Annotated in this window: 54 protein-coding genes, 1 pseudogene and 2 riboswitches; of the genes and pseudogenes, 43 read left to right on the top strand and 12 right to left on the bottom strand. The window is 45.8% G+C overall.

Annotated elements, in window-relative coordinates; all coding sequences use genetic code 11:
* The first annotated feature begins 294 nt into the window (after positions 1-294).
* Positions 295-945: a GntR family transcriptional regulator gene (locus tag INF29_RS06045; RefSeq protein WP_191343639.1), complete on the top strand. Its 651-nt coding sequence runs from the start codon at positions 295-297 to the stop codon at positions 943-945.
* Positions 946-1,013: 68 nt separating this feature from the next.
* Here the strand turns inward: INF29_RS06045 and INF29_RS15220 are convergent.
* From INF29_RS15220 to garR, 7 genes and pseudogenes are all read right to left on the bottom strand, one after another.
* Positions 1,014-2,418, bottom strand: a pseudogene (locus INF29_RS15220) (GntP family permease).
* A gap of 30 nt (positions 2,419-2,448) precedes the next feature.
* On the bottom strand, positions 2,449-3,450 hold the full coding sequence (gene pdxA / locus INF29_RS06055; protein WP_193485279.1) for a 4-hydroxythreonine-4-phosphate dehydrogenase PdxA: 1,002 nt from the start codon (positions 3,448-3,450) through the stop codon (positions 2,449-2,451).
* Positions 3,451-3,481: 31 nt separating this feature from the next.
* Positions 3,482-4,786 carry a four-carbon acid sugar kinase family protein gene (locus INF29_RS06060; protein ID WP_193485281.1) on the bottom strand — a complete coding sequence of 435 codons (1,305 nt, stop codon included), beginning with the start codon at positions 4,784-4,786 and terminating at the stop codon, positions 3,482-3,484.
* Positions 4,787-4,837: 51 nt separating this feature from the next.
* Positions 4,838-5,431, bottom strand: coding sequence for a class II aldolase/adducin family protein (locus INF29_RS06065; RefSeq protein ID WP_072851091.1), 594 nt, complete (start codon positions 5,429-5,431; stop codon positions 4,838-4,840).
* 4 nt (positions 5,432-5,435) lie between these two features.
* Positions 5,436-6,695, bottom strand: coding sequence for a 3-oxo-tetronate kinase (gene otnK, locus INF29_RS06070; protein WP_193485283.1), 1,260 nt, complete (start codon positions 6,693-6,695; stop codon positions 5,436-5,438).
* A 1-nt stretch (position 6,696) separates the two neighbouring features.
* Complete coding sequence (locus INF29_RS06075) at positions 6,697-7,488, bottom strand: sugar phosphate isomerase/epimerase family protein (protein ID WP_193485285.1); 792 nt, start codon at positions 7,486-7,488, stop codon at positions 6,697-6,699.
* A gap of 12 nt (positions 7,489-7,500) precedes the next feature.
* Positions 7,501-8,391: a 2-hydroxy-3-oxopropionate reductase gene (garR, locus tag INF29_RS06080; protein ID WP_193485287.1), complete on the bottom strand. Its 891-nt coding sequence runs from the start codon at positions 8,389-8,391 to the stop codon at positions 7,501-7,503.
* 440 nt (positions 8,392-8,831) lie between these two features.
* On the opposite strand from garR, the gene INF29_RS06085 reads away from it, so the two are divergent.
* The 17 genes from INF29_RS06085 (at position 8,832) to INF29_RS06165 (ending at position 23,537) form a co-directional block, all read left to right on the top strand.
* Positions 8,832-9,053: an alpha/beta-type small acid-soluble spore protein gene (locus INF29_RS06085; protein ID WP_022364629.1), complete on the top strand. Its 222-nt coding sequence runs from the start codon at positions 8,832-8,834 to the stop codon at positions 9,051-9,053.
* A 403-nt stretch (positions 9,054-9,456) separates the two neighbouring features.
* Entirely contained in the window at positions 9,457-10,521 is a 1,065-nt protein-coding gene (locus INF29_RS06090; RefSeq protein ID WP_193485291.1) for a PhnD/SsuA/transferrin family substrate-binding protein, read from the top strand.
* A 28-nt stretch (positions 10,522-10,549) separates the two neighbouring features.
* A complete protein-coding gene (gene phnC / locus INF29_RS06095) occupies positions 10,550-11,323 on the top strand; it encodes a phosphonate ABC transporter ATP-binding protein (protein ID WP_072850833.1) in 774 nt (257 codons plus the stop codon).
* A gap of 5 nt (positions 11,324-11,328) precedes the next feature.
* Positions 11,329-12,120, top strand: coding sequence for an ABC transporter permease subunit (locus tag INF29_RS06100; protein WP_022253844.1), 792 nt, complete (start codon positions 11,329-11,331; stop codon positions 12,118-12,120).
* Positions 12,120-12,989 (top strand): PhnE/PtxC family ABC transporter permease, encoded by an 870-nt coding sequence (locus INF29_RS06105; RefSeq protein ID WP_193485293.1) that lies wholly within the window; start codon positions 12,120-12,122, stop codon positions 12,987-12,989. Before INF29_RS06100 ends, INF29_RS06105 begins: the two co-directional genes overlap by 1 nt.
* A 16-nt stretch (positions 12,990-13,005) precedes the next feature.
* Positions 13,006-13,425: a phosphonate C-P lyase system protein PhnG gene (phnG, locus tag INF29_RS06110; protein ID WP_072850829.1), complete on the top strand. Its 420-nt coding sequence runs from the start codon at positions 13,006-13,008 to the stop codon at positions 13,423-13,425.
* Positions 13,426-13,427: 2 nt separating this feature from the next.
* Complete coding sequence (gene phnH, locus INF29_RS06115; protein WP_193485295.1) at positions 13,428-14,003, top strand: phosphonate C-P lyase system protein PhnH; 576 nt, start codon at positions 13,428-13,430, stop codon at positions 14,001-14,003.
* A gap of 1 nt (position 14,004) precedes the next feature.
* Positions 14,005-15,072 (top strand): carbon-phosphorus lyase complex subunit PhnI, encoded by a 1,068-nt coding sequence (locus tag INF29_RS06120; protein WP_191343648.1) that lies wholly within the window; start codon positions 14,005-14,007, stop codon positions 15,070-15,072.
* Positions 15,065-15,895, top strand: coding sequence for an alpha-D-ribose 1-methylphosphonate 5-phosphate C-P-lyase PhnJ (locus tag INF29_RS06125; protein ID WP_072850823.1), 831 nt, complete (start codon positions 15,065-15,067; stop codon positions 15,893-15,895). Before INF29_RS06120 ends, INF29_RS06125 begins: the two co-directional genes overlap by 8 nt.
* A complete protein-coding gene (locus INF29_RS06130) occupies positions 15,895-16,722 on the top strand; it encodes an ATP-binding cassette domain-containing protein (RefSeq protein WP_022253839.1) in 828 nt (275 codons plus the stop codon). Before INF29_RS06125 ends, INF29_RS06130 begins: the two co-directional genes overlap by 1 nt.
* A gap of 16 nt (positions 16,723-16,738) precedes the next feature.
* Positions 16,739-17,908 (top strand): phosphonate metabolism protein PhnM, encoded by a 1,170-nt coding sequence (gene phnM, locus INF29_RS06135; RefSeq protein ID WP_193485297.1) that lies wholly within the window; start codon positions 16,739-16,741, stop codon positions 17,906-17,908.
* Positions 17,909-17,910: 2 nt separating this feature from the next.
* Positions 17,911-18,603, top strand: a complete 693-nt coding sequence (locus INF29_RS06140; RefSeq protein ID WP_022364400.1) for a phosphonate C-P lyase system protein PhnL — start codon at positions 17,911-17,913, stop codon at positions 18,601-18,603.
* Complete coding sequence (locus tag INF29_RS06145; RefSeq protein ID WP_193485299.1) at positions 18,600-19,400, top strand: PHP domain-containing protein; 801 nt, start codon at positions 18,600-18,602, stop codon at positions 19,398-19,400. The genes INF29_RS06140 and INF29_RS06145 overlap by 4 nt, the downstream gene beginning before the upstream one ends.
* Positions 19,394-20,008 (top strand): DapH/DapD/GlmU-related protein, encoded by a 615-nt coding sequence (locus INF29_RS06150; protein WP_193485301.1) that lies wholly within the window; start codon positions 19,394-19,396, stop codon positions 20,006-20,008. Before INF29_RS06145 ends, INF29_RS06150 begins: the two co-directional genes overlap by 7 nt.
* A gap of 326 nt (positions 20,009-20,334) precedes the next feature.
* Entirely contained in the window at positions 20,335-21,789 is a 1,455-nt protein-coding gene (locus tag INF29_RS06155; protein ID WP_193485303.1) for an aminoacyl-histidine dipeptidase, read from the top strand.
* Positions 21,790-21,819: 30 nt separating this feature from the next.
* Complete coding sequence (locus tag INF29_RS06160; protein ID WP_193485305.1) at positions 21,820-22,977, top strand: AI-2E family transporter; 1,158 nt, start codon at positions 21,820-21,822, stop codon at positions 22,975-22,977.
* A gap of 113 nt (positions 22,978-23,090) precedes the next feature.
* The gene (locus INF29_RS06165; RefSeq protein ID WP_072850809.1) at positions 23,091-23,537 is read left to right on the top strand and encodes a SoxR reducing system RseC family protein; all 447 of its coding nucleotides are present in this window, start codon (positions 23,091-23,093) and stop codon (positions 23,535-23,537) included.
* Positions 23,538-23,731: 194 nt separating this feature from the next.
* Here INF29_RS06165 and INF29_RS06170 read toward each other — a convergent pair whose 3' ends face one another.
* A complete protein-coding gene (locus INF29_RS06170) occupies positions 23,732-24,373 on the bottom strand; it encodes a YczE/YyaS/YitT family protein (RefSeq protein ID WP_193485307.1) in 642 nt (213 codons plus the stop codon).
* Positions 24,370-24,804, bottom strand: a complete 435-nt coding sequence (locus tag INF29_RS06175) for a MarR family winged helix-turn-helix transcriptional regulator (protein WP_193485309.1) — start codon at positions 24,802-24,804, stop codon at positions 24,370-24,372. Before INF29_RS06175 ends, INF29_RS06170 begins: the two co-directional genes overlap by 4 nt.
* 136 nt (positions 24,805-24,940) lie before the next feature.
* Between INF29_RS06175 and INF29_RS06180 the strand changes: the two genes are divergently transcribed.
* The 10 genes from INF29_RS06180 (at position 24,941) to ylqF (ending at position 33,933) form a co-directional block, all read left to right on the top strand.
* Positions 24,941-25,321 carry a C-GCAxxG-C-C family protein gene (locus tag INF29_RS06180; protein WP_193485311.1) on the top strand — a complete coding sequence of 127 codons (381 nt, stop codon included), beginning with the start codon at positions 24,941-24,943 and terminating at the stop codon, positions 25,319-25,321.
* Between the two features lie 104 nt (positions 25,322-25,425).
* Positions 25,426-26,079: a hypothetical protein gene (locus tag INF29_RS06185; RefSeq protein WP_087988731.1), complete on the top strand. Its 654-nt coding sequence runs from the start codon at positions 25,426-25,428 to the stop codon at positions 26,077-26,079.
* 295 nt (positions 26,080-26,374) lie between these two features.
* Positions 26,375-27,313, top strand: coding sequence for an ROK family glucokinase (locus INF29_RS06190; RefSeq protein WP_193485313.1), 939 nt, complete (start codon positions 26,375-26,377; stop codon positions 27,311-27,313).
* A gap of 22 nt (positions 27,314-27,335) precedes the next feature.
* A complete protein-coding gene (locus tag INF29_RS06195) occupies positions 27,336-28,370 on the top strand; it encodes an aldose epimerase family protein (protein WP_072850798.1) in 1,035 nt (344 codons plus the stop codon).
* A gap of 107 nt (positions 28,371-28,477) precedes the next feature.
* Positions 28,478-30,256 (top strand): single-stranded-DNA-specific exonuclease RecJ, encoded by a 1,779-nt coding sequence (gene recJ / locus INF29_RS06200; protein WP_193485315.1) that lies wholly within the window; start codon positions 28,478-28,480, stop codon positions 30,254-30,256.
* A 13-nt stretch (positions 30,257-30,269) separates the two neighbouring features.
* On the top strand, positions 30,270-30,782 hold the full coding sequence (locus INF29_RS06205; protein WP_087988727.1) for an adenine phosphoribosyltransferase: 513 nt from the start codon (positions 30,270-30,272) through the stop codon (positions 30,780-30,782).
* Positions 30,783-30,855: 73 nt separating this feature from the next.
* Complete coding sequence (locus tag INF29_RS06210) at positions 30,856-31,794, top strand: AEC family transporter (protein ID WP_191343660.1); 939 nt, start codon at positions 30,856-30,858, stop codon at positions 31,792-31,794.
* A gap of 141 nt (positions 31,795-31,935) precedes the next feature.
* Positions 31,936-32,280, top strand: coding sequence for a 50S ribosomal protein L19 (rplS, locus tag INF29_RS06215; RefSeq protein ID WP_022254826.1), 345 nt, complete (start codon positions 31,936-31,938; stop codon positions 32,278-32,280).
* A gap of 133 nt (positions 32,281-32,413) precedes the next feature.
* A complete protein-coding gene (gene lepB, locus INF29_RS06220; RefSeq protein WP_072850791.1) occupies positions 32,414-32,977 on the top strand; it encodes a signal peptidase I in 564 nt (187 codons plus the stop codon).
* 11 nt (positions 32,978-32,988) lie between these two features.
* On the top strand, positions 32,989-33,933 hold the full coding sequence (gene ylqF / locus INF29_RS06225; RefSeq protein ID WP_087988724.1) for a ribosome biogenesis GTPase YlqF: 945 nt from the start codon (positions 32,989-32,991) through the stop codon (positions 33,931-33,933).
* A 54-nt stretch (positions 33,934-33,987) separates the two neighbouring features.
* On the opposite strand, the gene INF29_RS06230 is transcribed toward ylqF, so the two are convergent.
* Positions 33,988-35,514: a putative polysaccharide biosynthesis protein gene (locus INF29_RS06230; RefSeq protein ID WP_193485317.1), complete on the bottom strand. Its 1,527-nt coding sequence runs from the start codon at positions 35,512-35,514 to the stop codon at positions 33,988-33,990.
* 188 nt (positions 35,515-35,702) lie between these two features.
* A riboswitch (glycine riboswitch) is annotated at positions 35,703-35,801 on the top strand.
* Positions 35,802-35,804: 3 nt separating this feature from the next.
* A riboswitch (glycine riboswitch) is annotated at positions 35,805-35,871 on the top strand.
* Between the two features lie 94 nt (positions 35,872-35,965).
* Here INF29_RS06230 and INF29_RS06235 point away from each other — a divergent pair.
* From INF29_RS06235 to INF29_RS06295, 13 genes are all read left to right on the top strand, one after another.
* Positions 35,966-37,300 carry an APC family permease gene (locus INF29_RS06235; protein ID WP_087988722.1) on the top strand — a complete coding sequence of 445 codons (1,335 nt, stop codon included), beginning with the start codon at positions 35,966-35,968 and terminating at the stop codon, positions 37,298-37,300.
* Positions 37,301-37,904: 604 nt separating this feature from the next.
* Positions 37,905-38,363, top strand: a complete 459-nt coding sequence (locus tag INF29_RS06240; protein WP_072850785.1) for a Na+/H+ antiporter subunit E — start codon at positions 37,905-37,907, stop codon at positions 38,361-38,363.
* A 3-nt stretch (positions 38,364-38,366) separates the two neighbouring features.
* A complete protein-coding gene (locus INF29_RS06245) occupies positions 38,367-38,687 on the top strand; it encodes a monovalent cation/H+ antiporter complex subunit F (protein WP_072850782.1) in 321 nt (106 codons plus the stop codon).
* Entirely contained in the window at positions 38,684-38,989 is a 306-nt protein-coding gene (locus INF29_RS06250) for a cation:proton antiporter (protein WP_022254819.1), read from the top strand. Before INF29_RS06245 ends, INF29_RS06250 begins: the two co-directional genes overlap by 4 nt.
* A complete protein-coding gene (locus INF29_RS06255; RefSeq protein ID WP_022254818.1) occupies positions 38,986-39,252 on the top strand; it encodes a hydrogenase subunit MbhD domain-containing protein in 267 nt (88 codons plus the stop codon). The genes INF29_RS06250 and INF29_RS06255 overlap by 4 nt, the downstream gene beginning before the upstream one ends.
* Position 39,253: 1 nt before the next feature.
* Positions 39,254-40,159, top strand: coding sequence for a hydrogen gas-evolving membrane-bound hydrogenase subunit E (gene mbhE, locus INF29_RS06260; RefSeq protein ID WP_072850778.1), 906 nt, complete (start codon positions 39,254-39,256; stop codon positions 40,157-40,159).
* Between the two features lies 1 nt (position 40,160).
* Positions 40,161-40,535, top strand: a complete 375-nt coding sequence (locus INF29_RS06265) for a sodium:proton antiporter (protein WP_072850776.1) — start codon at positions 40,161-40,163, stop codon at positions 40,533-40,535.
* The gene (locus INF29_RS06270; RefSeq protein WP_087988719.1) at positions 40,535-42,040 is read left to right on the top strand and encodes a complex I subunit 5 family protein; all 1,506 of its coding nucleotides are present in this window, start codon (positions 40,535-40,537) and stop codon (positions 42,038-42,040) included. The genes INF29_RS06265 and INF29_RS06270 overlap by 1 nt, the downstream gene beginning before the upstream one ends.
* 32 nt (positions 42,041-42,072) lie before the next feature.
* Positions 42,073-43,539: a complex I subunit 5 family protein gene (locus INF29_RS06275; protein ID WP_193485319.1), complete on the top strand. Its 1,467-nt coding sequence runs from the start codon at positions 42,073-42,075 to the stop codon at positions 43,537-43,539.
* A gap of 18 nt (positions 43,540-43,557) precedes the next feature.
* Positions 43,558-45,036, top strand: a complete 1,479-nt coding sequence (locus INF29_RS06280; RefSeq protein ID WP_072850772.1) for a complex I subunit 5 family protein — start codon at positions 43,558-43,560, stop codon at positions 45,034-45,036.
* Between the two features lie 15 nt (positions 45,037-45,051).
* On the top strand, positions 45,052-47,004 hold the full coding sequence (locus INF29_RS06285; RefSeq protein ID WP_193485321.1) for a complex I subunit 5 family protein: 1,953 nt from the start codon (positions 45,052-45,054) through the stop codon (positions 47,002-47,004).
* A gap of 125 nt (positions 47,005-47,129) precedes the next feature.
* A complete protein-coding gene (locus INF29_RS06290) occupies positions 47,130-48,203 on the top strand; it encodes an FAD:protein FMN transferase (RefSeq protein ID WP_193485323.1) in 1,074 nt (357 codons plus the stop codon).
* 17 nt (positions 48,204-48,220) lie between these two features.
* Positions 48,221-48,517 (top strand): hypothetical protein, encoded by a 297-nt coding sequence (locus tag INF29_RS06295; protein WP_072850766.1) that lies wholly within the window; start codon positions 48,221-48,223, stop codon positions 48,515-48,517.
* 41 nt (positions 48,518-48,558) lie between these two features.
* Here the strand turns inward: INF29_RS06295 and INF29_RS06300 are convergent, their stop codons facing one another.
* Positions 48,559-49,377, bottom strand: a complete 819-nt coding sequence (locus INF29_RS06300) for an ABC transporter permease (protein WP_022364425.1) — start codon at positions 49,375-49,377, stop codon at positions 48,559-48,561.
* Complete coding sequence (locus tag INF29_RS06305) at positions 49,367-50,113, bottom strand: ABC transporter ATP-binding protein (RefSeq protein ID WP_022364426.1); 747 nt, start codon at positions 50,111-50,113, stop codon at positions 49,367-49,369. The genes INF29_RS06300 and INF29_RS06305 overlap by 11 nt, the downstream gene beginning before the upstream one ends.
* 115 nt (positions 50,114-50,228) lie before the next feature.
* Here INF29_RS06305 and INF29_RS06310 point away from each other — a divergent pair, with 115 nt between their 5' ends.
* Together INF29_RS06310 and INF29_RS06315 are read left to right on the top strand one after the other, a co-directional pair.
* Positions 50,229-50,879, top strand: a complete 651-nt coding sequence (locus INF29_RS06310; RefSeq protein ID WP_193485325.1) for a cysteine hydrolase family protein — start codon at positions 50,229-50,231, stop codon at positions 50,877-50,879.
* A gap of 39 nt (positions 50,880-50,918) precedes the next feature.
* Entirely contained in the window at positions 50,919-51,740 is an 822-nt protein-coding gene (locus INF29_RS06315) for a metallophosphoesterase (protein ID WP_193485327.1), read from the top strand.
* The last annotated feature ends 293 nt before the right edge of the window (positions 51,741-52,033 follow it).

Genomic DNA, 52,033 nt, shown 5'->3' on the forward strand with positions numbered 1-52,033 from the left:
AAGGGTAGCAGATAATCATACCACCAAGGCTTGAACGAAGTGAAAGCCAGCGTCATTTAGGCGCTGGCTCTTAATAAGCCCTTATAGGGCTAGTGCAAACCACGTCTTTTAGGCGTGGTTATGATTTCCATCAAAACCTTATTTTATAGGGATTTTTCCCTAGATAAAAGGGGATTGTTTCGTTGATTCGAAAGAAAAACTATGGTAAAATAATATCAGAAATATTTGATTTATTGGTATATCATTCTATGATATGCGGCACAAAGGAAAGAAAACATTGGGGAGAGAGTGACTATGGATCAGAAAAAGGCGCTGCATGTGCTGGCGTATGAACACATCAAAAACATGGTATTGGAAGGCAAAATGGAGTATGGTGAAATCTATTCGGAAACCAAGATTGCCAAGGAAATTGGGATTTCCCGTACACCTGTCAGAGATGCCATACAATATCTTTCTCAGGAAAAATACATTGACATTTTGCCAAACAAGGGATTTTGCCTGCATAAAATGGGCATACAGGACTTTGTGGATACCAATCAGATTCGTACAGCCATTGAGGGATATTGCGGCAGAGAAATTGCCCAGAAGGCGCATTTGGAAGAAACAAAGGAAACTTTTGACCTGCTGGAATCTTTTTTGAAACAGCAAAAGGAAGCGTTGGAACAGGAGTCAGTGACAGCGTTTTTTGAAGCGGATATGCAGTTCCATATTCAATTGGTCAGCCATATTGCCAATCGGGAACTGAACAACCTTTTTGGCACTTATATGTATCGTATGCGTAATCTGGCGCTGCATTCACTGCATGTACCGGGACGTATGGAAAAGACATATCAGGAGCATTTGGAAATTTTTGAAAACATGAAACAGGGCAATATGATCCAGACTTATGAAAGCATTGTGTATCATATGGAAAGCCCCAGAAATATCAGTATAGACGAAGATTAAAAAAGCAGGTATTCCCAAAAGGGAATACCTGCTTTTTATATAGAAGAGATGTTTTAATCAAAAAATAATTACATGAAGAAGCTTAGTACAAGTACCTCAATGACACCTACAGCCCATGCAATGGTGGAGGTTACAGACCATGTGATCAACTGGTCTTTTGCTTCTTTGACACCCAGTGTACGGTTTACAACCCAGAAATAACTATCGTTGAAGTAACCGAAGAACAGGGAGCCTACGCAGCAGGCGATGCTGCCCAGCAGAGGGCTGACACCGGAAGCGACGATGATAGGAGCAGAGATACTTGCTGCTGTTGTCATTGCAACTGTACCGGAGCCCTGAATGAAACGCATCAGTGTGGAGATGATCAGAGGCAGGATGATGATGGGGATAGCTGTCTGAGACAGACCTTCCGCAATGTAAGTGCCCAGACCAGAGTCTTTGATGATCTGACCCAGGGCACCGCCGCCGCCAGTAACCAGCATGATGATACCAGCAGACATCATACCTTTTTCCATTTCAGACAGTGCTGTGTGACGATCCAGATTTCTGCCCAGACCGAAAATAGCAACCAAAAGACCCAGACCAATGGCTACGATGGGCTGACCCAGGAAGATCAGGATTTCCATGGGACCTGTTGTTTTGCCCAAAGCAGAAGCGATGGTGTTGATCAGAATCAGTACAATGGGAACGATCAGGGGCAGGAAGGACTGCAGTGTGCTAGGCAGACCTTCTTCTTCCATTTTGAATGTGTCTTCATATGTAGGTTCCTGATAAGGCATAGATACAAATTCGCCGTCTTCATTGGGAATCTGATAGTATTTTTTTGCTCAGGTACAATCTAGCATAAGCAATACATGCGATTGCCATGGGGATTGCCAACACGATGGTCATCAGAATGAATTTACCAACGTCAACGCCAAAGATACCGCATACGCCCAGAGGACCGGGAGTAGGAGGAACCAGAGAGTGGGTAATTACCAGACCAGCTGCCAGTGCAACACCCAGCCCGATGACAGATTTTTTCGTTGCTTTGGAAATCGCTTTTGCGATGGGGGAAAGTACCACAAACCCGGAGTCGCAGAAGATGGGGATGGATACCAGGAAGCCTGTCAGAGCCAGGGCTTCTTCTTCTCTCTTTTTGCCAAAGAGTTTCAGGAAGGTGAATGCCATTCGCTTGGCAGCCCCCGTTACTTCAAATATCTGCCCCATCATGACACCGAAGCCGATGATGATACCAATGCTGCCCAGTGTACCGCCAAAGCCAGTGGTGATGGAATTGATGATGCCAAATGTTTTTCCGTCGTCTAATGTGATGTTTGTCAAAGGCATGCCGCCGACAACACCAACGATGATGGTAGAGATGATCAGTGCCAAAAATGCCTGTACTTTTGTTTTCAGTACCAAGAAAATCAGTACGATAATACCAATGGCAAGACCTAATAACATTCTGTCGCCGCTTAATCCGCCGATCATTGTCATAACCTCCCTTAAATAAATACGTGATTATTTGGTGAAATAAGGTGCATATTTTGCTGCCAGCAGAATGGCTTCGATCATGCTGACTGCGCTTACTTTCCCAGTGCCGGCAATATCAAAGGCTGTGCCGTGGTCTACGGAAGTACGCAGGATGGGCATGCCGTTTGTGATGGCAATGGTTTTTTCGAAGTCCAGAGTTTTGGTGGCGATATGTCCCTGGTCGTGGTAGAGGGATAATACGCTGTTGTATTTGCCGATGGCAGCCTGATGGAATACGGAGTCTGCGCCAATGGGACCTACAACAGGGTAGCCTTCTGCCTGCAATTCTTCTACGGCAGGGATGATTTCGTTCACTTCTTCCCAACCGAACAGACCATGTTCCCCGCTGTGAGGGTTCAGACCGGCAATAGCCATGGTGCCATCCTGTACGCCCAGTTTCCGCAGAGCTTCCAGGCAGCGTTTTACATAGTCTTTGATTCTGTCTTTTTTGATCATGTCCAGCATATCCCGCAGGGAAACGTGTCTGGTCAGGAAGAAAACACGCATGCCGTTTGTTTCAAACATGGTCAAAGGATCTTCTGTGTTTGTCAGTGCGCCGAAAATTTCAGTGTGACCGATGAAGTTGATGTTTCCGGCTCTCAGAGATTCTTTGTTGATGGGTGTTGTAGCAACGGCATCCACTCTGCCAGCATTGGCAAGGGCAATGGATTTTTCAATATAAGCAAAGGTCGCCTGACCGCACATGCCGTTGACTTTGCCGTATTCGAATTTTGTCATATCTACGTTGTCCAAATCAATGAGGTTCAGAACGCTGGGGCGGAAATCGCCGTCTTCGGGTTCTGTGATCACATGAACGGTAATATCTGCACCAGTGATTTCGATGGCTTTGTCGATGATTTTTTTATCGCCAATGACAACGCATTCAGCGGCATTGAAAACTTCCTGGGATGCAATAGATTTTACGACAATTTCGGGACCAACGCCCGCAGGATCTCCAAGAGGGATCGCAATTCTAGGTTTTTTATTCATGGAAATTCCTCTCTTTCCGTTTGTTTTTTCTTTAAATGTAAAGTTTTTCTTTCAGATAGGTAATGCAGCGATTGATGGCATCCCGTTCGCCCTGACTGCCGCCTTTTGTGATGATATGGATGCCTGCGAATGGACCTGTCAGGAATTGACCGTAGGCAGCCAAAGGCAATACTTCGTCAGACAGGGATAAGCCGGCAGTCTGGAATTTTTTGCAGACAGCTACAGTTACATCGCCGCCGCTGGTATACAGACCTTTATATTCCGGCTGTGCTTGGAAGATGCCATAAGCGATTTCCGCGAAAGCGGAGTTGATCTTATCGGTCACATCATCCATGGAGCAATGATATTTTTCCATATAAGGCTGGAAATCAATGCGGTTTTCGGGATAGATGCCGTCACCGGTTACAGTAGAAACGGTATTAAGGTGACTGACTTCCAGAATTTCATGGATCACCCGCTGAATTTCTGCGCTGCGCTGTTCTTCGCTTTCCAAAAGTTCTCTTGTTTTCACAAAGAAGTTATGGATGCGCTGAGACAGCCACAGTTCTTCCATCTGTGCTTTTGTATTGGGATTCACGCTGCCGACAACAGCCAGAATCCGGTTTTTCTCTTTTTTCTGAGTGGGTGTGATGAGTTTTCTGGATAATGTTGCGGTGAAAACGCCGGGGTCAACAGCGACGATTTTCAGCTTGCTGGTGATGGCAGCATCGGCAATCAAATCCAGATCTTCCTGGGTGACACAGTCAACCACCAGAATCCGGCAGCCTTCTGCCACGTGAGCTTTCATCACATCTGCCAGATAATGTTTGCCATGCATCAGGTCTTTCATGAGAATGGATGCTGTTTTGTATTTGCTTTGCTCCTGAAACAGCACTGCCGGTTCTGAAACTTTGACAGGTGTTTTGGGGTCAATGGCGATATCTGTTTTATGCAGAGGCAGACCATTGACCAGCATATAGCCGCCGACAACGATTCTGCCGGAAGCAGGGAAGCAGGGCGCAACAATGGCGATATAATCCTCTCCCAGACAATCCAGCATGGCATCGGTTTCACTGCCCAGATTGCCCCGTAATGTGCTGTCGATGCGGTTGGAGTATACTTTGACAGCATCATCTTTCAGGAGGCTGCAAATATTGTATACCCGTTCATAGGCAACTTCCGGAGCAACACCGCGGCTGTCGGTGGGATAGATCACACAGTCACAGTCTTCCAATGCCTGCAAATCCATGCTTTCTGTATTCATGACCGTATAGACCTGATAATTCATTTTTTTCAAAAGAACGCCGGTGGCATTTCCGCCGGTTAAGTCATCTGCGATTACAACACATTGTGGCATGGGAATCTCCTTTCCTTGACATGATTTCTGTCAGTTGGTTTCTTTTGTATGTCAGATTTTGCGGAAAGAAAGGGGACCTTGCTTGGATTCGATTTCCCAAGCCATTCTTGCGCTTTCTTCCAGTTCTTCCAGGCAATAGAAGGCATCCAGCAGATTTTTGCCCCCTACGATGGGTCCGTGATTTTCCAGCAAGAATCCGTCACTGCCGGAAACACACTGGCGGAAAGCGGAAAACAGTTCTTCAGAGCCGGGCTTTCCGTAAGGGACCAGTCCCACTGTACCTAATTTCATTTTCAGGTAAGGGGTGTACTGGGGGATGCAGTCTGTGCGGTTTTCATGTACGGCACAAGACCAAAGGGTTGCGTAAAAGCTGTGTGTATGAATGACAGCCTGGATGTCCTCGCTTTTTTCATACATCATTTTGTGCAGCGGAAATTCCTTGCTGGGCTTTGGACCGGAAATCCATTCTCCATCCAAAGTAAGTACGGAGAAATCTTCTTCTTTCAAAGTACCAAAGCAGGTTCCGCTGCCGGTGATATAAATACGATCCTTCTCTTTAAAGCTCATGTTTGCAGAGGAGCCGGTGGCTTTTCCCCTTTCAAACAAGCTGTGTGCAATCCATACTGCGGTTTTCAGATTTTCCATTTGTTCACTTCCTTGTCATTTGTAATGCACGGGCAAAGAAATCTGTCTGACCAAAGTTGCCGGATTTGAGAACAATACGGATGTTTTCATTGGACAGTGGCGCCATGATCGGCACACCCGGCGCGATGCTTTCCCCAATTTCAAAGCAATGATAGCCCAATTTTTTCGCAACGGCACTGGAGGTTTCCCCGCCAGCAACGATGATTCTTGTATATCCGTTTGCAACGGCACGTTCCGCAACGGCAGCAGTCAGACCTTCCAGCAGAGCGGCAATTTTGTCTTTGCCTACTTTCTGGATTTCTGCCACGTTTTCTGCCTGATCGGAACTGTAGAGCAGCACTTCTTCGTCAGCGTGTGTTTTTACAAAATCCCATACAGTGTCTACAGTTTCTTTTCCAGACAATACAGCCATGGGATCGATTTTATATGAAGCATATCCTTTTGTCTGGAAGTCAGCGATCTGTTCCAGTGTTGCTTTGGAGCAGCTGCCAGCCAAAACAATGCCTTTGCCGTCTACACTGTTTTCCATGCTGTCTTTGGCAGTCTGTGCCTGCTGATATTTCGCAGCCAGAGGTGCCAGAATACCGCTGCCGCCTGTCAGAACAGTCAGGTCACCGAAAACTTCAGCGATTTTGGTGCCATTTTCGTCGTTAACATAGTCGGGTACGATGTAGAAATGTTCTTTATCTTTGCCGAACTCATCCACAACAGCCAGAATTTCTTCTTTGCTTTTTGCCAGCAGTTCGGTGTTTACGTTCAATGTCTGATATTTTCCCTGAGGGTCCATGAGTTTTGCAATTTCAGATTCCCACATGGGTGTCAGGGGATGGTTTTTCATGTGTGTTTCGCTCAGAGGCACACCGTCTACATAAAGGATACCGTTTTCTACAGTCCGTTTATTGACGGGAAGAGCAGGGCACAAAATGGTGTATTTTTCACCGAAAGCTTCCAGCATGGCATCTACCACAGGACCGATATTGCCTTCTTTTGTGGAGTCAAATGTGGAGCAGTATTTGAAATACAAGTGCTGCGCACCCTGTTCTTTCAGCCAGGTAAAAGCAGCCATGCTATCTGCTACAGCACTTTTTGTTTCCTGTGTTCTGCTTTTCAGAGCAATGACAACTGCCTGACAGGGCGGAATTTCCCCATCGGGTTTTCCGTTGAACAAAATGGTTTTCATACCTTTGCTCATAAGGAAAGAGGCAGCGTCGCTGGCGCCTGTGAAGTCATCGGCAACACAGCCGATCAAAATATCCTGTTTCATATCATCCCTCCTGTTCGATTTCTGCGACAATCTTTTTCAGCAGGTCAATGGAGCGTTCTGCGCCTTCCCGGACGTCGCCGTCAAAGGCTTCTGTGCAGATAGCACCCTGATAACCGCTGCGGATGACAGGTGTCAGCAGTTTTTTGTAATAGTCATAAAGGGCATCGGAAGGATATCTGCGTTCTGCGCCCATACGTTCCGCAATGTGGATATGATGCACATAGGGCAGAGCGTATTCCAGTTCCTGAATGTCTTCCTGTTCCATAGCCATATGGTAAATATCGAATACGATTTTCAAGTTGGGGCGGTTGATTTTTTTTACCAAATCTGCGCCTTCCCGAATTCTCAGACCAAATGCGCTTTCGGTATGATTCAGAGATTCATACATGACGATGATGCCATAAGGTGCAGCCACATCTGCAAACATGGTCATGAATGCTTCTGTTTCTTTCCATGCTTTTTCCAGATCGTCGCCTTCCTGAAATTTTCTGGATTTGGGGGAGCCGATGCCAATGGCAGAAATATGTAATTGGCTGCCGCGTTTACAGAGAAGTTCTGCATAAGCTTTGGCTTTTTCCAGATCATAACCTTCCCCGGTGATAACAATGTCCGGTGTCAGAGCTGCATTGAAGCCGCAGCATTTGACACTGCAGTTTTCCAGAATGGTTTTCAGTGCATCGAATTCTTCGTCTGTCATTTGAGAAATCTGGTTGCCGGGCAGTTCGATGTAATCGAAGCCCAGAGCCTGTAAAATGCTGTAATTGTCAATGGTGGTGCCACATCCGTATTTCATGACAGGACCTCCTTAAGCGTTGACTTTTTTCACTTCTACGCCTGCCAGTTTTTCGAAGTACTGAACGATGCCTGCATGGTCTTCATCAAAGTGACCTGTTACTTTCAGGTACTGCATGATTTCGAAGATCTGGCTTGTCAGAGGCATGGGTACGTTGATGGAATGCGCAGTTGCCATAACGTTTTTGATGTCTTTGTGGTTGATGGAGATTTTGCCGCCGGGTTTGAAGTTGCGTTCGATCATCATGGGCACTTTTGCGTCCAGAATAACGCTGCCAGCCAGACCGCCGCGGATTGCCTGATATACTTTTTCAGGGTCAGCGCCTGCTTTGCTGCACAGTACAAATGCTTCGGAAACAGCTGCGATGGTCAGGTTTACGATAACCTGGTTTGTCAGTTTGGTAACGGAACCGCTGCCGCTTTTGCCGATGAGCAGTGCGGAAGCGCCCATGGCGTCAAAATAGGGTTTCAGTTTTTCGAAATCAGCTTCGTTGCCGCCTGCCATAAATGCCAGTGTACCGTCGATTGCTTTGGGTTCACCGCCGCTGACAGGAGAATCTACAAAGCCAATCTGCGTTGCTGCCAGTTTTTCTGCGCATGTGCAGGATTCTGTAGGTGTTACAGAGCTCATGTCACATACAACAGTGCCGGGTTTCAAATAGCCTGCCAGACCGTTTTCGCCAAAGAGTACATCCTGAACGATGGCGCCGTTAGGCAGAATCATCAGAACGATGTCACATTCTTTCCCGATGGTTTCGTAATCGCCTTCTTTTGCGCCGCCAGCAACCAGTTCTGCAACGGCATCTTTGTTCAGGTCGTTTACATACAGTTCACATCCGGCTTTCAATAAGTTTTTCGCCATGGGTTTGCCCATGATGCCAAGTCCGATAAATCCAGCTTTCATAATCGCATCTCTCCTTTGTTTGTTTTGCGTTTGTTTTATCATAGAATCAAGTCGTTTTTATACACTCATTATATTAAATACCGGTATACCGGTCGATGACGTTTTGTAATTTCTACATAATACATATAGAAAAAGGAAAATTTTTGTTCATTATTTTCTTTGTGTGTTTTGTGGGAGGAGTTTATTTGTGATGTGTCCATCCTGTGAGGTTATGATAAGGGGTGGACAATTGTCTGTATTATATGAACTGGACAAAAAATGGCTGGGTATTTTGTCATTGGTTTGAAAGCATATAAAAGATACAAAACGGCTGCGCAAGATTTTCTTTGAAAATTTATACAATTTTTGTACCAATATGTACCTGACATAATAAAATACGTCCGTGTCATACTAACATTGCAACACCAAACAAACAGTTTTTTTGAAGGAGGTTTTTAACCATGAGCAACACATCTTCTACAAGCAACAAAGTAAACGTACCTGAGGCAAGAGCCGCTTTGGAACAGTTCAAATATGAAGTGGCAAATGAAATCGGCGTGCCTCTGAAAAAAGGTTATAACGGCGATCTGACATCCGCGCAGAACGGCTATGTAGGCGGCTATATGGTAAAGAAAATGATCGAAGCACAGGAAAAAATGATGGCTGAAAAGAAAAACAGCTAAGCATTCCGGCATAAAGCAATCGCAGAAAAAGAACCCCTTTTTGGAAAGATGATCTCTCCAAAAGGGGGTTTTTCTTTTGATAGGAATTACGCAAGAGAAAATTTCAAATTTCATATAGATTTTTTTAGTTTATACAAAGATTTTAAGAATGAATATTATGGAAGGTTGCCTTTTTGATTTCGAAAACAGGCGGAAACAGGGAAAAACGCAAGAGTGGACAAATGTTTTTCTGTAGGGAAATTGAAAAATCATCTTTAACAAAGAACGGAATTTCTGTGGCATTTCTTTAAGAAAAAATAACAGGAGCTAGATGGTAGTGCTTTTTGTGAGATTTTATACTGTCAGTGTATGAGAAATCAGTTCTCATCATAAAAAAGCAAACGATCAAAAAGGAGAATGAAGTATGAAATTTAAAAAACTTTTGACCACAGCAATGGCTGCTGCTCTGGCAGTATCTGCATTTGCAGGCTGCGGCGCACAGGCGGAAGAAAGCACAGAAACTGCGCAGACTGCGGAAAGCACAGGCGAATATGCGGACACCATCACACTGGTATGGTATCCCAATGAATCTGCAGAAGATTATGACGTTGCCCGCAGCGAATATGCTCGTCTGATCGAAGAAGCAACTGGCAAGAAAGTAGAACAGAAACTGACAACAGACTATGCCATCGCCATTGAATCTCTGGCAAACGGCACTGCTCAGATCTGTTTCATGGGCGCACAGGGTTACATAGAAGCCAAAAACGCCAATGATGCCATTGAGCCCCTGTTTGTAAACTCCGGTGCTTCTGGCACATTGGATGATGCAAAATACTACAGCTTCCTGGCAGTTAACAAAGGGGACGAAGGAGAATATGCAGACGGTGACAGCTACAGCATCGACAATATCGCAGGCAAACGCATGTCTTTTGTTTCCAATAGCTCCACATCCGGTTTCAAAGTACCCACAAACTCCATTATTTCTCACTTCGCAGATCAGAATCTGACAGAAGATGACCTGATCGAAGGCGGCGAAGGCAAACTGTTCTCTCAGGTACTTTTCGGTGGTTCTCATCAGGGCTCTGCATTCAACCTGCTGTCCGGCAAAGCTGACGTAGCAGCATTCTGCGATACAGAAATCGCGCCTTACGCATCCTGCACAGAAGGCGAAGCAAACACAACCGGTTCTGTTTATACCATCAACAGCGACGCAAGCGCACCTTTTGATACGGTAACAGGCAAAGAATTCGTAGTCATCCAGTCCACACCTGTACTGAATGGACCTTTCGCTTACAACTCCGATGCACTGGACCCTGCTGATGTAAAAGCAATTCAGGATCTGTTCACCTCTGACGAAGTGGCAAACAACGAAGTAATCTTTGTTCCTGAAGATTCTGAAAATGTAGGTATGTTTGAAAAATCCGAAAATGAAAGATTTGTCCTGGTAGACGATTCCTGGTTTGACCCCATCCGTGACCTGAGCAAATAAGAATGGTAAACGATGGAGGAGAAAGAGCATGGCATTACTGGAATTTCAAAACGTAAGCAAATCTTATGACAATGTCACAAAGGCATTGAGTGACATTACGTTTTCCATAGAAAAAGGCGAATTCGTATCCATCATTGGTCCTTCCGGCGCTGGGAAATCCACGCTGCTCAGATGCATCAACCGTCTGGTTGATGCATCCGAAGGGACCATTATTTTTGATGGACATGATGTACGGCAGGCAGGCAAAGCGGAAATGCGTCAGATGCGGGCGAAAATCGGTATGATTTTCCAGCATTATAATCTGGTGGAACGGCTGAGCGTCATCGAAAACGTGCTCCATGGCTGTCTGGGGAAAAAATCTGCCATCAGCGGTATGGCAGGACACTATACAGAAGAAGAAAAAAAGGAAGCATTTCGTATCATTCAGGAAATGGGACTTTCCGATCAGGTATATAAGCGCTGCGACGAACTTTCTGGCGGACAGAAACAGCGCGTAGGTATCGCCAGAGCCATTATGCAGAAACCCAAAATGATTCTTTGTGACGAACCTATCGCATCTTTAGACCCCAAGGCGTCTAAAGTCATTATGGACCAGCTTAAGGAAATCAATCAGACAAAAGGCATCACCTGTCTGGTGAACCTGCATCAGGTGGATGTGGCAATCAAGTATTCCGAGAGAATCATCGGGGTTTCCGGCGGGAAAATCGTATATGACGGCCCTGCCGAACATTTGACAAAAGAAATCATTCAGCAGATTTATCAGTCCTCTGCCAATGATTTGATTATGGATTTACAGAGGTGAGCATAATGGAAAAAACCATGGACATTTTCCAAAAAAGAAAAATTACATATACCCTTGTTTTTTTGAGCCTGATATTGATCTTCTGTGGGGCATCTCTGGTGACCCAGTTTCATCTGGCAGAAGGCATTCAGTCTTTTCCAGCAGCTCTGCACTGGATTTTTTCCAATCTGATTCCCGATGAAACGGCCATGGAACGTCTGCCGAAAATTCTGGATAAGCTGGTGGAAACAGCGTTGCTGTCTGTAGCCGTAACGGTTTTGGCAGGCATCTGCGCCTTTTTCTTCAGTCTGCTTGGTTCAGGCATTACCAAAATCCATTGGAGCATCAATCGTCTGGTGCGTATCGTAGCGGCATTTTTCCGAAATGTACCCGATGTTGTTTGGGCAATGCTGCTGATGTTCTCTTTTGGGCAGAACATCCTGACAGGATTTTTCGCATTATTCTTTACCACATTCGGTCTGTTGACTCGTGCGTTCATCGAAACCATTGACGAGGTCAGCTCCAATTGCGTGGAGGCGCTGGAAGCCACCGGCGGCAGATTCATCCATGTGGTATTTCAGGGGATTTTGCCATCCTCTCTGCCCGGTGTCATCACTTGGGTACTGTATATGATCGAAACCAATATCAGAAGTTCCACCCTCATCGGCATTTTGACAGCCACAGGGATTGGGTATCTTTTTGATTTGTATTATAAACGGTTGGATTTTTCTTCTGCCAGTCTGGTGGTACTTTCCATTGTAGTGCTGGTACTCGTCATTGAAGGCGTATCCAACAAAATTAGGAAGGTGATTTTGTAATGTCTGAAAAAGTATTGCATTCGGGCACGACCATTTCCTTGGATTTGGAAAAAATCATGGAACGTACCGGAAAAGGAAAAATCAAGATCAAGGCAAAAAATAAAAGCCGCTATGCCCTTCAGACCCTTATGGTAACACTGCTGGGTCTGACGGTGGTTGCTTTTGCGACATTTGATTATCAGAATATTGACTTTGCAGAAGCCGTACAGGCTACTTTGCAGAACATCCAGACCGTGTTTCTGGAACCGGAACTGACAAGAGATACCCTCACCAGCGTTTTGTTCCAGCTCTTAGTGACATTTTGTCTGGGGATTCTTTCGACCATCATCGGCGCATTCTTTGCGTTTTTCTGCTCACTGCTTTGTGCCAGAAACATCGCAAGCTCCCGTATGGTAAATGGCATCAAAAGCTTCATTGCAGTGGTGCGTGCGGTGCCGACAGTTTTGTGGGTATTGATCTTTGCCGTATCTGCCGGACTTGGCTCTGTGGCAGCAGTAGTAGGTTTGACTTTCCATAGCTTTGCCTATCTGACAAAGGCTTATGCGGAATCCATTGAAGAAATTGAGCCGGGTATCATCGAAGCCCTGAAAGCAAACGGCGCTAGTTACTGGCAGATCGTATTTCAGGCAATTGTGCCTTCTACCATCACTTCTATGGTAGCTTGGACATTCATGCGATTTGAAATCAACTTTACCAATGCTGTTGCTATGGGCGCGGCTGCAGGTGCAGGCGGCATTGGCTTCAATCTGTTTATGGCAGGCAGCTTCTATTTCGACTTACAGGAAATGGGTATGCTGACATACATCGTTGTCATTGCTGTTGTCCTGCTGGAAATGGTATCTACACGCATCAAAGCGTATGTGAAATAAGAAAGGAAACATCAAAATGGAAAAACGGAGATTATCCAAAATATTGGCAAAAGCCGATGCTGCCCAAGTGCGGCAAATGGCAGAAAAAATCAGAAAACAATATGAGGTGACTGTAATCAAAGCACCGGAAAAATCACTGACTATGATCAAGATGCGCGACCCTGTGAAAGAAACCTTATTCTTTCTGGGGGAAGTCATCGTCTGCGAAGCCATTGTGTGTCTGGATGGCACAAAAGGCATGGCGGTCATCATGGGGGATGATTTTGAAAAGGTACTGGATATGGCAATCATTGATGCGGCATGCAACAAAGGCGTCTTTACAGACGAAATGCTGCTGGTAGAACTGGAAAAAGCACAGCAGATCAGAGCGGAAAAAGAAAATGCCATGTTTATGCAGACAATGGTCAACTTTACAACCATGACACCGGAGGCTTGATGATGAAACAGTTACATACATTTGACGATATATTTGATACACAAAAAACATTTCGTTTGCTGCTGGATGCTATGGCAAACCCTTCCCGTGTGGTTTCTATTCAGGAAGGTGCAGAAAAACTTTACGGCAGCAAACCAGAAATGCTGACCCTTGCCATGACACTTTTGGATAAAAACACAGGTTTTTATACCTTTGGACATACAGAGTTGGATGAACAGATCCTTTTGCTGACCCACGCAGAAAAAAAGACACTGGAAGAAGCGGATTATGTTTTCGTAACAGAAGAAGAACATCTGCCAGAAGCCTTTGCAAAGGCAAAAAGAGGCACTTTGGAAAATCCCCATACTTCCGCAACACTCATCATTGGATGCAGCGGAGAAAGAAATGTGTCTTGCAGTATTTCCGGTCCCGGCGTGGATGGAGTGGCAACATTCCAGAGCCCGGCGGTATTGGAAGAAGCCTTTCGTTTGCGGACAGAACAGGAATATGAATACCCGCAGGGGGTAGACATGATTTTTGTATCCCCAGAAGGGGAACTGTTCTGTATTCCCAGAATGGTCAAGAAGGAGGAACAATAATATGGCTTATGTAGCAGTATCCGGCGGCGAGGAAGCCATCGCAGCCAGCATTGCGCTGTTGGATTTTTACCGCAGCAAAACAGAAAAAGATGTGGAACTGGAAGTGATTCAGGAAAAAATGAGCCTGCTGGTAGACCGCGTTATGAGTGAAGCCGGTCTGTATGCCAAAGAATATGCGGCATTGGCACTGAAACAGTGTGAAGGCTCTGTGGAAGAAGCAGTATTTCTGCTGCGTGCTTACCGTTCCACACTGAAACGTTCTTACGACACTTATGTGGCAGATACGAAAAATATGCGCATTGTGCGCCGGATCTCTGCCGCGTTTAAAGATATACAGGGCGGTCAGATTCTGGGTGCCACTTATGACTATACCCACCGCCTGATGCATTTCGATTTGAAAAATGAAGATGCGGCAAAACTGCATGAACGTATGGAAGCAATGGTGGAAGGACAGGAACCTGTTCCCATGGAACCCTGCGGACGTGTATCCGATGAACTGAAAACAGAAGGGCTCATCGAGCGTTTTCCTATCAATGAAGAACCTCCCTATGACGTAACGGAAAATCTGCTGGAATTTCCCGCCAGCCGCAGTGCCAGATTGCAGACGCTCACAAGAGCGGATGCGGGATTTATTTCCGGCTTGGCTTATTCCGTACTTCGTGGCTTCGGTCAGGTGCATCCTACTGTTGGGGAACTGCGTACCGGTTATGTAGAACTGGAAATCCCTTATTTGCAGCAGGAAGGCGAAGCCTTGTGGATTGGAGAAGTAATGCTGACAGAAGTGGAAGTATTCAATGAAGCGGAAGATAAAGACGCTTTGAAGCTGGCTTGCGGCTACGGTGCTGTTTTTGGCAGAAACGAAAACAAAGCCATTGCCATGGCGGTCATCGACAGAGAACTGGATGCTGGCGGCGATTATCCCACACAGGATGAAGAATTTGTGCTGATGCATGGGGATAGCTTGGAAATGAACGGTTTCATTTCTCACTTGAAACTGCCTCACTATGTCACATTCCAGTCCAAATTGGATGCAGTCAGAAAAACACGGAGGGAAAACAATCATGATTGACAGTTATAATTACGCCTTTCTGGATGAAGGCTCTAAACGGGAAATCCGCCGTTCTATATTAAAAGCTGTTGCCATTCCCGGTTATCAGGTGCCCTTTGCTTCCCGGGAACTGCCTATCGGCAGAGGTTGGGGTACCGGTGGTATTCAGCTGACATTATCACTCATTGGCCCTGATGACACCTTGAAAGTTATCGACCAGGGCAGTGACGAAAGCGTTAACGCAGTAAATATCAAAAAATTTGTGAAGATGTGTACCAATGTGCCTTGTACTACACGGACACAGGATGCCACCATTGTGCAGACTCGTCACCGTGTGCCGGAAGTGCCTATGCGCAATGATCAGATTCTGGTATTGCAGGTGCCCCTTCCCGAACCACTGCGGATTGTAGAACCCAAAGAAGAAGTGACAAAACGGATGCACGCGGAACTGGACTATGCACCCATCTGGCTCCAGTTGTACGAAAGTCTGGTGAAATACGGCAAAGTCACCATCAGTACAGAATATCCCTGTATGGTGGAAGACCGCTACATCATGAATCCAAGCCCCATTCCCAAGTTCGACAATCCCAAACTCCATGAAGCAGAGTGTCTGTATCTGTTTGGGGCAGGACGTGAAAAGAAAATCTATGCCATTCCACCTCATACCAAAGTGGTTTCTCTGGCATTTGACGATGTGCCTTTTGAAAAAGAAAACTTCAAAGGCAAAAAATGCCGTCTGTGCGGCAGTACAGACACCTATCTGGACGAAATTTATGACGCTGTGACGGGGGAAAGATATTATCAGTGCTCCGACACATCTTACTGTAAGGAGGTACGAGGATAATGGCAGAAACACCCGTTTTGCAGGTGGAACACCTGACTATGCGCTATGGCGAAGGCTGCCCTCACTGCAAAGATCATCTGGAAAAAAATCGCTGCACCGTTTGCGGCACTGTTTGGGCAGCAAATGATATTTCTCTGGAGGTTTATCCCGGGGAAGTGCTGGGTATCGTTGGGGAAAGCGGTTCCGGTAAATCTACATTGATGCAGAGTCTGTATTTTGACCTGATTCCCACAGAAGGCAAGGCATATTTGCAGAATTATGGCGAAGGCAAAAAGAACATCTGGGACGCAAGTCCTTTGGAAAAAAGAAAAATCCGCAACAACATCATGGGTATGGTATACCAGAATCCTGTCAGAGGGCTGCGGATGGACTATTCCGCCGCATCCAACATCGCGGAAAAAATCATCGCTGCCGGCAGCAGAAACGCAGGGCAAATGACAGCCAGAGCGGAAGAACTGCTGGAAGCAGTGGAAATCCTCACTTCTCGTATGAAGGAAGCGCCAAAGAATTTCTCCGGCGGCATGCAGCAGCGTGTGCAGATTTCTAAAGCATTGGCAAACAATCCTTCTTTGCTCCTGCTGGACGAAGTTACCACAGGTCTGGACTTGTCCGTACAGGCTCGTGTACTGGATTTGATTCGTAAGATCAAAGCGAAATATGGCATTTCCATTTTGCTGGTTTCCCATGACCTGGCAGTCATTCGTATGCTGGCAGACCGCACCATCGTTATGCTGGATGGGAAAATCATTGAAAGCGGACTGACAGATCAGATTCTGGAAGACCCTCAGCATGCTTATACACAGCAGCTGGTTCACTCATTGTTGTAAGGAGGTAACAAACATCGTGATTGCAATTAAAAACGGCAGAATTGTGCTGGAAGATTCCATTTTGGAAGGAAAGGTTCTGCTCATCGAAGGAGACCGCATTTTGGGCTTTTCCGATGAAGTGCCTGAGGCAGAACGTGTCATTGATGCCCATGGGCGTTATGTGACACCTGGCTTTATTGATATTCATTCTGATAAGATTGAACAGTTTATTTTGCCCAGACCTACGGCAAAATTTGATTTTGAATTGGCGTTGAAAGAATGCGAAAGGGAACTGCTTCACTTGGGCATCACCACCATTTATCATTCCCTTTCTTTATATAAAGATGAAATGTTTGGCAAATCTCCTTTGCGCACACAGGAAAATGTGCGGAAGATTGCTGACCTCATTCGGGATATCCACGAAAGAAATCACCTGATTCACCATCGTTTCCATCTGCGTTTGGAAATCGATAATATTGGTGCTTATGGCATTGCCAAAGAGATGATTGAAAAGAAAATGATTGACGAGATTTCCTTTATGGATCACTCTCCCGGACAGGGACAGTACCGGGATATTGGCATGTATTATCAGGTTCTGGAAAAATATCAGAACCGGGAGATCAAGGAAGAAGAATTTGCACAGATGCTGGAAGAACAGCAGAACAAAGAAATGCTGTCTTTTGCTCAGATGAAGGAATTGTGTGAGCTGGCACATGCCAATGGCATTGCTGTGGCATCCCATGACGATGATACAAAAGAAAAATTACATATCAATGAAAAGATCGGCGTAGATATCAGCGAATTCCCCATCAATATTGAAACAGCGAAAGAAGCCCGTCAGCTGGGATTCTATACCGTTGTAGGTGCGCCTAATATCCTGCTGGGCGGCAGCCATTCCGGCAATATGTCCGCGGCAGAAGCCATTGAGGCAGGCTGTGCCGATGTCCTTTGCTCGGATTACTATCCGCCGGCAATTCTCCATGGGGTATTTAAGATGCATGAAAAAGCAGGCGTTGACCTGCCCCAGATGGTACAGAAAGCAACGCTCAATCCTGCAAAGGCAGTGGGGCTGGCTGAGGATTATGGCTCTATCGCCCCCGGAAAAAAAGCGGATTTGCTCATCATTGATATTTTGGACGGCTATCCCGTCATCACCCATGTGCTGGTAGATGGACGTACCACATCTCGGGTGGAATACAGGAGGTAATTATGGAAATTCTGAAAATCGAAAATCTGGCAAAGAATTTTTATCTGCATAACGCAAAGAAAGAAATCCATTCCTGTCAGAATATTAACTTTACTTTGGAACAGGGACAGTTTATCGGTATCGTAGGGCTGTCCGGCGCCGGAAAATCTACCATATTAAAATGTATTCATCGTACATATCTGGCATCCACAGGTAAGATCACTTACCAGAGTGAAGCCTTTGGGGAAGTGGAGCTGACCACAGCGCCGGAAAGACAGATTCTGTTCCTGCGGAAAAATGAAATCGGTTATGTTTCCCAGTTCCTGAACGTGATGCCCCGTACCACAGCCAGAGAACATGTCATGAACGCACTGCTGGAAAGAGGCGTGGATGCGGCGGAAGCAAAAGAAAAAGCGGAAGCTATGCTGCGGTACTTCCGTCTGCCGGAACCTTTGTGGGATTTGTATCCCAATACATTCTCCGGTGGGGAACGCCTGCGTCTGAACCTTGCCCATACCATGGTAAAACAGCCCAGACTGATGCTGCTGGACGAACCCACAGCGTCTTTGGACAATAAAACAAAAATTCTGGTAAAAGACATGCTCATGCAGCTGAAAGAAAAAGGCACCAGCATGATTGGCATTTTCCATGACTTGGAATTTATGGATGGATTGTGTGATAAGGTGTTTAACATTTCGGAGGGGACGTTCCAATGAGAAAAGCGGATTTACATATGCATTCTCGTGTTTCTGATGGTAGTTACACCATTAGGGAACTGGCAGAATTGGCAGCGAAAAAGGGGCTGGATGTCATTGCAGTGACAGACCACGACACCCTTTCTCACGCATCACAGATTCCTGAGGGACTGCCTGTGAAAGTGATTCCGGGCATTGAAATTTCTGCCTATGACTATACAGTGGATAAACGGGTGCATGTTCTGGGATATGGCATTCAGGATATGGAATTGGTAGAGGATTTTGTGCATCCTCTTTTGGAAGCCAGACATGAAAATTCCATGAAACAGATTGGAATTTTGGAAGAAAATGGCTATCATGTGGATTTGGATAAAATCCATCGTGCAGATGGCAAATATATTTATAAACAGCATATCATGGAATATTTGGTGCAGACAGGTCAGGCACCAGATATGTTCGGAGAATTTTATCAGAAAATATTCAAAAACAATGGTATCTGCCATTTTGATATCAAGTATCTGGACCCTTACGAAGCTGTTCGAGTGATTACGGCGGCAGGCGGAAAGGCAGTCCTTGCCCATAGCGGACAGCAGCAGAATTTTGATTTGATTCCAAAATTGGTGGAGGCTGGCTTGAAAGGTCTGGAACTGAACCATCCTGCAAATGATGAGCAGGCACATGAAAAGATTCGCAGATATGCGGATGTGTACGGTCTGTTTTTGACAGGCGGCAGTGATTTTCATGGAACATATGAAAAAGCAGCGCCGGATTTAGGAATCTATCTGGCAGAAGAAAGCGGGGTAGAGGCTTTGTGCTGAAAGAATACGACAATGTGGAAGATGACGTGGTGCTCATTGACACCGAGTTGGGACGTTACACACAGGTGCAGGCACACAGTGAACTGGAAGATGTGACTTTTGGGGATTATACCTATTGTGCGGGGTATAACCAGATTTTTGCGGCGGATATTGGCAAATTCTGCTCCATCGCAAGTTTTGTGCGCATCAATCCCGGCAATCATCCAACCTATACCCGTCCAGCACAGCATCATTTTACCTATCGCCGGAAACAGTTTGGCTTCGGAAAAGATGATGAGGCATTTTTTGAATGGCGGAAGGAATCCCGTGTGCACATCGGGAATGATGTGTGGTTGGGACATGGCGTAACAGTCATGCCGGGGGTGACCATCGGCAATGGTGCGGTGGTTGGCAGTGGTGCCGTTGTGACCCACGATGTACCGCCTTATACAGTGGTAGCAGGTGTACCAGCAAAGAAAATCCGTATGCGCTTTTCCGATGATATTATCGCCGCATTGGAACGGATTCGCTGGTGGGATTGGTCTCATGAAGAAATCAAAGAGCGTATGGCGGATTTTGAGGACTTGGAAACATTCATCAGAAAATATGATGTTTCTGATGAAAAATAATCAGAAGTTGGAAAACTACGAAAACAGAGGTTCTTTTGGAGCTTCTTCATAAGAAAGCAAAGCAAGCTGAAATCCTTATGCTACAGAGGATTCCGGCTTTCTTATTTTTTACAGGATTTCTTAGCCATGTTTCTTCTGAATACATCTGCTGTAATTTCCATTGAGAAATCAAGGAAAAGGGAAATAAAAATTACTTGAATGGGAAATTTCTTTTATGGTTTTCTTTTTTTATAGGCAAAAGGAAGGCGGCAATGGTGGACAGAATGGCAAAAGAATGGTACCATAAAGGAGTTGTTTGACAAAGAAAAAAGAAGGAGGCACAAACAATGAGCGTTTTAGATGCTTTGGGAACAGACAAAGTATTTTATTATTTTGAGGAAATCACAAAAATCCCTCACGGCAGCGGCAACGAAGCTGCACTGGCGCAGTATATCGTAGACTTTGCCAAAGAAAGGGGACTGGAATGCCGCAGAGATGCAGCGGATAACGTAGTAGTGAAAAAAGCTGCAACACCTGGCTATGAACAGGCTCCCGGCGTGATTTTCCAGGGACATATCGATATGGTATGTGAAAAACTGGGCAGTGTGGAACATGATTTCACAAAAGACCCTTTGCAGCTGGAAATTGATGGTGATATGATTCGCGCAAAAGGCACAACTCTGGGTGCTGATAACGGTATTGCTGTTGCATTCATGCTGGCAGTGCTGGACAGCACAACACTGGAACATCCCTTTGTGGAAGCTGTGTTCACCACAAACGAAGAAACGGGTATGGACGGCGCAAAAGCACTGGATGTTTCTGACCTGAAGGGTACTTATTTCATCAATATGGACTCTGAAGAAGAAGGCGAATTCCTGGTAAGCTGCTGCGGCGGCAGAAGAGTACAGGTAACACTGCCTGTGGAAAAAGAAGCTGTAAAAGCTGGTGAAGAAGCTTATGTGCTGCGAATCAGAGGTCTGAAAGGCGGTCATTCCGGCAGCGACATCAATCTGCAGCGTGCAAGCGCAAACAAGCTCATGGGCAGACTGCTGGATGAACTGCAGAGCAAAGTGGCATACGCTCTGGTGCGCGTAGAAGGCGGCAAAATGGACAATGCCATCTGCAGAGAAGCAGACGCTGTTCTGACCATGACAGCAGACGCCGCAAAAGAAGCAGAAAAAATCGTTGCGGAAATGGAAAAAGTACTGAAACAGGAATATCACCGCACCGAAACGGATATGATGATCACATGGGAAAAAGCAAATGAAGCAGTGACAGAAGTGATGACAGAAGCAACAAAGAGCCATGTTATCTCCATCCTGCTGCTGATTCCTTATGGTGTAGAAACCATGAGCATGGACATCGAAGGTCTGGTAGAAAGCTCCAGCAACATCGGCGTTGTATGCACAGATGAAAAAGGCGTTCACTTCGACAGTGCTGTCCGCAGTGCCGTTGCATCCAGAAAAGAAGTGATCTGCAGAAAGATTGAAGCCATTGCACAGCTGTGCGGCGCTTCCGTAGAAAGCAGCAACGACTATCCCGGTTGGGTATACAGCGATGATTCCAAACTGCTGGTACTGCTGCAGGATGCTTATCGCAAAGCAACAGGCAGAGAACCTAAACTGACAGCTATCCACGCTGGTGTAGAATGCGGTCTGTTTGCAGAAAAAATGCCTTGGCTGGATATGGTATCTTTGGGACCTAACATGTTTGACGTACACACACCGGAAGAACGTCTTTCCATTTCTTCCACTGTACGTACATGGGATTTCCTGAAAGAAGCACTGAAACAGATGAAATAAAAAAATAAAGGTTGAAAGGGAGAATGACAATTGCGGCTGCCATGGAACAGAAAATATCTGGAAATCGGATTTCACGTGATTCTGACAGCAGGTGTTCTGGTACTGCTGGGAGCGGTTGTCTTTCATCTTTCCGCTGCGAAAAATGTCATATTAGAAACGGCGAGGCATGTCCTCGCCGTTTTTGCGCCTTTTTTCTGGTCTGTAGGCATTGCGGTGGTGTTGGAACCATTGGTAGCATTCTGGCAAAGATTTTATGAAAAACGTCTGACAGCAAAACAAAAGGCCCGCGTGAAAAATCGGCGTGTGGGGACGGGTATCACTTATTTGCTTGTCTTTGGTGTGATTGCTTTGTTGATTTGCGGTGTTGTGCGGGGTCTGGGTACGGCAGATTTGGAAAGTCTGGCACAGCAGGCAGGGGATTTTACCCGGCAAGCAGGGGATTGGTTGGTACTGCTCCAACTGAAGCTGGCAGAATATGGTTTGCTGCAAAACGCCGAGGGCATTTTGACAACGGCAGTTACGGAAGTCAGCACAGCCATCGAGAATGGTGTCTTGCGAGCAGCAGGTGCTTTGCCGGAAGCAGGTGGGCAGATTCTCAACGCAGCCATTGGTTTTGCGGCAGCTTTTTATTTTCTGGCGGAAAAAGAAAATGTCCAGTTTTTTCTGGGACAGGTAGGCAATGTGTTTTTGGGACAGGGCAGAACAAGAAAAATTTCTGGATTTTTTACAGAAGTCTATGAAGTAGTCATGGGGTATTTGTGTGGACAATTGGTGGATGCGGCTATTATGGGAGCCCTTTTTGCCGGAACTTTCTGGATCATCGGGATTCCTTATGGTGTGGTCATTGGCATATTTTCTGGTTTTTCCAACCTCATTCCTTATTTCGGCGCGGCGGTGGCGTTTTTGCTTGCTGTATTGTCGGGATTATTCAGCTTGGAACCCATGCGGGCAGTCTATGCAGCCATTGCCATTTTGCTTTTGCAGCAGCTGGACAGCGCAGTCATTGTGCCCCGAGTGGTGGGAAGCCGTGTGGAACTGCATCCTGTTCTAGTGCTGTTGTCCTTGGCTGTCTTTGGCGGATTTTTCGGATTTTGGGGGCTTTTATTCGCGGTGCCCCTTGGCGCGCTGCTGAAAAATTTCTTTTTCCGATTGTACGAACAAAAAGCCATAAAACAAAGGGAAAATTAATTTTTCTGTGCAAAAATCACTTTTCTTTATGATGTGCCTATGGTACAATATCTTGAGTCACAAAACAAAATAACCTGTAGATACGGGTTTGGATACAGAAAGGTGGAATAGATATGAAAGGTTTGGTTACAGAAACCAAAGGCAGATTTGTAACAGTTCATATCGTGCGTAAAGAAGCATGCGGCGAATGTCGTGCATGCCTGAGCGGTATGATGGAAAATGATATGGATATTGAAGCCCAGAACCTGTGTGAAGCTGAAGTGGGCGACTGGGTAGAACTGGAACTGCAGGACAATGCTTTCATGCACGCCATTTTGATTATGTATGGCATTCCTCTTGTGGGTCTGGTGCTGGGTCTGGTACTTGGCTACTTTGTGGTAGCGCCGCTTGTGCCCATCATCAATGAAGGTTTGACATCCTTTATTGTAGGTGCTATCTTCACAGCGGTATGCTATCTGTGGATTCATAGCCAGAACCATCGTTGGGAAAGCGGCAAATATCGTCCTCTGGCTACAAAACTGGTGGCAGAAGACGAAGTGGAAGGCGCTTGCGGTGCCTGAGACAAATATTTTATAAGAACATAAAAAAGAAGGTATGAAAAGCAACTTCCTCTTAAGGAAAATTGCGACGGTTGCCTTCAGAAGAAAACATAACCAATATAATCTCAGTAAAAAAAGCTGGAATCCTTTGTATGATAAGGATTTCAGCTTTTTTGTTTTCTTATGAAGATGCCTCTAAAGCATACTTTTTTAATTTATGCGGCTGTTGGGATACGTTGTAAAATGTGCAGATGTTTCTGGATAATGTTTACGATTCTGCCCACCAAAAGTGCAGAAATGATGGTACCGATGCCCAAGCCGTTCAAATGGTGGAAAAACAGCAGGGAAAGACAGGCAGCGGTTAAAATTAATGTGACATCAAAAATGACTTTGACACTGCCGAATTTTTTGCGGCTGACCTGAGAAATGGCTTTGACAATACCCTCGCCGGGAACCACCAGCACGTTAGGGGCAACTTCGATGTAGATACCCAATGCCAGTATGGTACATCCTACCAACAGGGAAAGAATCTGGCTTGCAAAATGGGTGGGAGTGAAGCTTTCCAGCAATGTCATGCTGATGTCGATGAAGCTGCTGAAAATCATATTTACCACGATTTGCAGATATTGATAGGGACGGAATTGTCTGCGAAGCAGAATTACTTCGCCCAGAATGAAAAGCATATTCAGCAGGAAGGTGAATGCACCAAAGGAAAGGGGAAAACGAAAACTTAAAACATAAGGCACACTGGAAATGGGGGAAGTTCCCAGACTGGCTTTGGTGATGAAAACGATACCGAAGGAGTTGATGAGAATGCCCAATATAAACCAGATGTAGCGGAAAATGAGTTTTTTCATATTGTCGCCTCCAAAGTTTCTAAATTCAGCAGGATTTTCTGGAATGTTTTCAGAAATTGTTTCTGTTCCTCCGGCGGAATGTCCTGCCATGCAATTTTATCAACATAAGCACAGATTTTTCGCACTTCCAGAGCTTTTTCTTCCCCTTTTTCTGTCAGAGAAATGCGGTAATTGCGCCGGTCCGATGGGTCGGGTACTTTGGTAAGATAGTTCTGTTGCTCCATACGGGTGACCAGACTGGTAACGGTGGACTTATCCAGAACGCATCCCAGTGAAATTTCTTTCTGGGTGCAGTCGGGATGTTCCCAGAGAAATTCCAGTATTTTTGGCTGACCGGGCAGCAGGTCCCCTTTGGCTGTCTGGCGCACAATGGCTTTGTTAGAACGGTTGAATGCCAGAAGCAATAAATAATGTAAATCTCCGTAATTCATGGAAACACTTCCTTTTTAATTAGTTGGAAATCAAACTAAATGAAGTATAGAACTTCCGTGAAATTTTGTCAAGAGGGGGACAAAACCTGATTTTCTTCATATCATAGGACAGGAGGAAAAATGAGGTGAATCATTCATGAAAGAGAAAACAATGGCTTATTGCAGAGCAGGTGAAAACTGCTCTTTGGCGTTATTGCGGGCAGCATCAGATCAATATGGCTTTCCTTTGTCAAAAGAATTGATAGACAGCTGTGGGGCTGTTTGCAGCGGTTTTGGAATTGGCGGTATTTGTAGTGCTCTGGTGGCTGCTATCATGATACTGGGGATTCTCTTTGAGCCGGAAGAAGCGAAAAAACAGCGGCTGTTTTTCCTGCTGGCATTTCGGGAAAAGTTTGGGGCTATGGATTGTCCGACCCTTTCGGCAGGAAAACTGGACTGCATAGATTTGATGGGAGATATTGGGGCATTGCTGGAAGAAACCATTGAAAAAACGGATTTTATGGAAAAAAATGTATAAAGGAGCATGTTTTTTGGAAAAACCCTTGCACTTAGGCGCTGGCTGTGGTATTCTTCTGCGTGATTACTTGTCTTATAAGGAAGAAAGAGGTTGGGAGAATTACTATGAAAGCAAGAAAAATCTATTGGGCACTTCTGCTGGTGTTTTTGATCGCTGCCATTTGGCTGCAGACCACAGGCGCTTTGGGTGAAGCATTCTGGGGTCTTTATGGTATCATCATTGCTGGCTTTTTTGTAGGCGGCGTATTTGTGAATAAACAGTATTTGCAGGATCTGGAAAAAGAAGTAAAAGCCATGAATCCTCTGCTGCAGCAGGAACCCGATAAATATATCGAATCCATGGAAAAAGCATTGCAGGGACAGAGAAGCCGTGCCATGCAGGCAATGCTGCTGACACAGATCGGCAAAGGCTATATGGCAAAAGGTGATTACGAAACAGCGAAAAACCGCCTTCTGACAGTACCTCCAAAGGGATTGAACACCGTTATGGCGCAGGAATACTATATCATGCTGGCTTTGACACTGTTCCATTTGGATAAGGATGAAGCGGCAAGAAAGCTGCTGGTTCTGAAAGCAACAGACTTTGAAAGAGCAAGACAGAATCCAGAATTCGCACATTATTACCACATTTTGCAGGTTCTGGCTATGGTTTCTGAAGCCAACCGCACAGGTGCAAGAAAGTATCTGGCAGAGCATCCAGAACTGGAAGAACGGGAAGACTGCAAGAAAGAAATGAAATTTATCCATCAGAAATTGTAATGCTATCAAATAGAAAGCCTCGTAGACAAAATGGTCTGCGGGGCTTTTTTGATAGAAAATATGGAAAGAAGTATCTTTTTTGGCATGTCCGAAAATTTCGCCGCATAAGCATGTAAAGAAAAGGAAAAGCCGGGGCGCATTTGTATCAATGTTGCAACATAAGGGATAGGAACTCATGGAGATTGCACAAAGACATTTCCTATAAAGTATGGTATAATGTCTCCGAGTGACAGAAAAAATGATTTGCACCGTGAAATAGCGGACTGCAAAAATCAGATATACATGAGGTGTAGAAATGGATTATGTTTTTGGCATTGATGTAGGCGGTACCACTGTGAAAATCGGTCTGTTTACAACGGAAGGCACACTGGTGGAAAAATGGGAAATCCCGACCAATACATCAAACGGCGGCAAGGCCATCCTGCCGGATGTTGCTGCAAGTCTGGAAGAAAAATTGAAAAAACGTGGCATTGACAAAACATCTGTCAAAGGGGCAGGCATTGGTGTTCCTGGACCTGTCACAGATGATGGTGTGGTAAACCATTGTGTGAATCTGGGCTGGGGTGTCATGCATGTGACAGAAGAATTGAAAGCCCTGACAGGATTTGAAGTAAAAGCTGGGAATGATGCCAATGTGGCAGCCCTGGGGGAAGTTTGGAAAGGCGGCGGCAGAGGCTTTGATGATGTGCTGATGATTACCATTGGTACTGGTATCGGCGGCGGTCTGATTCTCAATGGCAAGATTCATGGCGGTGTTACCGGCAGTGCGGCAGAAGTGGGGCATATCTGCGTGAATCCCTTAGAAACAGAGCACTGCAACTGCGGAAACTGTGGCTGTCTGGAACAGTATACTTCCGCAACAGGCATCCTGCGTCTGGCAAAGAAAAAATTGGCAGAAACCGATGCACCTTCCATTCTGCGTGACAAAGCCGACCTGACCACAAAAGATGTCATTGATGCGGCAAAAGAAGGGGACGCGCTGGCAATGGAAGTGTTTGACTTTATGGCAAAGACCATGGGTATGGCACTGGCTGGATGCTGTGCGCTGGCAGATATGGAATTGATTCTCATTGGCGGCGGTGTGTCAAAAGCGGGGAGATTTTTGACAGACCCCATCGAGAAATATTTCCGTACGTTTGCTTTCCACACCCAGAAAGATACAAAATTCAAACTGGCTGAATTGGGAAATGATGCCGGCATTTATGGTGCGGCAAGAATGATGATACATGACTGATATTTTTTAAGGAGAGAAGGATATGGAAATCAAAAAACGTCTTTTCGGACAGACAAAGACAGGGGAAGCGGTTTTCGCCTTTACCCTGAAAAACAGTGTGGGGACAGAAGTTACCATCCTCACATATGGCGCGGCAGTACAGTCCCTGAAATTTGCAGGAACTGATGTGGTGCTGGGCTATGACACCATGCCGGATTATGAAGCACAGGACAAATTCATGGGCGCAGTGGCAGGCAGATTCGCCAACCGTATTGGCAAAGGTCGTTTTGTCCTCAATGGTGTGGAATACGAATTGTACTGCAATGACGGCGCAAACCATCTTCATGGCGGCAAAGAAGGCTTTGACAAAAAGGTTTGGACAGCAGATGTGGAGGACGATGCTCTTTGCATGCGTTACACCAGCCCCAACGGGGAAGAAGGCTATCCCGGTACCCTTTGCACAGAAGTGCGGTATCGTCTGGATGATGAAAACCGTTTCTGTGTGGAATATCAGGCAGTCTGTGATACAGATACGGTGCTGAATCTGACTAACCACAGCTATTTTAATCTGAACGGTCATGATGCAGGCACACTGGAACAGCATAAAGTACAGATTCTCGCAGATTTTTATACAGAAAATAACAACGAATGCCTGCCTACAGGTGTGATTGCTACAGTAGAAGGCACACCCATGGATTTCAGAGAACCCCATGAAATCATGGAACGCATTGATGCGGACTTTGTACAGCTGAAAAACGGCAGTGGCTATGACCATAACTGGATTCCCAATGGCTACCAGAAAGATATGGTTCGCAAATGCGCCGAAGCAGTTGGGGAAGAAACAGGCATCCGTATGGCAGTATATTCTGACCAGCCTGGTGTGCAGTTCTATTCCGGCAACTTCTTAGATGGCGTTGTGAAAGGGAAAAATGGCACCGTTTATGGTCGCCGCAGTGGATTCTGTTTTGAAACACAGGGCTTCCCTAACGCAACAGCTTATGGACATTTCCCTTCTGCAGTACTGCGTCAGGGGGAATGGTTCCGCAGTCAGACCATTTTCGCTTTTTCCAAAGATTGATCTGAAAGGCATTACATATACCGTATGATGGGAAATCAAGAAAAGGCTTTGCATTTCCAGTGAGATGCAGAGCCTTTTTTATGATGAGAGAAAAAAGGAGGATTGCCATGAAACGCTGGCAATTGAAACGTACAAAAGTAGATATTGGTGCCATGGCAGCAGATATGGGCATCCAGCAGGCAACGGCGGCAGTTCTTGCCAATCGGAAACTGCTTTCCAGAAAACAGACCCATGATTTCCTGTATCCCGATATTTCTAGTTTGCACAATGGGCTGGAAATGCAGGATATGGAAAAAGGGTTGGATTTGATCACCATGGCTATCAAAAAAGGAAAGAAGATTGCCGTTTACGGGGATTATGACGTGGATGGCGTCATGAGTACCACCATATTGAGCCGTACCATTGAAAAATGCGGCGGTGAGGTCACTTATTATGTGCCCCATCGCCAGCAGGAAGGATATGGACTGAATAATAAAGCCGTGGAACAGCTTGCAAACGAAGGTGTTGGGGTGCTTTTTACCTGCGATAACGGCATTGCGGCTATGGGGGAAGTGGCACTGGCAAAGGAACTTGGCATGGAAGTGGTCATACTGGATCACCATGAACCAGCTTTCACAGAAGGCAAGGAAGGCGCATGGCGGGATATTCTGCCCAGTGGAGATGCGGTTATCGACCCCAAACGGCGGGATTGTGAATATCCTTTTCCTTTCTTGTGTGCTGCAGGAATTTCTTATAAATTTGCCCTGCTGTTATTGGGACGATTTGGCTACAGTGGCGACCCTTTGGAAAGAGAATTGCTTTGTTTTGCGGCAGTGGCAACCGTTTGCGATATCGTGGATTTGCTTGATGAAAACCGCACTATTGTAAAACTGGGATTGCAGGAAATACAGCATACCACCAATGTGGGGTTGCGTGTTTTATTGGAAGAAACAGGTTTGGCGGATAAACAGGTTACAGAATACCATCTGGGATTTGTGGTAGGGCCATGCATCAATGCCACAGGTCGTCTGGAAAGCGGCAGAATCGCTGTGGAACTGTTTCGGGAAACAGATGTGGATAAAGCTCGTGCCATTGCCCGTCATTTGATGCAGCTGAACGAGGAACGAAAAGAGATGACCACACAGGCGGTGGAACGGCTGACGGAACAGCTGGACCAGCAGGAAACGCCTCTGGAAAAAGTGCTGGTACTTTATGACGGAGAAATCCATGAAAGTATTGCCGGCATTGTGGCTGGACGCATCAAGGATAAGTATTATCACCCCACCATCCTCATTACAAAAGCGGAAGAAGGCGCAAAAGGTTCTGCTCGCAGTATTGAAGGTTATCATATTTTCGAAGCCCTTTATAACTGCCGGGAATTGTTCACACGCTTTGGCGGACATGCCATGGCAGCTGGGCTTTCGCTGCCTCACGAAAATATTCCCATTTTGCGGCAGCGGCTCAATGAGGAATGCAAACTGACAGAACAGGATATGACACCGGTATTGCGCATTGAGAAAATACTGGACTTTTCCCAGATTCATATGAAATTGGCGGAGGAATTGAAGGGACTGGCGCCCTTTGGAAAGGAAAATCCATCGCCCCTTTTTGCCACACAGCATGTATGGGTGGAACGGATTCGTCTGGTTGGGAAGAATAAGGATATGATGCAGCTGACTCTGCGGGAGGATGCTTCTCGTATGGTTCTGTCTGCGGTGGACTTTAACGGACTGGAAAATTTGCGGGGAATTCTAAAAGAATTGTATCCGGCAGAGGATTGTGATAAAATAATACAGTATGGGAAACTTCCCATGGCATTAGACTTTGTATACAGCATTGACATCAATTCCTATAATGGCAGGCAGTCCGTACAGCTTGTGATTCGGGATTTCCGGGTGTCGAAATAGGAGGACGAAAACCATGGATTTGAAAGAAAAGATCAGATCAATTGAAAATTTCCCCGAAGAAGGTGTCATTTTTCGGGACATTACAACACTGTTGAAAGAAGGGGACGCCCTGCGGGAAGCCATTGACCAGATTCAGGCAAATCTGGACGGCGTGGATTTTGACCTGATTTTGGGTCCCGAATCCCGTGGTTTTATTTTTGGGATGCCTTTGGCTTACAACCTGAAAAAAGGCTTTGTTCCCGTGCGCAAAAAAGGCAAACTGCCTGCGGAAGTTATCAGCAAGGAGTATGCGCTGGAATATGGCACAGCTGTCATTGAGGTGCATAAAGACGCCATCCAGCCCGGACAGAAAGTTGTCATCGTGGATGACCTGCTGGCTACAGGCGGCACTGCAAAAGCCATCATTGAAATGGTAGAAAGCGTTGGTGCGGAAGTGGTTGGTTTGGCATTTCTGATTGAACTGGATTTCCTTCATGGCAGAGATGTTCTGGAAGGATATAACATCAGTTCCGTACTGCATTATTGATTACAGAAGATAAAGACGATACCTTTGTTGTTTTCACAGCGAAGGTATCTTTTCCTTTGAAAGGAGAGAGAATATGTACGGTCAGTTTTTTATACTCTTTGCCATGATAGTGGTGGGGTATTATGGATACCGAAAAGGATGGCTTACACGAGAAGTCAATAAAGGGCTGGGCGGTCTGGTTATGCAGGCAACAATTCCGGCTATGCTGGTGACTACCATTGCCAATATTGAAATCACCAATGATATTCTGGTTGGCTTTTTCCTGATGATGGCAGCTCAGGCGGCAGCCATGATGATATTCGGTTTCCTGATGCGTCTTTACGGAAAAGCAAGAAAGCTGGATGGACGTCTGCTGGATATGCTGGACATCACCACTGGTTCCCTGAATAATGGATTTATCGGTCTGCCTGTTGCGGCAATCTTTTTTGGAGATGTGGGCGTTATGTATATGTCTGCCGGCGTTTTGGGGCTGAATCTGTATCTGTGGAGTTATGGTGTTTATGTCCTTGGCGGCAAACAGGGCGGCAGCGGCGGACAGATGGGCAAAACATTCCTCAAAGGTGCTGTGAACCCCAACTGTATTGCCATTTTCCTTGGTCTGGCGCTGACATTGAGCCATACGGTGCAGTTTGTGCCACAGGCGCTTCTGGATTTCCTGACACGGTTAGGGGACCTTTCTACACCACTTTCTCTCATTTACATAGGTGCACTGGCTGGCAGCAGCGGCATCAAGCAGCTGTTCCATGAAAAGGATGCGCTGGAATTGAGTATTGTAAAAATGCTGGCGATGCCGTTTTTGGCGTGGGCAGTCATGCTGATTGTTCCGGCAGGAGATATGGCAAAATCCATTTTTCTGGTAACGGCGGCATTGCCTGCGGCAGTTGTTGTGCCTATGATGGTGGAAAAGTATGGATATGGTGAAAAAATGTCCTCGGATATTGTACTTTTGACCACTTTGATTTCCGTTGTGGAACTGCCTGCCTGCGTATGGCTGACGCACTTTCTGTACTAAGAAAAAAGCAGTAAAAAGTATAAAAAAGTGCTTGCAAAACGCCCGGAGGCGTGGTATAATCTTTCATGTTGATTACGGACGGTCCAATGGCGCGTCAAGAGGATGGCGGTAAGAACGTCTTTGGGGAAAGGAGGAAACAAAATGGATATCATCAGAGAACTGGAACAGGAACAGCTGAAAAGCGAAGTAACTCCTTTTAACGTAGGTGATACAATTCGTGTATATGCGAAAGTAGTCGAAGGCTCTAGAGAAAGACTGCAGATGTTCGAAGGCGTTGTTATCAAAAGACAGGGCGGCGGCATCAGAGAAACTTTCACAGTAAGACGTATTGCATCCGGCGTTGGCGTGGAAAGAACATGGCCTTTGCATTCTCCTAGAATCGATCGTATCGAAGTAGTAAGACGCGGTATCGTAAGACGTGCGAAACTCTTCTACCTGAGAGATAAGGTTGGTAAAGCAGCAAAGGTAAAAGAAGTATTGAGATAAGAAAAACAGGCCTTGGTGAGTTTCTCATCAAGGCTTTTTTCGTGAAAGGCAAATGTGATTTTGCATTTGACGAAAAAAGGGGTAAGATGGTATATTGGTAAAGATAGGGAAGTGGAAAGGAGGCGCAGGGGCAATGTCCAGGAAAAAAACAGAGAAGGACAAGAAAGTATGGATTTCAACTTTGATACAGATGGTGGCAATTGTTGTCATTGTCTTGCTTTTGCGCACCTTTGTCATCGGTACCATCTATGTGAAAGGCTCATCTATGGAGCCTAACTTCCACCATGGGGATTTTCTGGTGATCAATAAACTGGAAACAAGAGTGGCTTCACCCCAGGTAGATGATATTGTTATCTGCAAGCTGGATAATGTGGAATATCAGGAAAATATCATCAAACGCGTCATTGGTTTGCCCGGAGATGAAATTGATCTGCGGAACAATGGCAGCGGCATTTATCATTTATACATAAATGGGACGCTGGTGGAGGAACCTTATATTGCAGAACCTATGCAGGATAAAGGGGACATCACCTATCCATTTGTTGTGCCTGAGGACTGTTATTTTGTTATGGGGGATAATCGAAATGCCAGCACAGACAGCCGCAGACAGTCCATTGGCGCCATAGAAAAAGAGGATATCATGGGCAGGGTGGTACTGCGTCTGTATCCTTTCAGTGATATTGGCATGGTGAAATAAGGAGGAATTTTATGCATATACAGTGGTATCCGGGGCATATGACAAAAACCCGCCGTATGATGGAGGAGACCATTTCTCTGGTGGATATTGTCATTGAACTGGTAGACGCCAGAATTCCATATAGCAGCAAAAACCCTGATCTGGATGAACTGGCGAAAAACAAACACCGCATTCTGCTTATGAACAAGAGTGACCTGGCAGACCCGGCGGCAACGGAAATCTGGACAAAATATTTTGAAGAAAAAGGCTTTCATGTCATTGAAATGAATGCCATCAAAGGTACAGGCATGGCAGATGTGACAAACGCAGCTCGTGCATTAATGAAAGATAAAATCGAGAAACTTCGCGCCAGAGGCAGAATTAATGTGCCTATCCGCGCCATGATTGCCGGTATTCCAAATGTAGGAAAATCCACTTTCATCAATAAATATGTGGGGAAAACCACAGCAAAAACAGGGGATAAACCCGGTGTGACCCGCGGCAAACAGTGGATAAAACTGAAAAAAGACTTTGAACTTCTGGATACTCCCGGGATTTTGTGGCCCAAATTTGAAGATCAGCAGGTAGGTCTGAAACTGGCATTTACTGGTGCCATCAACGATGATATTCTGGATGCCCAGACATTGGCAACGGCTTTCATCAATCATATGATGGTGGTCAATCCTGATTGTATCCGCAAACGGTATAATATCGAATTTGATACCATTGCGGAGCCCCATGATGTACTGCGTCAGATTGCGGAAGCCAGAGGCTTTAAACTCAAAGGGGATGAACCTGACTTGGAACGCGCTTCCAAAATCCTCATGGATGAATACCGCGGTGGCAAGTTAGGTCGCCTGACACTGGAACTGCCGGAAGACATCAATGATATGTTGGCAGAAAAAGAAGCCAGAGAAAAAGAAAAAGCCCAGACGGATAAAGCCAGAAAGGCAGAATACAAAAAAAGAAAGAAATAAATAAAGCGATTAATAAAAAGGGTTTGCTGTTTTGCGACAGCAAGCCCTTATTTTTTATGTACGCTTTCTTTTCAGCAATTGCAGGGTATCTTCATTCAGACAGCCCAATGCACCCAGAAAGACCAGATACAGTATGCCCATACCCAACAGTGTTCCGCAGAATAACAGAGGGGAAGGGGTACTGGTTTGGATGATCAGACGGATAATAAGAGCCGCAGCGATTCCTGCGAGGATGGGACGTCCAAAACAGTCAAAGAGGGATGGCGATACACCTGTGCGCTTTTTCAGTTTCCGCAAAGAAAGAATGGTGACTGCTAGTAGACTGCAAAACCATCCGGCACAAAAGGCACTTAATCCCCAATAAGGCATAGCGAACCAAATAAAAGCAATGGTAATGAGTGAAGAAAGAATATGGCTCCAGAACAGGAAAAAATGTTCTCCCAAGCCATTCAACAGACCATTGATGGTGGTTTGCCCATATAAAAGAGGACAGAGAAATGCCAGTGGAAATAAAAGCTGCCCTAAATTGCTTCTGCCGTAGACTACATAACAGATTTCCCGCGGAAAAACAGCGAATAGGCAGGCAGAACCAGCACCTAATATAGAGGTCAGCAAAAGGGAAGCGGAAACAGTACGGCGAATGCGGTTGTTCTGGCTGACAGCACACGCTTCAGAAATTTCAGGCACCAGTGAAACGGAAAATGCCATGAGAAAGGCAGAAGGCAACATCAGCAAAGGCATTACCATCCCTGTCAGTTCCCCATAGGAAGCCAGTGCTTCTTGAGAACTGCTCCCGAATAATGCTAAGCGTTGGGGAATGAGGATATTTTCCAGCGTGGAAAGGAGAGAACCGGTGATGCGGATGGCACTTAAGGGAATTGCCATGGATAATATCAGGGAAAAACATGCGCCGGAAGAGATGGCAGGTTTACGAATGAATTTCCAACGGCGTTTTTTGTGCAGGTAGTGGAAGAACGTATAACAAAAAGCGCCGGCTTCGCCCAGTACGATGCCGCAGACGGCAGCAAAGCAAGCATATTCCAATCCTTGTGGTACAAAAATCCCTGCCAGCAGATAAATGGAGCCAATGCGAAGCAATTGCTCCAGAATTTGTGAAAATGCAGGAACTGTCATTTGCTGGAGTCCTTGGAAAAATCCCCGCAGGCAGGAACCAACGGACATAAAAGGAATGGCAAATGCCAGCAGCCGCAGAGAAAGAGCCGTCCTAGGCTCTTGTAAGACATGCAGGGCAATCCAGTCTGCACCCCAAAAGAGAACACAGCTGAGAAGGATGCTCAAAAGCAGACACAAGGAAGCAGATTGTTTGACAATTCTGCCGATGGAACCATTTTCTCCTCGGGCATGTTCCCGGGCAGTCAGGCGGGAAACGGTTACGGTGAATCCACCGGCAGTGATGCTCCATGCCAGTGTATATAAGGGCAAAATCAATTGATACAGCCCCATGCCTTCTGCGCCGATATAGTTGGACATGAAGATTCGGTAAAAAAATCCCATGCATTTTGTCAGGATATTTGCGCCGGCAAGTATGGCTGTTCCTACCAGCAGTTGTTTGCGTCCCATAAGTTCCTCCAAAAAAAGGCTTTTTATATTTTATAGGAAAAACAAAAAAATATGATTGTATTTTCTTTGTGTACATTTGTAATAAATAGTGAAATAAATTTCAGTTAGGCGAAAAAAGTTAATCAATAATATTGACAAATTCTGTATTTTTTTATATACTATCTATAAGAAAATCATAGGGAAGCCAGTTGATGCAGAGGGGAGACTTCGGACGTTCGAAACCGATGAAGCAATCCGCAGCCGCCGACTGCGGAGAATCTTTCAGGTAAACAGACCCTTTGTGGATGGAGCTCTGGAAAGTATTTCATTTACGATGAAATCGCCGTAGAAGTAAAACTTTCAGGCAAAGATACAGAGAGGATATGCAGGCAAACATGGTGCAGTGTGCCTACATATCCTCTTTTATTGTCCAGAGCGGTGATTTTCGAAAAAAGATGAAGGAGGATGATTTATGGAAAATAACAAACAGGAACTGAAAAAGAATTTGGGTATCTCTACTGCAATGGCAACAGTAGTCGGATGTGTAATTGGTTCTGGGGTATTTCTGAAGCCACAGGCAATCTATACAGCCACAGGCGGCGCACCAGGTCTGGGTATGATTGCATGGCTGATCACTGGTCTTGTATGTATTGCGGCGGCAATGACCTTTGCGGAAGTAGCGATCATGATCCCCAAAACAGGTGGTATGGTTGCATATCTGGAAGAAGCATTTGGTAGAAAGGTAGGTTTCTTGGCTGGTTGGATGCAGACCATTCTGTTCTACCCCGCCATGATCGCAGCACTTTCTGTAGCATTTGCACAGCAGGCAGCATTGTTCGTAGGGGACGGTTTGATCCTGCCTGTAGCAATTGTAGCAATTATTATCGTTATTGTTTTGAACGGTCTGGGCTCCGCAGTAGGCGGCGGCGCACAGGTTGTATTTACGATTTGTAAACTGATTCCTTTGATTCTGCTGATGGTATTCGGCTTTATCAAAGGTTCCGGCGACAATCCCATTTTCAGCCCCATGATCGGTCCCGATCTGAACCCCGCAGTTGTTCTGGGTCAGCTGATGATCGCGGTACTGTTCGCATTTGAAGGCTGGACAAACGTAGGTGCTATCGCAGGGGAAATGAAAAACCCCGGCAAAGACCTGCCTGTAGCAATCGTTGGTGGTGTATCCATCATCATGGCTGTTTACTTCGTTATCAACCTGGCATACCTGTGGGTACTGCCTGCAGATGAAATGATGAATATCGCAGTGCCTGCATCCGCAGTAGCCATTGCAGTATTTGGCGATTTCGGCGGTAAGATCATTTCCGTTGGTATCATGATCTCCGTATTGGGTGCAGCAAACGGTTTCGTTCTGTCCGGTTCTCGTGTATGCTACTCTCTGGCAGCAGAAGGTACACTGCCCGGCAGCAAATCTCTGGCAAAACTGAGCAAAACACAGGTGCCTTTCAATGCAATCCTGCTGGTAAGTATTCTGGGCGCTCTGTACGCTGTCAGTGGTCAGTTCAACATGCTGACAAACCTGGCTGTATTCTCTTGCTGGATTTTCTATACACTGACATTTATGGCAGTGATCCGTCTGCGTAAGACACAGCCTGATACAGTTAGAACATACAAAGTTCCTCTGTATCCTGTAATTCCTGCTATTGCCATCATCAGTGGTCTGTATGTAATCGTAAACCAGCTGTTTATGTCTGGTTTGCAGACAACAGTTCTTTCCGCTATCAGTATCGTTGTAACACTGATCGGTATTCCCGTATATGCGGCAACAACAAAAGGTAAAAATGCAAGATAAAAAATAACAAAAAACTGCAAATTTTTGTATTCATTAAAATTCCCTCTAAAACAGATACTCTCTTTGAGTATCTGTTTTTTATTTATATTTCATATGGGGAGAAACATTTTATACCCAATTTTGTAAAAAAATTACAATGTGCATTGTGTCTACGACAAAAAACAAAAGGATTCATTTTGTAATCAAAGATACGATAAGGGAGATTCCACTTCAAAAAGGTAAAAAAATCAAGAAAAATCGAATTCTTGTCATACAACATATGCAAAATAAGAAAATGCCTGTTCTGCTTGAAAAATAGGCAAAAGAGGCACTTTTTACTTTGTTTTTGTGTTGTTTTAAATACCACGAAATTGTATATAATGCATATAAAAATAGTTATTTTACAAAGAAAATATACATATTAAACAATAAAAAGTGCCGTGTTAAGAAAATGTTAGGAAATAAACCGTCATATAGCACTATGTCACTTGACATTTTCCTGTATGTAAATCATAATATAGACATTGGATTACAATACAAGGACACTATCGGCTAATATTTTAGAACCGATGGGTGCCAGCAACAATGGTTTTGATTTTTGCAGCTTTTGCGGAGGGATGATGGAATGTACCTGATTTTGCTTATATTGTGGTTTATATTCAGCGGCAAGGTGACACTGGAGATTTTCCTGTTTGGTCTGGTAATCTGCGGTTGGTTGTACTGGTTTATGACCAAACATATGGATTACAGCATTCAGAATGACTTGAAGCTGATTGCAAAAATTCCTCGTTTCATCAAATATGGCATCATTCTGGTTTGGGAAGTGATCAAGTCCAATCTGGCTGTTATCCGCATCATTCTTTCTCCTGGGCTGGAAGCAGATCCGACGTTTTATACCTTCGAAACAGATTTGAAAACAGAAGTAGCAAGGGTTACACTGGCAAACTGTATTACACTGACGCCGGGTACCTATACAGTTGCACTGGAGGATAACAAATACACCATTCATGCTTTGGACAAATCCTTTACAGAAGGCATCGAAGAATCGGTATTTGTCAAGCAGCTGAGAAAGTTGGAGGAATAAGCCATGAGTGTACTATTGGACAGAATTATGGAAGGCAGCATGGTGCTGCTGATTATCGGTATTTTTCTTGCCTTTGCAAGAGCGGTACGGGGACCTAGATTCACAGACCGTATCGTTGCCATCAATATGATTGGTACCATGACAACAGCAATTATTTGTATTTTATCGGCATATCTGAAAGAATCCATGTTGGTGGATGTGGCACTGGTTTATACACTGCTGAGCTTCTTGGCAGTGGTCATCATCTGCCACGTGGTTACACTGCACCACAAGGGGCGCGAATTGTATCTGAAACGGAAAGAACAGGAGGCGGAAAAACAATGAGAGAGATCATAGCGGGTATTTTCATTTGCATGGGCACCATTGTATTTGCCTTGTCACTGCTGGGAATCTACCGCCTGAAATATGTGATGAACCGTATGCATGCGGCAGCAATGGGTGACACCATGGGGCTGGGATTGGTAGTCATTGGACTTATCATTTTAGGTCATGATGTGTTCCACATTGCAAAATATATTCTGGTGATCCTGTTTTTCTGGATGTCCAGTCCCATCGCTTCTCATATGATTGGGAAGGTGGAAATGCTGACGAATAAGGACTACGACGAAAGGGTGCATGGCAAATGAGTATGGAAGTCAGTACAATCATACAAATGCTGCTGGTGGTATTTTTGATTGCCAGCGCCATTGGGGTATCGGTTACAAGAAATTTGTTTATTGCGGTAATTGTCTTTATGGGGTACAGCTCCATCATGGCAATTATCTGGGTATTTTTACAGTCGCCTGACCTTGCCATTACAGAAGCGGCAGTTGGCGCAGGCGTAGACAGCGTATTGTTCTTCCTCACGCTGAAAAAAGTACATGCGCTGAAAGGTACAAGAGAGGGTTAATATGAAAGAAGAAAAATCGTTCTGGCGAAAACTGAATGCTTGGATCAACGGAGAGGAAGCCCTGATTCATGCCGATGAATACATCGCCAGAAGGGAACAGCCGAAAAAACGGCAATGGCTGAAACGTCCTAACATACAGGAAATCAAGTCCAATAAAGGGCTGTACTGGTTTTTGTGTGTATTGATCTCCATTGTGTTCATCACCATCATGCTGCTGGTGGTATCCAATCTGCCAACATTTGGCGATCCCATGGACCCTGCCAATAATGAGGTCATGGAACGCTATCTGGAAAAAGGCATTGAAGAAACAGGGGCTATCAACTTTGTAGCAGGCATGATTCTGGACTATCGTGCATTCGATACCTTTGGGGAATCTAATGTATTGTTCCTGGCTGTTATCTGCGTACTGATGCTGCTGAAACGGGATAAGAAAAACATCAGTGAAGCAGAGGATAAGGAAATTGCAGAAGACGAAATGCTGGATGCGGCAGACCACAAATCCATTTTGAAGGTCGGCGCGAAGTATCTTTCTCCGTTGATTATCCTTTACGGCATTTACGTTATTCTCAATGGGCATCTTTCTCCCGGCGGCGGCTTCTCCGGCGGTTCCATCATCGGTGCAGGTCTGATTCTGTATGCAGCTGCCAACGGACATAAGAAAATGCAGACATTCTTTACATTTAAGACATTTACAGGCATCAGCGTTGCCTGCCTGCTGACGTACTGCGCATGCAAGAGTTATTCCTTCTTCACAGGGGCAAACCATGTGGGATACGCCATTCCCAAGGGGACACCTGGCAATATTCTCAGTGCCGGATTTATCCTGCCTCTGAATATCTGTGTTGGATTGATTGTTGCCGCTACCATGTACGGATTTTACGCACTGTTTACAAAAGGGGATATCTGATATGAGTCATTTGCTGATTAACTATTATGAAGCGGCTTCGGTAATCCTGTTTGGCATTGGATTCATGAATCTGCTTCTGCAAAATAATTTGATTAAAAAATTCATAGGTTTGAACATCATGGATACGGCAGTATACCTGTTCTTGGCAGCAAAAGGCTACATCAACGGCAGAGTCGCCCCCATTTTGTCAAACGGCATCATTGATGCGGATTATTACATCAATCCGGTACCAGCGGGTCTGGTGCTGACAGGTATCGTCGTTTCTGTCAGCATTACGGCTTTTTCTCTGGCACTGGTACAACGGCTGTATAAACATTACGGCACACTGAATATGGACGAAATCATGCGGTTGTCCAGAGAAAGGGAGGGTGAATGATGGAGCATGTGAATTGGATACACAACATTCCCTTCTTCAGCATTTTTCTGGCAATGTTCTGCGGCATCATCACACCGCTGATTAAGAACGGAAAGACTGCCTATAAAGTACATGCGCTGATGGTGCTTATTGTTGCAATCATGTCGGCAATCCTGCTGGTCAATGTGACAACCACAGGGGAATCCTTCACATTCATGATGGGTCACTTCCCCGCACCTTGGGGCAACGAACTGCGTGCAGGTCCATTGGAAGCCATGATGGCGCTCATCTTCAGCGTGGTTATGCTGCTGACAACCACAGGCGGTCAGGAATTTATTTTCCATGATATTGTGCCTGAAAAACAGAGTTTTTATTTCATTATGCTCAATGCCTTGTTTGGTTCCATGCTGGCATTGGCGTATACAAACGATATTTTCACAGCTTATGTATTTATCGAAATTCTGACCATTGCTTCCTGTGCACTTATCATGGCAAAGGGGACTGCTCAGGCAATGGTAGGTACCACACACTATCTGGTAATTAGTTTGCTGGGTTCCGGTACCATTTTGCTGGGGATCAGCATCCTGTACAGCATTACAGGACACCTGCTGTTCCCCCAGATGAAAGAAGCCATTGTGGAACTGGTGGCAACAGGACAGTATACATTCCCTCTGCTGGTGGTAACAGGGTTTGTGTTTATCGGTCTTGCCATCAAAAGTGCGCTTTTCCCCTTCCATTCTATGCTGCCCGGTGCTTATCAAGCGGCAGTTCCAACATCCAGTGGGGTGTTGTCCGGTCTGGTGCTGAAAAGCTACATCTTCCTTGCCATCAAACTGATTTATAGTGTATTTTCCGTAGATGTTATGCTGCAGCTGAAAATCATTGACATTCTGTTTGTATTTGGTCTGGCTGGTATGGTCATGGGGTCTGTGTACGCCATGCGGGAAACCCGTATGAAACGTATGCTTGCTTATTCTTCCGTGGCACAGATTGGGTATATCTACATGGGTATCGGCATGTCTACCAGAATTGCCATGGTTGCGGCTTGCTTCCATATCCTTGCCCATGCGGTGACAAAATCCATGCTGTTCCTTTGCTGCGGTCAGATGGTGCAGGACAGCGGCGGCAAAGAACAGATTTATTATCTGAGAGGTGCTGCACGGAGAAATCCTGTGGCAGGCATCGGCTTTACGGTCGGGGCATTGTCCATGGTCGGTGTGCCGCTGTTTGTAGGCTTTATCTCTAAGCTGTATTTCGCAACGGCGTCTGTATACTCGCCGGGGAAAATGGCAGCGGTTTTGATCGTCCTGGGGATCAGCATGATCCTGAACGCAATGTATTTCCTGCCTTCCGTTATCGCAATCTGGACACCTGTCAAGACAGAAGGAGAAGAACAGACACGTGTTTCTGTTTCGCCGGCTTTTGGCGTTTGTATCATTTTGTTTGTGCTGATCAATATCGCGTTGGGCGTATATTATCGTCCATTTATCGAAGTCATTGAACGGGGCATCATTTTGCTGCAGTAATAACGGGAGCATGAGGGGATAGGTGATAAAAAATGAACGGAAATGCAATCCTGCTGTTTCCTTTATTGTTTCCCGTGATTGCCGGCATTGTCATCGGCTTTCAGAAACAGGAAAAACAGCGGAATTTACTGGTGTTTGCAACACTGGTCATAGAACTTGGGGCGGTGCTCTATTTGTCCATGGGAGAATATACCTTCACCCTGTGGCAGATGACAGACCGTCTTGCGCTGGCATACCACACAGATGGTCTTGCTAAGCTGTTTGCCTGCATGATTTGTATCATCTGGCTGCTGGCAGGAATTTATGCCTTTGAATACATGAAACATGAACAGAAACCAGCACGGTTCTTCATGTTTTATACCATGTCGCTGGGAGCGCTTATGAGCCTTTGCTTCTCCGCGAACATGATGACATTATATTTATCTTATGAATACATGACACTTCTTACATTGCCTTTGGTTATCCATACAGGAACACCGGAAGCAGTGCGGGCTGGTATGAAATATCTGGGGTATTCCGTATTTGGCGCAGGTTTGGGGCTCATGGGCTTCTTCTTCCTGAACAGCTATTGCGATACCACCACATTCATGCCCGGCGGTACATTGAATCTGGAACTCTTGGCAGGCAATGAAAATGTGTTGCTGGCAGTATACTTCCTGATGATGATTGGTTTTGGCTGTAAAGCGGGTATGTTCCCGCTGCATGCGTGGCTGCCTACAGCACACCCGGTAGCACCTTCACCGGCATCTGCCGTCCTTTCCGGTATCATCACAAAAGGCGGCGTCATTGCCATCATCCGTGTGACATATTATCTGGTAGGACCTGATTTTATCCGTGGTACATGGGTGCAGAATACACTGCTGACCCTTGCCATCATCACCGTATTTATGGGTTCCATGCTGGCATATAAAGAAAAATTGCTGAAACGCCGTCTGGCATACTCCACAGTCAGTCAGGTTTCTTATGTGCTCTTTGGGCTGTTCCTGCTGCACCCACTGGGATTCTTGGGTGCACTTATGCAGGTGGTATTCCATGCGGTGGCAAAGAATATTCTGTTCCTTGGGGCAGGCGCAATCATTTACAAAACAGGTAAAACATTCGTATATGAATTGAGAGGACTGGGGAAAGAAATGCCTATTGTGATGTGGACATTTGCCATTGCTTCTCTGTCCCTTATCGGGATTCCGCCCACAGCCGGTTTTGTCAGCAAATGGTATCTGGCACAGGGTGGTCTGCAGCCGGACTTCGGCACTTTAGGGCTTGTTGGTGTTGCAGTGCTTATGGTCAGCGCATTGCTGACGGCGGGGTATCTGCTGCCCATCGTATCGGCGGCATTTTTCCCGGGAAAAGATTTTGATTACGGCAGTCTGAAAAAGAAAGAGCCCAATTACCTGATGACGGTTCCGCTGATTCTTTTGGCATTGGCAGCGGTGGCATTCGGGGCGTTCCCCCAGTGCCTGACAGACTGGATCACAAACATTAGCGGCGTCATTTTCTAAAGAAAAGGTGGGAACAATATGGGCGCATTGATTACGGTTTTACCGGTATTCTTTCCGATTCTTGCGGGAATTTGTCTGCTGCCGGTAAAATTCAAGGAAAGAAAACAACGAGAACAATGGGTTTTGACCATTGTGGTTTTGAACGCAATTTTTGCCCTGTTCGCCATCTGGAGCGGAAAGGCAGATGCGTTTACACTGTTCCATTTCAGCGATAAGCTGTCCTTGGAACTGCGGATGGATGGTCTGTCCAAGGTATTTGGCACCATGGTATCTATCCTTTGGATTCTGACCACCATTTACGGGTTTGAATATATGACCCACGAAGGACATGAAGACCGATTTTTCGCATTCTTCACCATGACCTTTGGCGTGGTATTGGGGATTGCCTTTTCCGGTAACTTCCTGACCATGTACTTATTCTATGAATTTTTGACACTGGTTACATTGCCTTTGGTTATGCACGCCATGGACAACAAGGCAAGACACGCCGGAAAGATGTATATTCTTTACATGATGTTCGGTGCGGCATTGGCGTTCATCGGCTTTGTATTTGTGTACTGCTATGGTACATCCATCGACTTTGTGCCGGGTGGGGTGCTGAATCCTATTCTGGTGGCAGGGCATGAAACCACATTGCAGCTGGTATTTATTGCCGCATTCTTCGGTTTTGGTGTCAAAGCGGCTGTTTTCCCGCTGTATCGTTGGCTGCCAAAAGCATCTGTGGCACCGACACCTGTTACAGCGCTGCTCCATGCGGTAGCTGTCGTAAAATCCGGTATCTTTGCCATCATCCGTCTGACGTATTACAGCTTTGGCACGGATTTTCTGGTGGGTACCGTGGCACAGAATGTGATGCTGGTGGCAGCTGCTATCACCATTGTATTTGGTTCCACAGTTGCTCTGCGGACACCTCATATCAAGAGAAGATTTGCGTATTCCACAGTGTCTAATCTGTCTTATATCATTTTCGGTATTGCGCTGATGACACCTCTGGGATTGGCGGCAGCATTGATGCACATGATTTACCATGCGGTACTGAAAATTACACTGTTCTTTACAGCTGGTGCGGTGCTGTATAAGACCCATCGGGAATACCTGTACGAAGTGGAAGGCTTTGGCAGACTGATGCCTGTCACATTTGCAGCCATGACCATTACGGGCATTGGGCTGGTAGGTATTCCGCCTTTTGCAGGATTCCACAGTAAATGGGCATTGGCAACGGCGGCAGTGCAGGGCGGAAATCCTGTATCCTATTTGGGAATTTTGGCGCTGATTATTTCCGCATTGTTGACAGCTCTGTATGTGTTTTATATTGTGGTGCGGGCGTACTTCCCTAGAAATAAGGAGTACCCAGAAGGATATTATGACCATGTCCAAGACCCGAACTGGTATATGAAAGGTCCCTTGATTATACTGACCATCGCATCTCTGGTGCTGGCATTTACACCGGGACCTTTGATGGAAGCTTTGCAGCGTGTTGTTATGCACTTGAACTAAAGGAGGGGAGAAAAAATGAATCATTCAATCATATTGCCATTTTTGGTTTTCTTCCCTATGCTGGGCGGTATCATCGGCTATATCATTGGCAGAAAGAATAAAAACGCCAGAGATTACTGGGCAATGCTGGTAACCCTCCTGACATTCGGCGCATCACTGCTGCTTATTGGCAAAGAAGAAGTCTTTCAGGAAGCAGGTATCTGTGGTCTGGGACTGCTCTTTGCCGGCGGCGGACTGCAAGTCATTCTGGCGGTACTGACTGGGGCTATCTGGTTTATCACTACCATTTATTCCAAAGAATATTTCCAGCAGGACAGAAACCGCAATCGGTATTATCTGTTCATGCTGCTGACAGAAGGGGCAACCATGGGGATTTTCCTCTCTGCCGACTTCTTTACTACATTTATTTTCTTCGAAATCATGTCCTTTACTTCTTTTGTGATGGTTATGCACGACGAAACAAAAGAAGCTATCCGGGCTGCTCACACCTATCTGGCTGTGGCAGTGCTGGGGGGCTTGGTGACACTCATGGGGCTGTTCATGCTCTATCAGAAAACGGGCACTTTGCAGATGGATCTGCTCCAGCAGTTTATGGCACAACAGACCGATAAATCTGCATTCTATGGCATTGGTGTTCTGGTGTTCTTCGGCTTTGCGGCAAAAGCGGGGTTATTCCCTCTGCATATCTGGCTGCCAAACGCTTATACATTGGCACCTGCCCCTGCCAGCGCACTGCTGTCCTGTCTGCTGACAAAGACTGGTGTGTTCGGTATTATGATGATTACCGCAAAAATCTTTTTCCATGATGCTCCTTGGGGAAATTTCATGCTCATTCTTGGTATGATCACCATGCTCATGGGTGCAATTCTGGCACTGTTCTCTATCAACCTGAAACGGACACTGGCGTGTTCTTCCATGTCCCAGATTGGTTTTATGATGGTGGGTATTGCCATGCAGGGTATTTTGGGCGAACATAACGCCATTGCCGCTTCCGGTACCTTGCTGCATTTCATCAACCATTCCATGCTGAAACTGGTGCTGTTCCTGTCCGCAGGCGTGGTATTTATGAACCTGCACGAATTGGATTTGAATAAAATCAAAGGTTTTGGACGGGATAAACTGCTGCTGAAAGTGGTATTTCTCATGGCACTTTTGGGTATCGGCGGTATTCCTCTTTGGAATGGCTATGTCAGCAAAACACTGCTTCATGAAAGTATTGTGGAATACATTCACATTCTGGAAGAAGCGGGACAGTCTGTGTTCTATATGAAAACAGTGGAATATCTGTTCCTTTTTGCCGGCGGTTTGACACTGGCGTACATGACAAAGATTTTTGTTGCTGTTTTTGTAGAGAAAAACAGCCATCCCTTACCGGTGCAGAAACAGGGGGCTTATTTGAACCCTGTGAATAAAGTGATTTTGGCATTGTGCGCATTGGCACTGCCCGTGTGCGGCATGCTGCCGCATCTGACACAGGATCGTATTTCCGCTGTTGGTGTCACATTCCTGGGTGCCCATGCACCAGATCACGCAGTGGAATACTTCGCTTGGGTGAACTTGAAAGGCGCAGTCATTTCCCTCATTGTAGGCGCGGCTGTGTACTTCCTTTTTGTCCGTACCGTTTTGATGCGGGAAAACGAAGATGGCGAAACCGTTTATCTGGATCGTTGGCCTGCATGGCTGAATCTGGAAGAAAAGGTATACCGTCCGCTGCTGCTGGGGGTACTGCCTTTTATCGGTGGTTTCTTCGCAAGATTGGCAGGTACTTTGACAGATGGGTTTATTTCCCTGCTGCGTATGGCAATCTTTAACAGCGACAACGCAAGAGTCATTCCTCCAGAAGATAAGTATTTCTCTGCTTATACCGATGGGGAAACAGACAAAACCGTTTACCGGGAAGGCTTTGCACGAAGCCTGCTGATGATTGGTATCGGTCTTGCCATTGCCATGCTTTATATTTTGATTTAAATAAAAAAAGATAGATGAAACGGGGGATTCTCGGGGCATCTATCTTTTTTTCGTTATTTGACAGGAAGCTTTTTGCTATGTAAAATAAAATTAGAACAAGTCATACAAAAGGAGAACGAACATACATGAATTGGAAAAAAACAGCAGCCCTTGTGCTGGCATCTGTATTTATACTGGGAGGCTGCTCGGAAAAACGAGAACAGGCACAGCAAATGCTTGCTCAGGCGAAAGAGGAAAATCGCCACGAAGCCACCACTTTTGCCATGGATACCATCATGACATTTACGGTGTACCATGAGGATGGCGAACAGATTATGACCGACGCGGAACAGGAAATCCGCAGACTGGAACGTTTGTTTTCTGTGACCATGGAGGACAGCGAAATTGCACAGCTCAATGCCAATGCAGGAAAACAAGCGGTGCCGGTTTCTGAGGATACCATGTATCTGCTGAAAACCGCTAAGGAAATGGATGAGTTGACAAATGGATGTTATGATATGACCATTTCTCCTGTGGTGAAGGCGTGGGGATTTACAGAGGAAGAACATCATGTGCCTACCCAGGCGGAACTGGATGCACTGATGCCTCTGGTGGATAACGACAGTGTGATACTTTCTGAAGAAGACCAGACGGCGTATCTGGCAAAAGAAGGTATGGCAGTAGATTTGGGCGGTATTGCCAAAGGCTACACTTCTGATGCAGTCACAAAACTTATGAAAGAAGAAGGCGTAGAATCCGCCTTGATCTGGCTTGGCGGCAATATTTCTGCCATCGGCAATAAACCCGACGGAAATCCTTGGAAAATAGCCGTGGAAAACCCCTTAAATACAGAGGATTATGTAGGCTTGGTGGAAGTATCTGACTGTTCTGTCATTACATCTGGCGGATACCAGCGGTACTTCGATCAGGACGGCAAACGGTACCATCACATCATCGACCCTGCTACGGGATATCCTTCCGACAGCGGTCTGCTTTCTGTGACTATCATTTCGGAAAACGGCACAAAAGCCGATGCCCTTTCTACAGCCCTCTTTGTTATGGGCTATGACCGCGCAGTGGAATTATGGCGGCAGAGTGATGATTTTGAAGCAATTTTTGTAACGGAAGATGGGAAAGTCATTGCCACAGAAGGGATTGCGGATCAGTTCACTTTTGAGGGACAGGACAATGATTTTACATATGAAACGGTGACAAGATAAAGAAAGGCGGGTATGTTATGAAAAAGTTGGCAACATTTTTGAATGATTATGTGCTGGAATGCGACTGGAAAGACATGGCACTGATCAAAACCTGTGTTTGCGCTTTTGGGGTGATGCTGGGTCTGACAGTAAAAAAAGAACGGAAAAAACCCATTATGATCATCAGTTCTTTGATCTTTCTGGTGACAGCATGCTTGACAGCAGTGCGGTTTGTGCTGGAATTGTCTGAGGATGATTTTGAAGAAGATTTCGAAGAAGATCACAAAGACGATGAAGAAGGCTTTGTGATGCGGATTGTAGCAGAAGACGAATAAAAATAAAAAGACCGAATCTTTATAGGTTCGGTCTTTTTTTGTCAAAGGCGTTTTTTCAGTATACGTTTTTCCAACAGATTGATGGCTTCGTAAAGAAGTGCTGCCAAAATGGAGAGAATGACAACACTCATGAGAACCCAGGAAAGTTTGAAAACCTGGCTTCCGTAGATAATGAGGAAGCCCAGACCTGCCTGTGCCACCAGAAATTCCCCGACGATCACGCCCACAAAGGAAAGCCCGACGTTGATTTTCAAAGCGTTGACCATACAGGGAATATTGGCAGGAAATACGACTTTTTTCAGAATCTGCCATTTTCCGCCGCCAAAAATGCGGATGAGTTTGATTTTTTCCTCGTCGGTCTGTAAAAATCCGTTGAGAACAGTCATGATGGTAACAATGACAGATGTGAGCAGTGCCACAACGATGATGGAAGTTTTGCCATTGCCCAGCCAGACAATGATGATTGGGGCAAGGGCTGTTTTGGGCAAGGCGTTGAGAACCACCAGATAGGGCTCTGCTACATCGGAAATCATCCGGTTCCACCAGAGCAGTATGGCAGTCAGTGTACCGAGAATGGTGCCAAGCACAAAGCCGGCAACGGTTTCTGCTAACGTAACGCCGATGTGTTTCCAAAGCATACCGTTTTCTGCCATTTCCACAGCGGTCGCCCAGATTTCTGTGGGCTGGCTGAACAGAAAGGCATCTACCCAGCCTTTGCGGGCAGCTACTTCCCACAAGAGGAAAAAGCCAACCAACAGCAAAATCTGTATGGTGTAGATGGTATAACGCCGCAGTTTCAGACGACGCAGAAAGGCAGCCTGCTGGGCAGAAACGGGAGGTCGTTTGATTTCACGCCACATGGACATCCAGCTCCTTCCAGATTTGATTGAAATATTCTCGGAATTCCGGGGCTTCCCGGGCTTTCATGGGGGTACGGTTTTCCACGGAAAGGGAAATGGTGTGGATTTTTTTCAGCCGCGCGGGACGACCAGATAACACGATGACGCGGTCGGAAAGGCTGATGGCTTCGGAAATGTCGTGGCTCACCAGAAGGGCTGTTTTTCCTTCCTTGCGGATGATGGTACCGATTTCGTCTGCTACAGACAGTCTGGTTTGATAATCCAAGGCAGAAAAAGGCTCATCCAGCAGCAGAATATCTGGGCGGACGGCAAGGGTACGAATCAAGGCAGCCCGTTGGCGCATGCCGCCGGAAAGTTCCGAAGGGAAACGGTCTTTGAAATCGCCTAAGCCGTATTGATCCAGCATGTGGTCTACAAAAGCGATGTTTTCCGGTGTCAGTTTGCCTTGCAGTTCCAATCCCAATTGGGCATTGCGGCGTATGGTGCGCCATTCCAGCAGATGGTCTTTTTGCAGCATGTAGCCGATGTTGCCGTTGACGGAAAGACTGCCGGATGAAGGGGGAATCAGTCCTGCCAGCATGGATAATATGGAGGATTTACCGCAGCCGCTGGGACCAACAATGGTGACAAATTCCCCTTCCTCCACGGAAAAAGACAGATGGGAAACGGCCTTCGTTTCGCCGCTGAGACTGTGATAACTGAGGGTGACATCATGCAGAGAAAGCATGGGGCGCAATGGGAAGACCTCCTTTGCAAATTATATGTTTATACTATGGAGGCAGGGACAAAAGGTGCCTTTCCTACTGTAAAAAACTGTGGTATACTTTTGAAAAAATGAAAGAAGGGATTTTATGTCACAGGAAATCAAACCAGCATTGGTTGTTATTGATATGGAAGAAGGATTTTTGAACGAAAACTCTCCGCTGTACATCAAACAGGCGGCAGATACGGTACCTGCACTGGCAAAGGTCATCGCCGAAGCGAGAAACAGAAAAATTCCCGTTTTCTTTGTGAACCGCATTTACCGGAAAGACGGCAGCGATGTGGAAGCGTGCCGTTATGACAACTGGCTGGCAGGGGGACGCTGTTTGGCGCCAAACAGCACCGGGGACTGCTCCATTGAAGTGCCGGAAGCTTTTACACCACAGGCAGGGGATTATACCATCATCAAGCCTAGATTCTCTGCATTTTTCCAGACGGAACTGGATTTGATTCTGCGCAGACTGCGGGTGGACACCGTTATTTTGACTGGTACCACCACACCAAACTGTATCCGTGCAACCTGCTATGATGGGTTATCTCTGGACTATAATGTGGCAATCATCGAGGATTGCTGTTCTTCCAGAAGTGAAGCGGTACAGAAAGCCAATATGGAGGATATGGCATTTATCGGCGCAACGGTGTTGGATGCGGAAGCCTTCCTGAAAGAAGGCGTTGTCATGAAAAATGTGGTGCAGGAAGTGCGAGATCGGGTGGAAGCGGACGAAACAGCACCGGAATAAAAAACAGGGGTAAAATGGGGGCGGTGAAAGGAGTTTCGTATGAAAAAGAAAGGGATTTTTCTGCTGGCAGGCGTGCTTGTCATTGGCATACTGGCTTCTGCATTGCAGACCCATTTGAAAGTCCAGACATATAAGCTGGAATCTTCGAAAATTACATCTCCAGTCCGTCTGGCAGTGGTTACAGATCTGCACAGCACCATTTACGGTGAGAATCAGGAGAAACTGGTAGCATTATTAGAGGCACAGGAACCTGATGCTATACTGCTGTCAGGGGACATTGCAGATGACGAAGTGCCCCATGACGGTACAAAGCAGCTGCTGGATGCCATTGGAAATACATATCCTTGTTTTTATGTTTCTGGCAATCATGAGCATTGGTCTGGAGAATATGAGAAAATCGCGGAAATGATTGCTTCTTATGGCGTTACCGTTTTGGAGGGAGAAACAACGGAGCTGGATGTCAACGGCAATGTCGTTCAGATTGCAGGCGTCAATGACCCGGATAAGTTCTCTGATTTTTCTGAATGGGAAAGCCAATTGGAGCAGGTGAAAGCAGAAAGGAATGACGATGATTTTACCATTCTCCTATCTCATCGCCCGGAATTGGTACAGTGGTATGCAGAAAGCGGCTTTGATTTAGTGGCGGCTGGACATGCCCATGGGGGACAGGTGCGGATACCCTTCATTTTGAATGGGTTGTTTGCGCCCAATCAGGGATGGTTCCCGGAATATGCTGGAGGTATGTATCCACTGGAGGAAACTACTATGGTGGTAAGTCGGGGACTTTGTAAAAACAATCTGCCCCGTATCTGGAATCCGCCGGAAGTGGTCATGGTGGAATTGGTACCGAGTGAAGTGTGAAATAGGAAACGCATTTCAAGAGGGTATGAAGAAAAGTCTGTAAATAAGATTCTTCTATGATAAGACTGGGTGGAATGCTTTGAAATGAAGCACTCCACCTTTGTTTTATATATACCATCCAAAAGATGGCATGTCAATAACAGGCGGCTTTTCCGCCTGTTTTAACCAATCTGTTCTTTTTATTCTGGAAGCCGTCCTTCATACATAATACTTAATTCTCCGTAGACCTGACCCCAGTTCCGGATGGTGGTTGTCCATTTTTTTGTGGCTTCAAAGGTAGCCAGATACAGGGC

Origin of the sequence: Anaerotignum lactatifermentans (genome assembly GCF_014982935.1) — a bacterium.
GTDB lineage: Bacteria > Bacillota > Clostridia > Lachnospirales > Anaerotignaceae > Anaerotignum > Anaerotignum lactatifermentans.

Bases quoted from the DNA above. Each gene is read 5' to 3' on its own strand.
- INF29_RS06045 (WP_191343639.1), top strand. From the start codon at position 295: ATGGATCAGAAAAAGGCGCTGCATGTGCTGGCGTATGAACACATCAAA.
- pdxA (WP_193485279.1), bottom strand. From the start codon at position 3,450: ATGAATAAAAAACCTAGAATTGCGATCCCTCTTGGAGATCCTGCGGGC.
- INF29_RS06060 (WP_193485281.1), bottom strand. From the start codon at position 4,786: ATGCCACAATGTGTTGTAATCGCAGATGACTTAACCGGCGGAAATGCC.
- INF29_RS06065 (WP_072851091.1), bottom strand. From the start codon at position 5,431: ATGGAAAATCTGAAAACCGCAGTATGGATTGCACACAGCTTGTTTGAA.
- otnK (WP_193485283.1), bottom strand. From the start codon at position 6,695: ATGAAACAGGATATTTTGATCGGCTGTGTTGCCGATGACTTCACAGGC.
- INF29_RS06075 (WP_193485285.1), bottom strand. From the start codon at position 7,488: ATGAAATACGGATGTGGCACCACCATTGACAATTACAGCATTTTACAG.
- garR (WP_193485287.1), bottom strand. From the start codon at position 8,391: ATGAAAGCTGGATTTATCGGACTTGGCATCATGGGCAAACCCATGGCG.
- INF29_RS06085 (WP_022364629.1), top strand. From the start codon at position 8,832: ATGAGCAACACATCTTCTACAAGCAACAAAGTAAACGTACCTGAGGCA.
- INF29_RS06090 (WP_193485291.1), top strand. From the start codon at position 9,457: ATGAAATTTAAAAAACTTTTGACCACAGCAATGGCTGCTGCTCTGGCA.
- phnC (WP_072850833.1), top strand. From the start codon at position 10,550: ATGGCATTACTGGAATTTCAAAACGTAAGCAAATCTTATGACAATGTC.
- INF29_RS06100 (WP_022253844.1), top strand. From the start codon at position 11,329: ATGGAAAAAACCATGGACATTTTCCAAAAAAGAAAAATTACATATACC.
- INF29_RS06105 (WP_193485293.1), top strand. From the start codon at position 12,120: ATGTCTGAAAAAGTATTGCATTCGGGCACGACCATTTCCTTGGATTTG.
- phnG (WP_072850829.1), top strand. From the start codon at position 13,006: ATGGAAAAACGGAGATTATCCAAAATATTGGCAAAAGCCGATGCTGCC.
- phnH (WP_193485295.1), top strand. From the start codon at position 13,428: ATGAAACAGTTACATACATTTGACGATATATTTGATACACAAAAAACA.
- INF29_RS06120 (WP_191343648.1), top strand. From the start codon at position 14,005: ATGGCTTATGTAGCAGTATCCGGCGGCGAGGAAGCCATCGCAGCCAGC.
- INF29_RS06125 (WP_072850823.1), top strand. From the start codon at position 15,065: ATGATTGACAGTTATAATTACGCCTTTCTGGATGAAGGCTCTAAACGG.
- INF29_RS06130 (WP_022253839.1), top strand. From the start codon at position 15,895: ATGGCAGAAACACCCGTTTTGCAGGTGGAACACCTGACTATGCGCTAT.
- INF29_RS06140 (WP_022364400.1), top strand. From the start codon at position 17,911: ATGGAAATTCTGAAAATCGAAAATCTGGCAAAGAATTTTTATCTGCAT.
- INF29_RS06145 (WP_193485299.1), top strand. From the start codon at position 18,600: ATGAGAAAAGCGGATTTACATATGCATTCTCGTGTTTCTGATGGTAGT.
- INF29_RS06155 (WP_193485303.1), top strand. From the start codon at position 20,335: ATGAGCGTTTTAGATGCTTTGGGAACAGACAAAGTATTTTATTATTTT.
- INF29_RS06165 (WP_072850809.1), top strand. From the start codon at position 23,091: ATGAAAGGTTTGGTTACAGAAACCAAAGGCAGATTTGTAACAGTTCAT.
- INF29_RS06170 (WP_193485307.1), bottom strand. From the start codon at position 24,373: ATGAAAAAACTCATTTTCCGCTACATCTGGTTTATATTGGGCATTCTC.
- INF29_RS06175 (WP_193485309.1), bottom strand. From the start codon at position 24,804: ATGAATTACGGAGATTTACATTATTTATTGCTTCTGGCATTCAACCGT.
- INF29_RS06180 (WP_193485311.1), top strand. From the start codon at position 24,941: ATGAAAGAGAAAACAATGGCTTATTGCAGAGCAGGTGAAAACTGCTCT.
- INF29_RS06185 (WP_087988731.1), top strand. From the start codon at position 25,426: ATGAAAGCAAGAAAAATCTATTGGGCACTTCTGCTGGTGTTTTTGATC.
- INF29_RS06190 (WP_193485313.1), top strand. From the start codon at position 26,375: ATGGATTATGTTTTTGGCATTGATGTAGGCGGTACCACTGTGAAAATC.
- INF29_RS06195 (WP_072850798.1), top strand. From the start codon at position 27,336: ATGGAAATCAAAAAACGTCTTTTCGGACAGACAAAGACAGGGGAAGCG.
- recJ (WP_193485315.1), top strand. From the start codon at position 28,478: ATGAAACGCTGGCAATTGAAACGTACAAAAGTAGATATTGGTGCCATG.
- INF29_RS06205 (WP_087988727.1), top strand. From the start codon at position 30,270: ATGGATTTGAAAGAAAAGATCAGATCAATTGAAAATTTCCCCGAAGAA.
- INF29_RS06210 (WP_191343660.1), top strand. From the start codon at position 30,856: ATGTACGGTCAGTTTTTTATACTCTTTGCCATGATAGTGGTGGGGTAT.
- rplS (WP_022254826.1), top strand. From the start codon at position 31,936: ATGGATATCATCAGAGAACTGGAACAGGAACAGCTGAAAAGCGAAGTA.
- lepB (WP_072850791.1), top strand. From the start codon at position 32,414: ATGTCCAGGAAAAAAACAGAGAAGGACAAGAAAGTATGGATTTCAACT.
- ylqF (WP_087988724.1), top strand. From the start codon at position 32,989: ATGCATATACAGTGGTATCCGGGGCATATGACAAAAACCCGCCGTATG.
- INF29_RS06230 (WP_193485317.1), bottom strand. From the start codon at position 35,514: ATGGGACGCAAACAACTGCTGGTAGGAACAGCCATACTTGCCGGCGCA.
- INF29_RS06235 (WP_087988722.1), top strand. From the start codon at position 35,966: ATGGAAAATAACAAACAGGAACTGAAAAAGAATTTGGGTATCTCTACT.
- INF29_RS06240 (WP_072850785.1), top strand. From the start codon at position 37,905: ATGTACCTGATTTTGCTTATATTGTGGTTTATATTCAGCGGCAAGGTG.
- INF29_RS06245 (WP_072850782.1), top strand. From the start codon at position 38,367: ATGAGTGTACTATTGGACAGAATTATGGAAGGCAGCATGGTGCTGCTG.
- INF29_RS06250 (WP_022254819.1), top strand. From the start codon at position 38,684: ATGAGAGAGATCATAGCGGGTATTTTCATTTGCATGGGCACCATTGTA.
- INF29_RS06255 (WP_022254818.1), top strand. From the start codon at position 38,986: ATGAGTATGGAAGTCAGTACAATCATACAAATGCTGCTGGTGGTATTT.
- mbhE (WP_072850778.1), top strand. From the start codon at position 39,254: ATGAAAGAAGAAAAATCGTTCTGGCGAAAACTGAATGCTTGGATCAAC.
- INF29_RS06265 (WP_072850776.1), top strand. From the start codon at position 40,161: ATGAGTCATTTGCTGATTAACTATTATGAAGCGGCTTCGGTAATCCTG.
- INF29_RS06270 (WP_087988719.1), top strand. From the start codon at position 40,535: ATGGAGCATGTGAATTGGATACACAACATTCCCTTCTTCAGCATTTTT.
- INF29_RS06275 (WP_193485319.1), top strand. From the start codon at position 42,073: ATGAACGGAAATGCAATCCTGCTGTTTCCTTTATTGTTTCCCGTGATT.
- INF29_RS06280 (WP_072850772.1), top strand. From the start codon at position 43,558: ATGGGCGCATTGATTACGGTTTTACCGGTATTCTTTCCGATTCTTGCG.
- INF29_RS06285 (WP_193485321.1), top strand. From the start codon at position 45,052: ATGAATCATTCAATCATATTGCCATTTTTGGTTTTCTTCCCTATGCTG.
- INF29_RS06290 (WP_193485323.1), top strand. From the start codon at position 47,130: ATGAATTGGAAAAAAACAGCAGCCCTTGTGCTGGCATCTGTATTTATA.
- INF29_RS06295 (WP_072850766.1), top strand. From the start codon at position 48,221: ATGAAAAAGTTGGCAACATTTTTGAATGATTATGTGCTGGAATGCGAC.
- INF29_RS06300 (WP_022364425.1), bottom strand. From the start codon at position 49,377: ATGTGGCGTGAAATCAAACGACCTCCCGTTTCTGCCCAGCAGGCTGCC.
- INF29_RS06310 (WP_193485325.1), top strand. From the start codon at position 50,229: ATGTCACAGGAAATCAAACCAGCATTGGTTGTTATTGATATGGAAGAA.
- INF29_RS06315 (WP_193485327.1), top strand. From the start codon at position 50,919: ATGAAAAAGAAAGGGATTTTTCTGCTGGCAGGCGTGCTTGTCATTGGC.